The organism is Mesorhizobium delmotii (assembly GCF_900149755.1).
Classification (GTDB): domain Bacteria; phylum Pseudomonadota; class Alphaproteobacteria; order Rhizobiales; family Rhizobiaceae; genus Mesorhizobium; species Mesorhizobium delmotii.
Map to the genome: position 1 here is coordinate 115343 of NZ_FUIG01000019.1, position 55932 is coordinate 171274.

The 55932-nt window shown below is 61.6% G+C and carries 52 protein-coding genes, 1 tRNA gene and 4 pseudogenes (2 of these 57 only partly in view); 37 read left to right on the forward strand and 20 right to left on the reverse strand.

What is annotated here, in order from left to right; translation table 11 throughout:
- On the reverse strand, positions 1-901 hold the 5' portion of the coding sequence (locus BQ8482_RS11410) for an ABC transporter ATP-binding protein (RefSeq protein WP_123147714.1). 272 nt of this gene lie to the left of the window's left edge; only the first 901 of its 1173 coding nucleotides appear in the window; its start codon is at positions 899-901; its stop codon lies beyond the left edge, outside the window.
- Complete coding sequence (locus BQ8482_RS11415) at positions 898-2400, reverse strand: alkaline phosphatase family protein (RefSeq protein WP_123147715.1); 1503 nt, start codon at positions 2398-2400, stop codon at positions 898-900. The genes BQ8482_RS11410 and BQ8482_RS11415 overlap by 4 nt, the downstream gene beginning before the upstream one ends.
- A gap of 149 nt (positions 2401-2549) precedes the next feature.
- Between BQ8482_RS11415 and BQ8482_RS11420 the strand changes: the two genes are divergently transcribed.
- The 7 genes from BQ8482_RS11420 (at position 2550) to BQ8482_RS38640 (ending at position 8671) form a co-directional block, all read left to right on the forward strand.
- Positions 2550-3470 (forward strand): LysR family transcriptional regulator, encoded by a 921-nt coding sequence (locus tag BQ8482_RS11420; RefSeq protein WP_123147716.1) that lies wholly within the window; start codon positions 2550-2552, stop codon positions 3468-3470.
- 153 nt (positions 3471-3623) lie between these two features.
- Positions 3624-4841: a pyridoxal phosphate-dependent aminotransferase gene (locus tag BQ8482_RS11425; RefSeq protein WP_165848517.1), complete on the forward strand. Its 1218-nt coding sequence runs from the start codon at positions 3624-3626 to the stop codon at positions 4839-4841.
- Positions 4838-5710 carry a phosphonopyruvate hydrolase gene (locus tag BQ8482_RS11430; protein WP_123147717.1) on the forward strand — a complete coding sequence of 291 codons (873 nt, stop codon included), beginning with the start codon at positions 4838-4840 and terminating at the stop codon, positions 5708-5710. Before BQ8482_RS11425 ends, BQ8482_RS11430 begins: the two co-directional genes overlap by 4 nt.
- 103 nt (positions 5711-5813) lie before the next feature.
- Positions 5814-6644: a DUF1045 domain-containing protein gene (locus BQ8482_RS11435; protein ID WP_123147718.1), complete on the forward strand. Its 831-nt coding sequence runs from the start codon at positions 5814-5816 to the stop codon at positions 6642-6644.
- Between the two features lie 32 nt (positions 6645-6676).
- Positions 6677-7027: a DUF6791 domain-containing protein gene (locus tag BQ8482_RS11440; RefSeq protein ID WP_123147719.1), complete on the forward strand. Its 351-nt coding sequence runs from the start codon at positions 6677-6679 to the stop codon at positions 7025-7027.
- Positions 7028-7194: 167 nt separating this feature from the next.
- Entirely contained in the window at positions 7195-7446 is a 252-nt protein-coding gene (locus tag BQ8482_RS11445; protein WP_133254746.1) for a hypothetical protein, read from the forward strand.
- Positions 7447-7573: 127 nt separating this feature from the next.
- Positions 7574-8671, forward strand: coding sequence for a ubiquitination-like system serine protease family protein (locus BQ8482_RS38640; RefSeq protein WP_208867636.1), 1098 nt, complete (start codon positions 7574-7576; stop codon positions 8669-8671).
- A 36-nt stretch (positions 8672-8707) separates the two neighbouring features.
- On the opposite strand, the gene BQ8482_RS40055 is transcribed toward BQ8482_RS38640, so the two are convergent.
- The gene (locus tag BQ8482_RS40055) at positions 8708-9016 is read right to left on the reverse strand and encodes a poly-gamma-glutamate hydrolase family protein (protein ID WP_280178816.1); all 309 of its coding nucleotides are present in this window, start codon (positions 9014-9016) and stop codon (positions 8708-8710) included.
- Between the two features lie 112 nt (positions 9017-9128).
- A pseudogene (locus tag BQ8482_RS40550) lies at positions 9129-9311 on the reverse strand (poly-gamma-glutamate hydrolase family protein); the annotation flags it as partial.
- A gap of 66 nt (positions 9312-9377) precedes the next feature.
- On the opposite strand from BQ8482_RS40550, the gene BQ8482_RS11465 reads away from it, so the two are divergent.
- The 9 genes and pseudogenes from BQ8482_RS11465 to BQ8482_RS11510 form a co-directional block, all read left to right on the forward strand.
- On the forward strand, positions 9378-10256 hold the full coding sequence (locus tag BQ8482_RS11465) for a DUF3800 domain-containing protein (RefSeq protein ID WP_123147816.1): 879 nt from the start codon (positions 9378-9380) through the stop codon (positions 10254-10256).
- Positions 10257-10606: 350 nt separating this feature from the next.
- A complete protein-coding gene (locus tag BQ8482_RS11470) occupies positions 10607-11089 on the forward strand; it encodes a helix-turn-helix domain-containing protein (RefSeq protein WP_123147722.1) in 483 nt (160 codons plus the stop codon).
- A gap of 6 nt (positions 11090-11095) precedes the next feature.
- Positions 11096-11203 (forward strand) — tRNA-OTHER (locus BQ8482_RS11475).
- 138 nt (positions 11204-11341) lie between these two features.
- Positions 11342-12538 (forward strand): toll/interleukin-1 receptor domain-containing protein, encoded by a 1197-nt coding sequence (locus BQ8482_RS11480; RefSeq protein ID WP_244602747.1) that lies wholly within the window; start codon positions 11342-11344, stop codon positions 12536-12538.
- A 64-nt stretch (positions 12539-12602) separates the two neighbouring features.
- Entirely contained in the window at positions 12603-13733 is a 1131-nt protein-coding gene (locus tag BQ8482_RS11485; protein ID WP_123147817.1) for a DUF4238 domain-containing protein, read from the forward strand.
- A gap of 187 nt (positions 13734-13920) precedes the next feature.
- Positions 13921-14430 carry an SLATT domain-containing protein gene (locus BQ8482_RS11490; protein WP_123147724.1) on the forward strand — a complete coding sequence of 170 codons (510 nt, stop codon included), beginning with the start codon at positions 13921-13923 and terminating at the stop codon, positions 14428-14430.
- Positions 14427-15206 (forward strand): SMODS domain-containing nucleotidyltransferase, encoded by a 780-nt coding sequence (locus BQ8482_RS11495; RefSeq protein ID WP_123147725.1) that lies wholly within the window; start codon positions 14427-14429, stop codon positions 15204-15206. Before BQ8482_RS11490 ends, BQ8482_RS11495 begins: the two co-directional genes overlap by 4 nt.
- A gap of 495 nt (positions 15207-15701) precedes the next feature.
- Positions 15702-17214 (forward strand): annotated as a pseudogene (istA, locus tag BQ8482_RS11505) (IS21 family transposase).
- 12 nt (positions 17215-17226) lie between these two features.
- Positions 17227-17550 (forward strand): annotated as a pseudogene (locus BQ8482_RS11510) (ATP-binding protein); the annotation flags it as partial.
- Positions 17551-17581: 31 nt separating this feature from the next.
- Here the strand turns inward: BQ8482_RS11510 and BQ8482_RS11515 are convergent.
- Positions 17582-19651, reverse strand: coding sequence for a recombinase family protein (locus tag BQ8482_RS11515; protein WP_123147727.1), 2070 nt, complete (start codon positions 19649-19651; stop codon positions 17582-17584).
- A gap of 470 nt (positions 19652-20121) precedes the next feature.
- Between BQ8482_RS11515 and BQ8482_RS11520 the strand changes: the two are divergent.
- Positions 20122-20559 (forward strand): annotated as a pseudogene (locus BQ8482_RS11520) (ATP-binding protein); the annotation flags it as partial.
- Between the two features lie 274 nt (positions 20560-20833).
- Here BQ8482_RS11520 and scpB read toward each other — a convergent pair.
- Positions 20834-21556: an SMC-Scp complex subunit ScpB gene (gene scpB / locus BQ8482_RS11525; protein WP_123147818.1), complete on the reverse strand. Its 723-nt coding sequence runs from the start codon at positions 21554-21556 to the stop codon at positions 20834-20836.
- A 5-nt stretch (positions 21557-21561) separates the two neighbouring features.
- The gene (locus tag BQ8482_RS11530) at positions 21562-22581 is read right to left on the reverse strand and encodes a DUF1403 family protein (RefSeq protein WP_123147819.1); all 1020 of its coding nucleotides are present in this window, start codon (positions 22579-22581) and stop codon (positions 21562-21564) included.
- 169 nt (positions 22582-22750) lie between these two features.
- Here BQ8482_RS11530 and BQ8482_RS11535 point away from each other — a divergent pair, with 169 nt between their 5' ends.
- The 3 genes from BQ8482_RS11535 to BQ8482_RS11545 are packed head-to-tail and all read left to right on the forward strand — an operon-like array spanning position 22751 to position 24541.
- Positions 22751-23008, forward strand: a complete 258-nt coding sequence (locus BQ8482_RS11535) for a type II toxin-antitoxin system VapB family antitoxin (protein ID WP_123147728.1) — start codon at positions 22751-22753, stop codon at positions 23006-23008.
- Complete coding sequence (locus BQ8482_RS11540; RefSeq protein ID WP_123147729.1) at positions 23008-23394, forward strand: type II toxin-antitoxin system VapC family toxin; 387 nt, start codon at positions 23008-23010, stop codon at positions 23392-23394. The genes BQ8482_RS11535 and BQ8482_RS11540 overlap by 1 nt, the downstream gene beginning before the upstream one ends.
- A 1-nt stretch (position 23395) precedes the next feature.
- Positions 23396-24541: a tyrosine-type recombinase/integrase gene (locus BQ8482_RS11545; protein ID WP_244602748.1), complete on the forward strand. Its 1146-nt coding sequence runs from the start codon at positions 23396-23398 to the stop codon at positions 24539-24541.
- Positions 24542-24636: 95 nt separating this feature from the next.
- Here BQ8482_RS11545 and BQ8482_RS11550 read toward each other — a convergent pair whose 3' ends face one another.
- Positions 24637-25221, reverse strand: coding sequence for a P-loop nucleotide/nucleoside kinase family protein (locus tag BQ8482_RS11550; protein WP_208867638.1), 585 nt, complete (start codon positions 25219-25221; stop codon positions 24637-24639).
- 534 nt (positions 25222-25755) lie between these two features.
- Here BQ8482_RS11550 and BQ8482_RS11555 point away from each other — a divergent pair.
- Both BQ8482_RS11555 and BQ8482_RS11560 read left to right on the forward strand, forming a co-directional pair.
- Positions 25756-26679, forward strand: coding sequence for a recombinase family protein (locus BQ8482_RS11555; RefSeq protein WP_123147731.1), 924 nt, complete (start codon positions 25756-25758; stop codon positions 26677-26679).
- A 98-nt stretch (positions 26680-26777) separates the two neighbouring features.
- A complete protein-coding gene (locus BQ8482_RS11560; RefSeq protein ID WP_123147732.1) occupies positions 26778-26987 on the forward strand; it encodes a hypothetical protein in 210 nt (69 codons plus the stop codon).
- Between the two features lie 77 nt (positions 26988-27064).
- Here BQ8482_RS11560 and repC read toward each other — a convergent pair whose 3' ends face one another.
- The 3 genes from repC to repA all read right to left on the reverse strand — a co-directional run bounded on the left by repC (position 27065) and on the right by repA (position 30799).
- On the reverse strand, positions 27065-28381 hold the full coding sequence (gene repC, locus BQ8482_RS11565) for a plasmid replication protein RepC (RefSeq protein WP_123147733.1): 1317 nt from the start codon (positions 28379-28381) through the stop codon (positions 27065-27067).
- A gap of 162 nt (positions 28382-28543) precedes the next feature.
- Positions 28544-29539 carry a plasmid partitioning protein RepB gene (gene repB, locus BQ8482_RS11570; protein ID WP_123147734.1) on the reverse strand — a complete coding sequence of 332 codons (996 nt, stop codon included), beginning with the start codon at positions 29537-29539 and terminating at the stop codon, positions 28544-28546.
- Positions 29540-29611: 72 nt separating this feature from the next.
- A complete protein-coding gene (gene repA / locus BQ8482_RS11575) occupies positions 29612-30799 on the reverse strand; it encodes a plasmid partitioning protein RepA (RefSeq protein ID WP_123147735.1) in 1188 nt (395 codons plus the stop codon).
- 384 nt (positions 30800-31183) lie between these two features.
- Here repA and traI point away from each other — a divergent pair, with 384 nt between their 5' ends.
- From traI to trbI, 12 genes are read left to right on the forward strand one after another with little or no spacing between them, the layout of a single operon-like run.
- A complete protein-coding gene (gene traI / locus BQ8482_RS11580) occupies positions 31184-31807 on the forward strand; it encodes an acyl-homoserine-lactone synthase (protein WP_123147736.1) in 624 nt (207 codons plus the stop codon).
- Between the two features lie 12 nt (positions 31808-31819).
- Positions 31820-32788 carry a P-type conjugative transfer ATPase TrbB gene (trbB, locus tag BQ8482_RS11585; protein WP_123147821.1) on the forward strand — a complete coding sequence of 323 codons (969 nt, stop codon included), beginning with the start codon at positions 31820-31822 and terminating at the stop codon, positions 32786-32788.
- Entirely contained in the window at positions 32778-33152 is a 375-nt protein-coding gene (locus BQ8482_RS11590; protein ID WP_123147737.1) for a TrbC/VirB2 family protein, read from the forward strand. The genes trbB and BQ8482_RS11590 overlap by 11 nt, the downstream gene beginning before the upstream one ends.
- Positions 33145-33444, forward strand: coding sequence for a conjugal transfer protein TrbD (locus BQ8482_RS11595; protein ID WP_123147738.1), 300 nt, complete (start codon positions 33145-33147; stop codon positions 33442-33444). The genes BQ8482_RS11590 and BQ8482_RS11595 overlap by 8 nt, the downstream gene beginning before the upstream one ends.
- A 9-nt stretch (positions 33445-33453) precedes the next feature.
- On the forward strand, positions 33454-35910 hold the full coding sequence (locus tag BQ8482_RS11600) for a conjugal transfer protein TrbE (protein ID WP_123147739.1): 2457 nt from the start codon (positions 33454-33456) through the stop codon (positions 35908-35910).
- Positions 35882-36682, forward strand: a complete 801-nt coding sequence (gene trbJ / locus BQ8482_RS11605; RefSeq protein WP_123147740.1) for a P-type conjugative transfer protein TrbJ — start codon at positions 35882-35884, stop codon at positions 36680-36682. The genes BQ8482_RS11600 and trbJ overlap by 29 nt, the downstream gene beginning before the upstream one ends.
- On the forward strand, positions 36679-36861 hold the full coding sequence (locus BQ8482_RS11610) for a DUF2749 domain-containing protein (RefSeq protein ID WP_123147741.1): 183 nt from the start codon (positions 36679-36681) through the stop codon (positions 36859-36861). Before trbJ ends, BQ8482_RS11610 begins: the two co-directional genes overlap by 4 nt.
- Before the next feature lie 14 nt (positions 36862-36875).
- Positions 36876-38057: a P-type conjugative transfer protein TrbL gene (gene trbL, locus BQ8482_RS11615; RefSeq protein ID WP_123147742.1), complete on the forward strand. Its 1182-nt coding sequence runs from the start codon at positions 36876-36878 to the stop codon at positions 38055-38057.
- Between the two features lie 18 nt (positions 38058-38075).
- Entirely contained in the window at positions 38076-38738 is a 663-nt protein-coding gene (locus tag BQ8482_RS11620) for a conjugal transfer protein TrbF (protein ID WP_123147743.1), read from the forward strand.
- Positions 38739-38755: 17 nt separating this feature from the next.
- Positions 38756-39595 carry a P-type conjugative transfer protein TrbG gene (gene trbG / locus BQ8482_RS11625; RefSeq protein WP_123147822.1) on the forward strand — a complete coding sequence of 280 codons (840 nt, stop codon included), beginning with the start codon at positions 38756-38758 and terminating at the stop codon, positions 39593-39595.
- A 3-nt stretch (positions 39596-39598) separates the two neighbouring features.
- Positions 39599-40051 (forward strand): conjugal transfer protein TrbH, encoded by a 453-nt coding sequence (gene trbH, locus BQ8482_RS11630; protein WP_123147744.1) that lies wholly within the window; start codon positions 39599-39601, stop codon positions 40049-40051.
- Positions 40052-40058: 7 nt separating this feature from the next.
- Complete coding sequence (gene trbI, locus BQ8482_RS11635; protein WP_123147745.1) at positions 40059-41357, forward strand: IncP-type conjugal transfer protein TrbI; 1299 nt, start codon at positions 40059-40061, stop codon at positions 41355-41357.
- A 48-nt stretch (positions 41358-41405) separates the two neighbouring features.
- Here trbI and BQ8482_RS11640 read toward each other — a convergent pair whose 3' ends face one another.
- Complete coding sequence (locus tag BQ8482_RS11640; RefSeq protein ID WP_123147746.1) at positions 41406-41726, reverse strand: transcriptional repressor TraM; 321 nt, start codon at positions 41724-41726, stop codon at positions 41406-41408.
- A 225-nt stretch (positions 41727-41951) separates the two neighbouring features.
- Between BQ8482_RS11640 and BQ8482_RS11645 the strand changes: the two genes are divergently transcribed.
- The gene (locus BQ8482_RS11645) at positions 41952-42209 is read left to right on the forward strand and encodes a helix-turn-helix domain-containing protein (protein WP_123147747.1); all 258 of its coding nucleotides are present in this window, start codon (positions 41952-41954) and stop codon (positions 42207-42209) included.
- A 353-nt stretch (positions 42210-42562) separates the two neighbouring features.
- Here BQ8482_RS11645 and BQ8482_RS11650 read toward each other — a convergent pair whose 3' ends face one another.
- The 5 genes from BQ8482_RS11650 to BQ8482_RS11670 all read right to left on the reverse strand — a co-directional run bounded on the left by BQ8482_RS11650 (position 42563) and on the right by BQ8482_RS11670 (position 51205).
- Positions 42563-43264: an autoinducer binding domain-containing protein gene (locus tag BQ8482_RS11650; protein ID WP_425294095.1), complete on the reverse strand. Its 702-nt coding sequence runs from the start codon at positions 43262-43264 to the stop codon at positions 42563-42565.
- Between the two features lie 331 nt (positions 43265-43595).
- Positions 43596-45152, reverse strand: a complete 1557-nt coding sequence (gene amaB, locus BQ8482_RS11655) for an L-piperidine-6-carboxylate dehydrogenase (RefSeq protein WP_123147748.1) — start codon at positions 45150-45152, stop codon at positions 43596-43598.
- A gap of 37 nt (positions 45153-45189) precedes the next feature.
- Positions 45190-48234, reverse strand: coding sequence for an FAD-binding and (Fe-S)-binding domain-containing protein (locus tag BQ8482_RS11660; RefSeq protein ID WP_244602756.1), 3045 nt, complete (start codon positions 48232-48234; stop codon positions 45190-45192).
- Positions 48234-49667, reverse strand: a complete 1434-nt coding sequence (gene hglS, locus BQ8482_RS11665; RefSeq protein ID WP_280178819.1) for a 2-oxoadipate dioxygenase/decarboxylase HglS — start codon at positions 49665-49667, stop codon at positions 48234-48236. The genes BQ8482_RS11660 and hglS overlap by 1 nt, the downstream gene beginning before the upstream one ends.
- A 422-nt stretch (positions 49668-50089) precedes the next feature.
- On the reverse strand, positions 50090-51205 hold the full coding sequence (locus BQ8482_RS11670; protein ID WP_123147750.1) for a saccharopine dehydrogenase family protein: 1116 nt from the start codon (positions 51203-51205) through the stop codon (positions 50090-50092).
- 127 nt (positions 51206-51332) lie between these two features.
- Between BQ8482_RS11670 and BQ8482_RS11675 the strand changes: the two genes are divergently transcribed.
- Together BQ8482_RS11675 and BQ8482_RS11685 are read left to right on the forward strand one after the other, a co-directional pair.
- The gene (locus BQ8482_RS11675; protein ID WP_123147825.1) at positions 51333-51764 is read left to right on the forward strand and encodes an Lrp/AsnC family transcriptional regulator; all 432 of its coding nucleotides are present in this window, start codon (positions 51333-51335) and stop codon (positions 51762-51764) included.
- A 482-nt stretch (positions 51765-52246) separates the two neighbouring features.
- Entirely contained in the window at positions 52247-53167 is a 921-nt protein-coding gene (locus BQ8482_RS11685; RefSeq protein ID WP_123147752.1) for a LysR substrate-binding domain-containing protein, read from the forward strand.
- 85 nt (positions 53168-53252) lie between these two features.
- Here BQ8482_RS11685 and pcaF read toward each other — a convergent pair whose 3' ends face one another.
- The 3 genes in view from pcaF to BQ8482_RS11700 are tightly spaced (at most 2 nt apart) and all read right to left on the reverse strand, a layout consistent with a single transcriptional unit that may run on beyond the window.
- Entirely contained in the window at positions 53253-54458 is a 1206-nt protein-coding gene (gene pcaF, locus BQ8482_RS11690; protein ID WP_123147826.1) for a 3-oxoadipyl-CoA thiolase, read from the reverse strand.
- A 2-nt stretch (positions 54459-54460) separates the two neighbouring features.
- Positions 54461-55264, reverse strand: coding sequence for a CoA-transferase subunit beta (locus BQ8482_RS11695; RefSeq protein WP_123147753.1), 804 nt, complete (start codon positions 55262-55264; stop codon positions 54461-54463).
- Positions 55261-55932, reverse strand: the 3' portion of a protein-coding gene (locus BQ8482_RS11700) for a CoA transferase subunit A (RefSeq protein ID WP_123147754.1). It continues 186 nt past the right edge of the window; only the last 672 of its 858 coding nucleotides appear in the window; the start codon falls outside the window, past its right edge; it ends in the stop codon at positions 55261-55263. Before BQ8482_RS11700 ends, BQ8482_RS11695 begins: the two co-directional genes overlap by 4 nt.

Below are 55932 nucleotides of genomic sequence, written 5' to 3' on the forward strand. Positions count from 1 at the left end.
CGAGGTGGAAGGCTTCGGGCCGGATCCCGAGAGCAAGGCTGGTCCCGGGCGTGATATCTCCAGGAACGGAGAAGCTCGTACCCGCCGTCTCGGCCAACCTGCCGTCGCGCACGCGCGCTTCGAGCATGTTGATCTTCGGCGAACCGATGAATTCTGCCACGCGCCGGTCGTCGGGATCGGCATAGATCTCCTGCGGCGGGGCGACCTGCAACAGCTCGCCATCGAGCATCACCGCGACACGGTCCGACATGGTCATGGCCTCAGATTGGTCGTGGGTGACATAGACGAAGGTGACGCCGAGCCGTTGATGCAATTCCTTGATCTCGGCGCGCATCTGCACGCGGAGCTTGGCGTCGAGATTGGACAGCGGCTCATCCATCAGGAAGACCGCGGGCTGACGCACCATGGCGCGGCCGACGGCCACGCGCTGGCGCTGGCCGCCCGAAAGCTGCCCGGGCTTTCTCGCCAGCAAGTGGCCGATGCCGAGCGCCTTGGCGGTACGGGTGACGTCCCGCTCGATCTCGGCAAGTGTCGCAGTCATTCCCGGCATGAACCGGCCGATCACAGGCAGCCGCTGAAAAGACGACAGCCGGCGCATACGCAAGGGCAAGGCCATGTTCTGCGCCACCGTCATATGCGGATAGAGCGCATAGGACTGGAACACCATCGCAACGTCGCGCTGCTTCGGCCGCACGCCGTCCACCACGCGCTCGCCGATCGCCACGGAACCGCCACTCTGCACCTCGAGGCCAGCCAATATCCGCAGCAGTGTCGACTTCCCGCAGCCGGATGGTCCGAGAAGCGTTAGAAACTCCCCGTCAGCGATCTCGAGCGAAATATCGCTGAGGACCGATGTCGTTCCGAAAGACTTCTTCAAATTATTGATGACGATCCCGCTCATACCTCAGCAGCCTCCGCAATATCATTGGAGGCAACCAAGCCGCCTTCCAGGTAAGTTGTTTGATCCACGCGAACGCGCCGCAGAACCTGCCGGTAGGCATTGAGACCGGTTTCGAAGACCTCAGGCTCCAAACTTACCGCATGCGGGTCCGAGGCGCCGTCCAGCACCTCCGTCAGCACCCGTCCCGTCATAGACGCAGGGATTGGCACTTCCAGGAGATGAAGAATCGTGGGCGCGAAGTCGCATATGCCGGATGGAACATCCGAATTCTGACCGGTGTTCTGAAACGCCGTACCCGCAACGATGCCGACTGCGGCAAGCTCTTTCGGATGCAGCCCGCCATGCACGCCAAGGCCGGGGCGCCGCGCATTGTCGTACCAGGTACTGCCCACCAGACCGAACTCATCGACTTTGTCGTCAGCCCGGAACGAGAAGTAGACGTCGGGCGCGCGTTCGTGGTCGGCAAAGACCAGACTATTGGCAAAACTGCCCGGGGCTACGCCCTCGACGGCGTTTCGCGGGGCGGTGAAGATCGGCCCGCACCAGGGCCGTTCGGTGAGGGCTTCGACGAGGCAGCCCAGATTGCTTTCAGAGCGATCGGCCAGATAGAGCGCGCCGACCTGCCCGGGAACGACGACCAGGTCCACACCGGCATCTGGCGCCGGGCCTGGATTGAAACCCGCATCCTTAAGCTCTTCGATGACCGAGACACGGTTCTGTGCAGTGATATGACCATGATCGGAAGCGATGATGATCTGAACGCCGGCCGCCTTCCCTCCCGCTTCCCACCAGTCGAGCACACGGCCGAATTGTGCATCGCAAAATGAGATGATCTCGCGGGTGGCGGCTGCCCCGGTTCCATGGAAATGCGAGGTCGTGTCCGGCTCACCGTAGGAGAGTATCGTCACGTCCGGCTCCAGCTTCGGCCAGACGAAGTCGAGAAACGCCGACGTGATCCATACTTGCCCATCGGTATCCGGCTCGCCTTGTGCTGGTGCGGGCGGCAACGGACCGAGTTGGGCCTCTGCCTGGGCAAGCAGGTCATTCGGTGAACAGGCCTCACGGAAATGTCCGGAAAAGCGGAGATGACCGAACGTTTCGGCCTGATGGTTGAATAGCCTTGTCGTCCCAGGGGTGTTGGTCGCAAGGACCGCGAGGCTCTTTCCTGCATTGTGAAGGATTTCGCCCAGCGTCGGCACAGTCATCAGGCCGCCATTGCTTTCGCGGTTCAATCGGTCGATGAGACGCGCATCGGCAGTGTCGACGTAGAGCTGCGGCACCGCTTTTCGATCGACATACTCGTTGCCCACCATTCCGTGCTTGTTGGATGTCGCCCCTGTAACCAGGCTCGGAAACGCAACCCGTGTTTCGCTCGGATAGACCGTGCGGTGGCGAGACAACGTCGTGCCGATCCTTTGCACCCGCTCAATGTTGGGGGTGAGTTCGGGACTGATCAGATCGGGGCGAAGCCCATCAAAGCTTACAATGAGAACTTTCATAGGGCCGATCCTGCAAATCGAACTTCATCTTTCGTTGCGGTGCGGCATATCGGTCCCATGTAACAAATCTGTGACATATATCGAATAATGCGATTACATGGCGCCATTATTCGATGGACGACCGACTTACAGCATGGAGCGACCGAAAGATGGGATCAGAAGTTGGGGACGTCCCCCTGAACGCAATCAGGGCGTTCGCGATGATTGCGCGGGAGCGGAGCGTGACCAAGGCGGCTGAGGCGCTTGGCACCACGCAGAGTTCGGTCAGCCGGTATCTTGCCGTTCTGGAAGACTACCTCGGCGCCGAGCTTGTCAAACGACAGGGCAGATATACCGAGCTGACCGATTTTGGACGGCTTTTCGCCAATTCCGTGGCCGAACCGCTCGATCATATCTCATTCACGGCACGGAGAATGCGCCGACGGGAACGGCGCGAGATCAATCGGATTGTCGTCAATTCGTCCCTGCCGACCTTTGCCTATACGCTCCTGATCCCCAATCTCCAGGAATTCTCCACCGAGATGGGCGGCGCTGTCGTCGACGTGATGAGTTCCCTCTCGCTGCCATCCTCGACAGATGGCTTTGACGTGCTGGTTACGCGTGACCTCGCCCTCGTCGAGCCGTCGGATCACTGGGAAATCTATCATGAGCATCTTGTCTGCGTCGGTGCTCCCGGTCACGTCGCCGGAAAAGGCATGGCAATCACCAGATCCTTGCCGATCCTCACGATTACATCCCGCCCCGACATCCTGCCAACCTGGTTGAAAGCACATGATTTGACCTCTGACGACATCAAGCCCGGGGCTCGATACGATCACCACTATATGGCGCTCCCCGCGGTCACCACTGGGCAGTGCCTGCTTGTCGCGCCTGAGATCGTTGTCGGCAACCTGGTTCGTAGCGGTTTGCTCCAGGTCGTCCCAAACTCGCGCACGCCAAGTGGAATGCAGTACCGGGCCTATGCCGTCGACCGCAGCGATAATCCGGAACTCGCGCGGGCCTTCTGTCGCTGGCTGGTGCGCCTTTGCCGCAAGGAGGCTCTGATCGCGGAATCCAGCAAGATCGAATAATGCGATCTAAGAACCTCTAAATTCGATAAATGAATTTGCTCAGTCCGCAGTCTGCAGGTTTCATGGACCTATTGCCCATGTGTCGTGCCATGGTCCTGTGGCGCCGGTCAGGATCGCATCCGCCATGTACGACCCTTACCCCCGGAGTTGTCCATGTCGCTTGTTTCAAGCCGTCTCAAATCCATTCGCCCATCCGAAACCAAGGCGATGACGGCCCGCGCGGCCGCGCTCAAAGCGCAAGGCCTCAAGGTCATTACCCTCAGTCAGGGCGAACCCGATTTCGACACCCCCTTGAACGTGGCTGAAGCCGGTATCCGGGCGATCCGGGACGGCCGGACCCGGTATACGGCGGTGGCTGGGGTCGTTCCGCTAAGAGAAGCAATTCGAGACAAACTCGCGCGGGAAAATGGTCTCACCTATTCGATCGACCAGATCACGGTCGGGTGCGGGGCCAAGCAGGTCGTCTTCAACGCCCTTTTTGCCAGCCTTGAGCCCGGTGAAGAGGTCATCATCCCTGCGCCCTGCTGGGTCTCTTACCCCGATATGGTGCGCCTCGCCGGCGGCGAACCTGTGATCGTCAACTGCCCGGAAGCCGACGGCTTCAAGCTGTCGCCGGAGGGGCTTGAGAAGGCGATCACTTCCCGCACCAAATGGCTGATGCTGAATTCGCCCAGCAATCCCACCGGCGCGGTCTACAGCAAAGCCGAGCTTGTCGCGCTGGCTGACGTTCTGCGGCGCCATCCGCACGTCTACATCCTGTCAGACGATATCTACGAGAAGCTCGTCTACGGTGCGGCGCGGTTCGCGACGATGGCGCGGGCTGCCCCTGACCTTTTCGACCGCACCATCACGATCAATGGTGTCTCGAAAACCAATGCGATGACAGGTTGGCGCGTCGGCTATGGCGCCGGGCCCCTTGAGCTCATCAAAGCCATCAATGTCATCCAGGGCCAGACAACGTCGCATACCAGCTCGATCTCCCAATATGCAGCGATCGAAGCGATTGCCGGAGACCAAGGCTATGTTCCTGAATTCAGGGCCGAGTTCGAGAAGCGACGCAACCTGGTCGTCGAAAGACTAAATGCCGCGTCGGGATTGAGTTGCACTGTCCCTGATGGGGCCTTTTACGTCTTTGCCAACTGCGCCGGCGTCCTCGGCCAGAAGACGGAAGCCGGGAGAGTAATCGCGACCGATACGGACTTCGCCATGTATCTGCTCGAAGAAGCCGGCGTCGCGATCGTTCCAGGCTCGGGCTTTCTGGCCTCTCCATACATCCGCATTTCCTATGCCTCCTCGGTCGAGGACCTCACAACAGCCTGCGACCGCATCACCGCGGCTTGCACAAAACTTTCGAAGGACAAAGCAGCATGAGTCAGGGCACGATTCTCAAGGACACTATTTTGAAGAACGGCCTCGCCCATGTGATGGCGGCCCATAGTCCATTGTCGGCCCGTCTTGTCGAGGAAGCCGGGTTCGACGGCATCTGGGCCTCCGGCTTTGAGCTGTCCGCTTTGTACGGCCTCCCCGATGTCAGCCTCGTCTCGATGACCCAGCATCTCGAGATGGTGCGCGCAATGGCCGAGCAGTCGTCGCTGCCGATCATCGCCGACATCGATACAGGGTTCGGAAATGCCGTCAACGTGATCCACGCGGTAAAACAGTACGAACGTGCAGGCGCAGCGGCTGTTGTCATCGAGGACAAGACCTTTCCCAAAGTGACGAGCCTGTTGGCTGATGGCCGGCAGGAACTGCTTCGGGTCGAGGAATTCCAGGGCAAGATCCGCGCGGCGATCGCGACGCGTTCCAATCCGAACTTCCTCGTCATTGCGCGAACAGAGGCCTTGATCGCCGGTCTCGGCGAGAAAGAGGCCCTCGATCGAGGTGCCGCATACGAAGCTGCTGGCGCCGACCTCATCGTCGTCCACTCCAAGCAGAAGACACCGGACGAGGTGGAGAGTTTTGTCCGGGCCTGGAATGGCAAAGCCGGCATCGTGATCATCCCGACCGCCTATCCGGAGATGAACGAAGCCCGGATCAAGGATTTGGGGAAAATCTCCGTCGTCATCTATGGCAACCATGCGGTCCGAGCTTCGGTGACGGCCATGAAGGATGTGTTCGCGCGGATACTCAAAGACCGGGGCATTCACAACGTCGACAAGGACATCGTCTCGGTCGTGGAAATTTTCCGTCTCCAGAAGATGGATGAGGTGAAGGCCAATGAAAAGGAGTTCCTTGCATAAAGGAATCTTGCTGGCCCGATTATCACGTGATTCCATGGTCCGTTCGTCGTGAACGGACCATCCCCACTCATTTACATGGAACTGACTGGACAGACCCAACCCGATGACAGGGCTGCCGAACTTTGAACCGAGATATGCGCTCTATTTCACGCCGCCGCCTGGGAATCCGCTGACCCTTGCAGGTGATCGTTGGTTGAGGCGAGGCGTTTCTGATCTGTGCTTGCCCTTGGGCATGAGGGACGCGAAATCCCATCAGTTGCTGATTGAGGAACCGCGGCGCTACGGGTTCCACGCAACCCTGAAGGCGCCGTTCCGGCTGAAACCCGGAACGAGCCGGCCAGAACTCATCTCAGCGATCGAAAAGTTTGCGCGCTCACAACGTCCCTGTCCGGTGGGTCCACTGCGAATCGCCAGATCTGGCAATACATTCGCTCTGAAGCCGCGCTGCCCAACCCCTTTTGCCAGAAGCTTCGCGTCCCGGGTGGTGTCCGCGTTCGATCGTATTCGGGCACCGCTGGATAGCTGGGAGTTGACCCGCCGTATGCAGGCTCCACTCGATGACGTCGAGACTACGCATTTGGTGACGTGGGGATATCCGTACGTCTTCGAACGCTACGATTTCCACATGACGTTGACCGGTGCGGTGGATGTGAGGGAAAGCGACGAGGTTCAAAGATGTCTGGAGGCCGCATTCGGGTCCGCGCTCGATGACGATTTCGCAATCGACTCGATCACGTTGTGCGAGCAGGAAAACCCCGACAGCGACTTCGTTGCTGTAAAGCGATTTCCCTTCAACGCCCCACCGATCGAAGTCTCTAACAACAGTACTGAAGCGGACAATGCCCTTCCGTCAATGCGGTTACCTGTCGAGGAAATATTCAGGTTGCAGGAGATGGAGAAAACCGAGAACAATGAAAAGCGGTTTTTGCGGTAACTCGAAAGACGGCGCCGTCAGCGAGCCGCGCAATGGTGCAGCCCTCTGCCGCAAGCCACGTACGGGCTCCATCCAACAAGCCTCAGAACGGGTTTGCGAATTTCTTCGACAAGATCGAGCACTATGTTGCTCTGATCTCCGGGCCGGCGATAGAGCGGTTTCCGCAGGCCACCCCCATCACCTTTCGCGTCAATCCCGACATCGTGCCGGACTCTGTGTTCAAGGTGCATGACTCCCTGACCAGCCGCGCCGAGATCGCCGATCTTGCCAGCGTCTTCAAGGACGAGGTCATCGCCATCATCGGGCTTGGTGGCACCGGCTCCTACGTTTTGGATTTCATGGTCAAGACCAGGGTCAAGGAGGTCCGCAGCTTTCGACGGTGACCTGTTTTATCCGCACAACGCGTTCCGGGCGCCTGGCGCCCTGGATCTCACAGATTGGGGCAAGTCCAAAGCCTCGGTCGCCGAGCAGCGCTACACGAATTTCCGGCACGGACTGTCTATGCGGCAGGTCTATGTCGATGCCTCCTCCACGGCCGAGCTCGAAGGGGGTGACCTTCGCGTTCGTTTGCGTGGACAAAGGCCCTGCCCGCGCCGCCATCTTCGACCTTTTGACAGGGATGGGGATACCCTTCGTCGACGTCGGAATGGGCTTGAATCGCAAACAGGGTCCGTTGGCGGGCACCCTGCGCGCGACCTATTTCAGCGTCGAAAATGCCGGGGAGGTTCGGGCCATGAACCTGGCCGAAACGGTGGATGATCCGACAACGCCCACCGGCAGAACGTCCAGATCGCAGAACTGAACGCCCTCAATGCCGCCCTTGCCGTGATGATGTACAAGCAGCGGCGCGGCTTTTACGTCGACGACAGTTCAGCGTACCATTTGCTCATGGACACGACCACTCTCAGGATCATGTCGGAGCGCGACAGATGACGGGTCTGGCGCTCCGGCATGTCCAGTACGTGCCAAAGCAGCTCGAGCCGGGCATTCTCTACGTGTCGAAAGAGTTTGCAGTAGCCGCCCATCTCTGTGCATGCGGCTGCGGCAACAAAGTCTCGGTCCAGCTTGGTCCCGCCGAGTGGACGTTGTCCGAGCGCGTCGGTCGCGCGACACTGCGCCCCTCGATCGGCAACTGGCAGCTGCCTTGCCAGTCCCACTACCTGATCACCGACGGTCGGATCGACTGGGCGCCGCGCTGGAGCGAGGAGCAGATCGCTGCCGGCCGCCGGTCGGAAGAGAGGCGACGGGAAGCTTACTTCAAGACACGTGAGCCGAAGCGCGGCCTTGTCGGGCGCCTGTGGGACGCGTTGCTCAAACTGCTCGGATGGGCGAGGATGACGACGACATCGCCCGAAGTTGTGTTGTCGCCCTGGAAAGACGGGCTGGTCCCGATGGTTCATTGTCCTGGATGTCACGGCCTCTACAGGGACGTGCATCGCCCGTGTCCTGTTTGCCAACGTCAGATGGAGCCGGACGCATTTCCCGAATTGAACGGCCGCGTCGGCGTCCCACAGTATACTTTGCCGGGGGCGGCTCCCTATACAATCTTCGTGCTGCTCGACTTAATGCGGAACGAATGGGAGCGGCCACTAACCGCCACAGACGGGATGTCTGGGCGTGTTTCCCAGCGCTTGGTCATCGTAATCCTGTTCTGGACGGCCTTTGAAGTGTTGATGGAGCGGTTTTTCGAGGCCGCCTTCGCTGACGATCCCGAGAACAAGGAACTTCGCCGGACGCCCAACATCGGGCAAAGGCTGGACCGGGTCTATCGCGACCGCTGGGGTAAGACCTTCTGGGACGATCTGGCCGACATCGGCTACCCCGAAGTGGCCCGGCACCTCCAGACCGTTCAGCATCGGCGCAACGCGTTCATCCACGGCGACGCCGAAGCGATCGACGAGGCGTTGGTCACCGCGACGGTCGCAAACTTGCTGGATGTCCAACTGGCCTGGATCGCGCTGTTCAACAAGCGCTGTACCGGCAAGCAGAACAAGATTCCGGTGTGGGCTTTCAAACCGAAGCCGTGATCCGGTGGCTGAAGGCTGGTCGCCACCGTCAAATTTTCAAGCCGCCCCCTGTTTGCCGATGTGATCCGAAATTGCCTTGCGGACCGCGTCGGCAAACAGCGCGCGGCGTGCGGCATTTGCGACGAGCAAACCCCGCAGCGTCTTTGGCAGCTCGAGCTGCGCGCCTGCCCGGCCTATTCCGCGGTTGCAGATGTTGTTCTTGTGCTCGCCAGGCAAACGATGGCCGGACGTGATCGCCTTGAAGCCCGCTGCCTCTAGAGCCAGCGCAATGGCGTCGCGCAACTCCTTGCCCAGGCCACCGAGCCAGATCGTCTCTGGGTCGTCGCCGTCCGCGCGACCGTGCATGCCGATCGCGATCTGGGCCTTGGTGACCAGCTGGACGCAGCTCGCGATGCGGTCGTTTCGGCTTAAGCCCTTCAAACAAGTAGAGCGAGAAGTCATCTGCCGCCACGGCAGTGGCCATTTGAGACGTGCCATACTCAATCAAGCCGCCATGTGGCGCGACAATTGCCACGGCCGAAGCTCGATCCAGAACCACAAAATCGTAGTCGACGCCCTGCGTCTTCTCGGCTGCCAGGTCAGCAAAAGCCATGTATTCGCCGTCCTTGGTCTTCTGCACGATGCCTGGAGATCGATTCATCGCTGCCTCCGTGTCTATCTGTTAGGACGCGCCGAATCGCCCCGCCCAGCGGGCAATCAGATAGCTATGCAGATTCCGGTTTTTGAGCCAAGCTGTGCGGACAATGAAAGCTTGGCCGTGACAGACCGCGAAATCCACCTCTACCTCGATGACAGCGGCAGCCGAGAGCCAGACCGAGAGCCAAAAGAGAAGCGCAGGGACGAGATGGATTATTTCGCCCTTGGCGGGATCCTCATCAATGAGGAAGACGTCGATGAACTCTACAGTCGCCACAAGACCTTTTGCCAGCAGCACGGCATAAGCTACCCCCTGCACTCCTGGGCAATCAGGGGCGGGCGTGGCGACTTCGGCTGGCTGAAGAAGCCGGAGGCTGCCTACGAGTTTCTGGGTGACCTGCAACGGATGTTGCTCGCCCTGCCGGTCATTGGGATTGCCGCGGTCATCGACCGTCCCGGCTACGTCGCTCGCTATCGTGACCGGTATCAGGATCAGCTCTGGTTCATGTGCAAGACCGCGTATTGCATCCTGATCGAGCGCGCCGCCAAATACGCCCGCAGCCAGGACCGCAAGCTGCGCGTCTTCTTCGAGCGAGCCGGCAAAGCCGAGGACCGCGATCTGGTGGCCTATACGCGGATCCTGAAAACGCAGGGCATGCCGTTCGACGGCGCCAATTCGGCCAACTACGGGTCTTTGACCGCTCAGGAGTTCAAGGACATCGTGCGCGGTGAGCCCCGCGGCAAAACCAAAGCCACACCGATGCTGCAGATCGCCGATCTCTACCTCTATCCAATGGCCAAGGGCGGATATGACCCGTCCTACCGGCCCTACAAGGCCCTGATGGAGCATAAGCGGCTGATCGATGCGCACCTGCCGCCCGAGGAACTGGCGTCCCGTGGCATCAAATACAGCTGTTTTGACAGGGTAAAAAACAAAGACCCGGACTAGCCGGGCCTTCGTTTTGAAAAAGTTCGGCTGGCGCCTGGCGCCAACCCCGGAGCGATGCTCACCCCCAAACTATGGGTATCGACCACCGGTTTGTCAATATCCCCGGGTGAATCTCTGGCCGGGGGGACCTGTCTTATCGCTTGCATATAGCACGCTTCGTCTAATCGACGCTTCGTATTATCAAGTCCTCTACTTTGGGTGCAGCGCGGTTCCCCGGCCCCTGAATCAGCGGACATGGGCCGGGCGAACTTCACGACACCCTCCCCCTGAATGCAGAATCGTCCCCGATGCCCTTGCGTCATCGCGGGAAACCACCATATCTAGGCGCAATTCACCACAGGGAGCCCCAGATGGCCCAGCCAGAAACCGCTAAGGCAGACGCCGACAAGCTTCGCACCAACGAAAAGAAATGGACGAAGGCGCTCATGGCCACCGGCTGGAGTGCTTTCCCCAACATCATCATCGAGAAGCAGCAGGCGCTCGGCCTGGATGCCCTCGATATGAACATCATCATCCACTTGGTTCAATACTGGTGGCTGCCTGACAATCTTCCCCACCCCTCGGTCGAGACGATCGCCAAGGCGATCGGAGTGACCCCGCGCACCATTCAGAAACGTATTGCCGCTCTCGAGGCCCTTAAGCTTCTTGGCAGGGAAGAACGGCGCAATACGCCGAATGGCAGCATGACGAACCGCTATCATTTCGACGGCTTGATCGAGGCCGCCAGGCCATTTGCGTTGGAGAAAGCCGCCGAGATCAAGAAGGCAGCTGAGGACAGGTCAAACCGGTTGAAGCGCAAGAAGCCGCAACTGGTCGTGGACAACGGTGCGTAAGCAGATCGTGACGTAGCTCAGAGGACAGAGCGCCTCGCTTTCGACCTGGGTGGTGCGTGACACCGCTATCTAGGGGCCAGGAGGTCGCAGGTTCAAGTCCTGCCGTCACGCCCATTGCCGTTGATGCGGAGCCTGGAGATTTCCCGGTGGCGGACCCCACAATCTATGGCAGGGGTCACAATGAACGCCCTTTGAATTTTGTTCGTCGTATGTTCATATCAAGGATTGCCAGCATGAGGAACGACTATGGGGATGCGATACAAGGGGCGGCCGTTTGACTCTGAGGATTTTGCGAAAGATTTCGAGGCGGCGGCCCTCGACAGCATCAAGGAACAGCTGAGGGAGCGCTTCAGTGCCATCCGCCATCCTGATACAGGCGAATTTCCCACCGTCCTGGTCCTCGGACAGGCCCTCGACGATCTACGGCTGAGTATCGAGGGCTCCCCGCAGCTTCTAGCGCTGGTGAAGGACAAGATGAGTGAGAATGAGCAGGAGTCCACCACGTTCCTGCCCCTGCAAAGGGGCTCTCCTAAAGCCTTTCTCAGCTATTCATTCGACGATCGCGACCTGGCCGAGAAGGTCGCGCGCGCGCTGATGGCAGATGCCATCGATACCTGGTGGGCAGAATGGGAGATCCGTTCCGGGGATTCCTTGCGCCGCAAGATCGACGAGGGACTGGGCAACTGCACGCATTTCATCGTGCTGCTGACGCCAAGCGCCATGCAGAAGCCGTGGGTCCAGCAGGAGATGGATGCCGGCCTCGTCCGCCGCATCTCGGGGCAGGCGCGCTTCATAGCCCTTCGTTATGGTGTCGCGGCACGGGAGCTGCCGCCGCTCCTGTCGGGCATGCTATCGCCAGAACTCGATGAGGCGCGCCTTGATGAAGGCGTGCGCGATCTGGTGAACGATATCCATGGTGTGACGCGCAAGCCGCAGCTCGGCCCAGCACCCAGCGTAGCTGCACTGCCGGCGACGGGTTACTCCAAGATCGCAACGGCAATCGCCAAGATCTTCGTCGAGGAAACGTCGGATGCAATGTTCTCGCATCCCCAGAAAGGGGTGGATGAGCTCGCGGCGGCCGTCGAAGCGTCCGAGGAGGACATCGAGGACGCTCTGCACGAACTGCGCGATCTCGTTTCCGTCAGCTTTGGGCGGGTCTTGCCCAAGGAGGACCTGTTCGCCACATTCGACAAACATTTCATGGATTGGTCGCCCGAAGATGATGCCCTGCGTATCGCGGCCGACCTGATCAACGACCCATCGATGCCCCACGATACAGCCCAGGTCGCCCAGCGGTATGGCTGGGAGCCGAGGCGCATAAACCCCGCTCTGGCGTATCTGATGGCTCGCAAGCTGATCGTCGACTACCAGGTGCTCGCCAGCCAGTACAATTCGATCCGGGTGGTGAAAACGGACGCCACGCGCCGCTTCGTCAAGAGCCGAAGCTGATGATGCAAATCCGCAGGGTCATGCCCGACAAAGTGCAGTGGCCGACGCGCGCGACCCGAGGATCATGACGCAGCCACCCTCCTATTTCGGCAAATGGGGAAACGTCCCCATCGATGGTGATGTGAGGCCATTTAGCATCTTCAATCCGGTTCGCGGAGGGGCCGGACGAACGAACCGCAAACACCATTTCATCTCGGTGACCTATATGGAGGGCTTCACCGACGAGTGTGGCCGCGTCCAAGTCTACCGGGCCGAGGCGCCAGAGGCACCGCTGCCGATGCAGCCAACGGCGATCGGCTACGAGAACCACTATTACTCTCAGAAATTGCCGGAGGGTGGTCAGGAAAACCACAGGTTCGAAGACCTCTGGAATCCGATCGAGACAGTCTGGCCGGAGACGGTCCGCGCGCTTCAAGCGCGTCGTCTTTCACCGGCTTTGTCGTTCAATGTCCAAGGCATGCTAACGATCATGCGCACGCGCGTTCCCGCGACCCGTGATCGCATCGCGCTGATCCTAGAGGCTAAACTTCGAAGCCAGTGCCAGGTGCTCGAGGAGATCGGCAAGCTGCCGCCGGGATTGGAACGCTATGCCGGCCAGCTCGACACGGTGCCGGTCGGCATCAACCCGCATGAAACGCTGCTCGCGATGGAGGACGAATTCAAGACGTTCGGCGATCTCTGCTTTCGGCTTGGTTTCGAGGTTCTCCACAACAGGACCGATATCCCGTTCCTGACATCCGACAATCCGGTGTGCACCTATGAGTCACGTGAGTCGCTGCTCGCACGCACCCCCTATGATCACTCCGGTGACATCGAGCTGATCTTTCCCCTGACCGCCCGCATGCTGGTGCGCGGTTCAAGCAAGCGTCAGCCGTTTAACGTCATCTCGCGCCACCGCGACGTCACCGACCCGCGCAAGGTTCGTCGGTTCAATCGAACGATCGCGCAATTCGCGTATAGGATGACTCTGGGCCAGGACCGGTCGAGCGATGCGGTGGTTTGCGCTCATGCCTCTCTCGTGCCCACGATCAACACGGAGGTCCGCCGACATGGCAAGGAAATCCAGATCGTCTGGCGGCATATCTTCGGGCCGAAACCGAACCTCTCTCAATACATTGACACCCCGGAAAAGGCCGCTCGCCTCGAAGCGAAAATGGCCTCGGCCGCATCGAGCCTCGTGTCCGACGGCTGCTAGCAGCGCAGGAAAGAGACGTCGGCACTGCGGCGCGCCAAGCACCTCCGGCAGCAGCATTTCCCCAACTAAGCCGCAGCTGTTGCTTCTACGGGCCGTCCCAGACTAACCCGCTGAAAGAAGGGGATAATCTGAAATTCCGCAGCTTGGCCAGGTGAGGCGTGCTAGTTGTCTCTGCAAAGGAGACATCATGTCCGACGTGACGCGGGAACGCGTGAGAGATGAACTTCTCCGCATGGAAGAAGATTGTATCCATTCCGGCAAGGCGCACTTCAACGCTTCCGCGCGCTGGGCGGTGTGGAACTATGTCTTCGGCATTCCCTCGGTGATCCTCAGCACCGCCGCGGGCGCTGCTTTTTTCAAGGACTATCCTGTCGTCGCGGGTTCCATGGCGCTTTGCGTTGCCGTCCTCACGTCGCTGATGACGTTCCTGAAACCCGGTGAGAAGTCGGCAGACCACAAGAGTTCGGGGGACCAGTACCTGGCGCTGCGCAACAATTCCCGCGTCTTCCGCGAGGTCGAACTCGACAACACGCCCGATGCCGAGACCGTGCTAACCGCCCTAAAAGGCTTCACCACGCGGCGCGATGAACTGAACCAGGCAAGCCCTGCTTTTTCAGACCGCGATTTCAAGAAAGCCCGCGACGGCATCGACGCCGGCGAAGCCAAGCACGCGGTCGACAAGGGGTCCCGCCAATGACAGTCAACAGCTATCTCGTATCCCGTGCAAGCGACGCGGTGCTCTCGGCCGACGAGAAGGCCTCGATCGCGACCTCGGTCACGACCTTGAGCTCCCGGCTGACCAGCTATTTCACGGTCGCCGGTGATGGCCTGACGTCACATTTCCGGTTCGGTTCGCATACCCGTGGCACGATCCTTCCTCGCAAGATGGATGCGCACTCGGATGTCGATTACATGATCGTTTTTGAAAAGGGCGGACTGAACCCACAGACCTACCTCACCCGACTGCGTAAGTTTGCCGAGCAGAAATACGCCAGCTCCGAACTCTACCAATCGAGCCCCACGGTGGTGCTGGAGCTCAACCATATCAAGTTCGACCTGGTGCCCGCCTTGTCCTCGTGGGGCACGACGTATCAGATCCCCAAGGGTCCCGATGAGTGGCAGAGCACTAACCCGAACGATTTCAACAGCACGCTCGAGACCGCAAACGGCAACAATTCCTATTTGATCAAGCCAACCGTCCGCCTCGTCAAATTCTGGAACGCAGAAGCCGGCTATGTCTACGACTCGTACGGCCTCGAAAAATGGATTGTCGGCCTGAGCTTCTATGGCTGCTACACCCAGAAGGACTACTTCTTCAAAGTGTTCGACAACCTGTCGGCGAACGAAGTGGCCCAATGGCGCAACGACAAGATCACGCGCGCCAAGGACATCATCGCCAGGGTCCGCAAGTACGAAGCCGATGACATGCCGAATTCGGCTGAGATCGAGGTCAAGAAGCTTATCCCGGCGTAGCGAGCAACTCTTGTGATAGCTCTTCCGCCCCGGCCAACACGGCTGAGCCTGCGGTCCCTGTAAACGCGATCATGCGCATCAGTGATCGCAGGTCAAATGCCGTGTCCCCTCCCCTCCCCGTCGTTGGAATGGGCAGCTCGAGCGCAGCCAGGTCAGCCTGTCCAGCGTGCCCAACGCCTTTGTGATTGGGACAGGCGCCGACGCTCCAAACCTCCTATCAGTCGCCTCGACCTAACCTAGGACAACCTGTTGAGGCTCCGCGACTAGCTCGGCGCTTCGGGCGGCAACCGCAGCGATTGGTGCGGATTCCGACGTGAAGCCGGCCGCCATTCCGATCAAACACCGGCCACCATTCCGGTATGAAGCCGGCCACCATTCCAACCAAAGACCGGCCGGTTTTCGGCACTGAAGATTACCTCCTGGGTCAGCAACTTTGGCATCAATTACCTCGCGATGAACGAGGACATTTTGATGCCGGCAAAGAGAAGGCTGACCATGAGACAGTTAAGACAAATGCTTCGGCTTGCCGGAAGCGGGACCAGCTCCCGCGAGATTGCGGTCGTATTGGGGATAGCGCGCAGTACGGTGCAGGATAATCTGCGGCGTGCCGCGGCAATCGGGTTGAGTTGGCCCCTGCCAGGCGAGCTGACCGATGACGCGCTTGAGAACAAACTCTTCGCTCGCAATGGCGTCAAACAGGGCACGCGGCGACGCACGGAACCGAACTGGGCCGATCTTGCGGTCGAGCTCAAGAAGCCCGGCGTCACCTTGCTCATCCTGTGGGAGGAGTATCGAGGGTCGCATCCCGACGGATATGGCTACAGTCGCTTTTGTGAACTTCTACGGGGATTTAAGCAGCGACTGTCACCGACGATGCGCCAGGAGCATGCGGCCGGCGACAAGGTCTTCGTGGATTATTCCGGCAAGAAGATCCCGATTGTCGATCGCAAGACCGGTGAGATCCGCGAGGCGGAGATCTTCGTGGCGGTGCTGGGTGCGTCCAGCTACACCTTTGCCGAGGCCACCTGGACGCAAACGCTCCCCGACTGGATTGGCTCCCATGTCCGGATGTTTCGTTTTTTTCACGGCGTTCCCAGACTCGTCATTCCCGACAATCTGAAGTCGGGCGTCAGTCGTGCCAGCTTCTACGATCCCGAGATCAACCGCAGCTACGGCATGATGGCATCTCACTATAGCGTCGGCGTTCTTCCGGCACGGCCGCGACGGCCGAAGGACAAATCGAAAGTGGAGAATGGAGTGCGTTTCGCCCAGTCCTGCATTCTGGGGCGCCTGCGCAACCAGACTTTCTTCTCGCTGGCTGAGGCCAATGCCGCCATTGCCCAGGGCGCTCGATCGCATCAACGACCACGTCATGCGCCGGCTGGGCGTCAGTCGCCGGCAGCTCTTCGAGACAGTCGAGCGCCCGGCTTTGGCCAGTCTTCCACTGGAGGATTACGAGTTTGCCGAATGGCGTTTGGCCCGCGTCTCGACGGATTACCACGTCGAGTTCAAGACCTTCTTTTATTCCGTGCCCCACAGCCTCATTCGCCAGCAAGTCGATCTGAGAGCAACGGCACGCATCATCGAGATCTTCCACCGCGGCAAGCGCATTGCCGTCCATCAGCGCCGCTATGGCGGCCCTCGTCATGGAACTGATCCGGATCATATGCCCAGCTCCCACCGGCGATATGCCGAATGGACGCCGGATCGTTTCCGTCGATGGGCCGCATCCGTCGGGCCCGAGACGGAAGGCTTGATTGTCGCAATCCTCGCCAGCCGCCCACATCCTGAACAAGGCTTTCGAACATGCCTGGGTGTCCTGCGCCTGTTTCGCGATGTCACACGCGATCGCGCCGAAGCCGTGTCAGCCCGCGCCGTCAAGATCGGTGGGCTGAACTGCAAGAGCATCGCCTCGCTCATCGCCAATCACAAGGCCGCAAGGCATTCCACCGAACCGACCGCCATCGTCGATCACGCCAATCTGCGTGGCCCTGATTACTTTCATTGAGGAGACACACCAATGCTTATCCATCCCACCATCGACATGCTACGCGAACTCGGCCTTCATGGCATGGCCACCGCCTTCCAGGAGCTCGACGCACAATCCGAAGCACGCGGCCTCGAGCATGGCGAATGGCTTGCCATGCTGCTCGAGCGCGAGGCTACCATGCGCCGCCAGAAGCGTTTCGAAGCCCGCGCCAGGGCCGCAAAGCTTCGCCATGACGCACAGATCGAGAATGCCGACTTTCGTGCCGCACGCGGTCTTGACCGCAATTTGTTCATGGCGCTCGCCGGCTGCGACTGGGTTCGCAAGCATCACAATCTTCTCATCACCGGGCCGGCCGATCCCACGACATAATGCACACCTCGCTATGTTATTGAAAAAGCTGGATCTGCTGATCCTGTGATTGTGATAATGGACTGTGTCCGCTCCGGACGGAATGGTGCTGGATATCGAGTTGCTCGATATCTTCATGACGGATGATCCAGGGCGTACCCTTGCAATACTGCTCGGCCTTCAGATCGCCGGCGCGGATCATGCGCAGCACGGTCATTGGTCGCAGCCCGAGCTTCGCAGCCGTTTCCTGCAATGTATATTCGCCGCGCTCCGACCGTTCGTCCTTTTTGTAGACGGCGATGTCGTGCTGGTTGCGGAAAGTGCAGACACGGGACTGCGTCCATCCGTTCTGACGACCCGTGGTTTTGCCGAGCCGGTTGAGAAGCGATGCGATCGCTCTATCCGGCAATTGGCGTGCCAGGGCACGGATCAGTTCCTCGATGTCCGGCGGGGCGCCCCAACGGTGATGGCCTGCCTTGTTTTTCCTGACCGAAAGCGCGGTATGGTCGCCGCCCTGCCAATGCACCAGCATTTTGATGTGGTCGTCTTCGATGGCGACGACAATCTCGCGGATCACGGCACGGATGATCCGCTTGCGCGTGGTGGCGGTGGCGTTGGCATGATGCCATGCCAGTTCGAGATCGGCGCCCATGCGCAGCAGGCTCCGCCGTTCCTCGTCTCCCAGAGCCTCAGGCTTGTGGCGGTCGAGCGCGTCAAGCTCGTCCTGACGCTCGCGGACGGCTACGAGCGCGGCATTCCAGCGTCGCTCCAGTTCGCCTGCTACAAGCCGGTTGTCCGGGTCGACGGCGTCATACTGGCGGCGTGCATGGGCGGCTTCATAACGTGCTTGCTCGAGTGCGAGCTCCACATGGCGCCGCTTCTCTCCAGCCTGCACGGTGGAGGTCTCGATGGCCTTGATCGCCGCTTCGATGCCGAGCGGTTGAAGGCGTTGAAGAACCTCCGCGCTGACCGCCTGATCGACCCGCAACGATCCGAAGCCAATGCACGGGTCGGTTCCGTGGTTGACCTGCGCTCCGCGGCAATGATAGCGCCCCGTGTTGCCGTTGCTGCCGGAATAGGAGACATGCAGCTTGCGGCCGCAATGGCCGCAGCGCAAGAGACCGCCGAGCAGCAACTCGCCCCGGCGAAGAGCTCCGCGCGGCACCAGGCCTTTGCTTGTGGCATTGTCCGTGATCAGGCGCTGATTCCTCTCAAAATCGTGCCAGCTCAGGTAACCTTCGTGATGGTCGATGAGCAAGACCTCCCAGTCGGCGCGATCGCGCCTGATCCCACGCAAAATCCGTTTGCGTCCGGCCTCTATGGTGACTTTGCTGCAGGTTCGCCCGAACGCATAGGCGCCGGCGTAGATCGGGTTGGTGAGAATGTGGTGCACCGTATTGTAGACGGGCAGCTTCCAGACGATCGCCCTGTCCGCCGCGCGCGTGTAATTTACGGCAGGGAGCATAATGCCCTCGCTGCGCAGCCACAGATGCACCTGCCGGATGCTCTGCAGTTCGTCGAAACGCCGGAATACAAGATCGATCGCCTCGCGGATCCGCAGGTCCGGGTCTTTCTCGATCCGGTTCCGGCCCGACTTGACGTAACCGATCGCCACCGTCAGGAAAAGTTCGCCCCGTCGTGCCTTCTGCTTCAGGGCTTCGATCGAGCGGGCCCGCAGGATCGAAAGCTCCAGTTCGCTCATCGTGCCCTTCATGCCGAGCAGCAACCTGTCGTTGGGATGACGCGGTTCGTAGATGCCGTCCTCATCTATGATGAGCGTTCCGACAAGGCCGCAAAACTCGATGAGCGTATGCCAGTCCCGGCCATTGCGGGCCAGCCGGGAGGCTTCAATGGCGAGGACCGCACCAACCCGACCGTCGCAGATCGCCGCCAGAAGCTTCTCAAAGCCCGGACGGCTGATGCCAGATCCTGAACGACCGAGATCTTCATCGATGACGATGGCGTCTTTCCAGCCAAGGGACCGCGCTCGCTCGGCAAGGCCATATTGGCGTCGCCGGCTCTCGGGATTGTTGACGAGTTGATCGGCCGTCGACTGCCGGACATAGACATAGGCGCCGCGCGCGAGATGTTCAGCGGTGATCTTCATGATCTGCCTCCCCGTCCCGTCTGGCTCACCACCGCTTCCCTCAGCAAGGTCTCGATCAGCGGGAGGGTGCGTTCCCGGACTTCGCCTGGAAGACTCGATGGCGGAGCCTTCGTGGAAAACAGGTCTGGCTGGTCGGTTCGGCATTGCCTGCGCTGCATGGTCGTCTCCTGGCTGGCGTGAGTCGCTCTGCAGAAAACGTAGACATGCATCGACCTCGCGGCGCAGGTCGCGCAGGCATGAAAGGGGAAAACGGGGCGCCTCGCGAACCGCCATCGTCAGGGCGATCTCTTCCGTCATCCAGATCGGAATCAGCGCCAGGCTGCCATCCGGTTGTCGCCCGACATAGGCCGGCTCACCGCAATAACGCTGACGGCCTGCGACGAAAATCTCCCCGCCCGAACGCGGATGAAAGGCATAACGGACAATCTTCTTTGCCTCGCCATCCTGATAACGGGCATTATGAGCCCAGTCCGACAGGCGTCGGCAAGAGCTGGCTGGCCTGTGCGCTAGGCCACAAAGCTTGCCGAGAGGATTTCTCCGTCGCCTATCACCGCGTTCCACGGCTGTTTGCAACACTTGCCCTCGCGAGAGGCGACGGACGTTATGGCCGGATCCTCAAGCAACTCGCCAAAACCGACCTTCTCATTCTCGATGACTGGGGACCGGAAAAACTCAATGATGACCAGCGGCGTGATGTGCTTGAGATCATTGAAGACCGCCACGAACGCCGATCGACAATCGTCACCAGTCAGCTGCCCCTGGATCACTGGTATGAGATCATTGCAAACCCAACTCTGGCCGATGCCATCCTGGACCGCCTCGTTCACAACGCCTATCGCATCGATCTCACCGGTGAAAGCATGCGAAAACAGCGCTCGCCAAGAGCGTCTGAAACAGCGCAAGCTTGACCGGAAACGAAACCCAATCCAAACATCAACGAGACCCAGGATCAGTCCGAAAAATGGCCGGCTTCAAATCGGAACACCGGCCGGAATGAAATCGGAATGACTGGCCGGCTTCAAATCGGAATCGATGGCCGGCTTCGTCGGAATCCGCAGCGATTGGCGAGTTAATGCCGGGGACTTTGTCCGAAACATGTAGTCCTATTTCGAAGAGAGCACGGTTGAGATGTCAGAAATATGCTACGAATTTCGGACAAAACTCACACGCAAAGCGGCACGGCTATTTGTCGAGCTCGACTCCGACGTAATCTTGGTCGACAACAAAGTCAGGCATGACGTCACCAGCCAGCAGCTTTTCCTTCGATAGCAACCCGGCGTCCTCGAGCGCCTCGAAATCCGGCAGGTCGCGCAGCGTGTCGAGGCCGAACTCCAGCAGGAATTCTTTCGTCGTGACATAGGTGTAGGGCGCGCCGGGCGTCGGGTTGCGCGGACCGGAAGCGATCAGGTCGGCACCGCGCAGATGACCAACAAAATCGCGACTGATCTCCTTGCCGAAGAAAGACGACAACTCGGCCCGGGTGATCGGCTGGAAGTAGGCGATGCACATCAGCACCAGTACTTCGGACTGCGTCAGGTCTTTGGCACGCCCGCTCCCGCTGGCGGCTGTGCCAAATGCACTGCGGATGGCTTCGGCATAGGCCGGCCGGGTCAGATGCTTCCAGCCGCCGGCGACAGCCACCAGATCATAGGGTCGGCCGCGTAGCTCCTCTCGAATGTCGTCGATCAGAAGATCAATGCTGCAGCTTTTTCCCACGATCCGGGCAAGGACCTCGCGCCCCACCGGCTCGCTGGCGGCAAAGATGGTCGCTTCGACACGGTTCATCCATTCGCGCCACCGCGCTTCCGGCGGCAGATGATCCAGCTCCCGATCAAACAAATGGTCATTTGGCCGGCCGTCGCCTCCTTGAGCTCCTCCCCTTCTCCTACGTGCACTCTCCGCCATCGTCTTCATAGCCCGTAGATGCGAAAGGTGAGGCGGCCGGACAATTCGCGCACGGCACCGAGCTCGACCAGCCGGTCGAACAGGCGGCGCAGGCCGCGGTCGCTCATGCCGGCGATATTTTCCGAAGCGACGATCGCGTCGTCGGACAGAAGCCTTTCGACAACAAGATCCGATGCCCGGGCGCGCAACTTCGGCGCAACGGCAAGCAGCCGGTCCGCGCGGCGCCCGAGTTCGGCTGAAAGATCAATCGCGCGCAGCGCGGCGCGCGCCTGCGCGGCAAGCAGCATTTTCGCCCGCTCGAATCCGTCCTCGATACCAGTTGCCGCAAGGACGGTCGCGCCGCGCCGCGGGCGACTCAAACCCATGCCCAAGGCCGCCTCGGCGCCCAGCAACGGCACCGCATGGCCCCAGTCCAGGCGCTGCGCCAGCAGGGCGTCGGCGAGCCAGGCTCCGAGGGCGCGCCCCAGGCCATGGCGCTCGGCGCTCGCGATGACTCCGGTCATCATTCCCACCGTCCCCTCACTGGAGGCTAGCTCGCCAAGATCGTCCGTCAGGTCGCGCACACTCCCCTCGTCACGCGCGAAACCGAGGTCATCCAGCACCGCGCCGATGTTTTTTCCAGTCAGCAGATCCTCAGTGGGCCGAATGGCCAGCCTGCGCCAGCCCAAAAACATCCGGCCGGCCGGACCAACGTCGTCGCCGGGCCGCGTAAGCAGCACCGCGTCGCGCAGCGCGCTTTCATCCTCGACGCGCCCTGCCTGCCGTGCCGTGACCGCGGCCGCCGAAAGCGCCAGGCGCTGCCGCCAGGCGCCGGCCCACCGCTCCTGCCGGCGGACCACCGCGTCGAGCGCGCCAATGGCGGCGCCGGCAGCGACTGCAATGTCCTCAACCTCTTTCCCCGCAAAGCTTTGCGCATCGGGAACGGCGCGGCGCAGCCAGGCCGGCACCGTTGCCATCGGCGGGGTCGAAGCGGCGCCGGCAAGCGTGGCGTAGTGGCGCGGAGAGGGTTTGGGGCGGAGAATCATCGCAACCACGATCACTCATCGCGGCGCTTTTGGCAACGGAAATGGATAAAAAGCGCTGCACCTGTCGGCAATACAAAACGAATGATAATGTTGCCTTATCGCTCGTCATTGACAGAAACTCATTTTCGATGGTAGAAAGCGCGCGAAAGGTAGAAATTAGGAGCCTGTCGTGTCCCTGAACATCAAGAATCCGGCCACCGTCGCGCTCGCCGACGAACTCGCGCGCCGCCAGGGCATCAGCAAGACCGCCGCCATTCACCAGGCGCTCAGCGAGCGTCTGCATCGCATGGGCTTCGGCGACACCGCGCAAGGGCGCCTGCTCGCGGAATTGCAGGCGATCCGGGAAAGAGTGGCGCGATTGCCAGAACTGGACAGTCGCTCCGACGAAGAGATCATCGGCTACGACGAACACGGCATTCCGAACTGATGGTGGTCGACACGTCGGCCATTGTGGTGATCCTGCGCAATGAACCCGAGGCCGCAAGGCTCGAAGCAGCGCTTGTCGCCGATCCAGTCCGCCTGGTCCCCGCGACCTGCGTGCTCGAGGCGCGCATGGTGCTGGTCAGCCGGCGTGGCGAGCACGCGCTGGCCGAGATCGATCTGTGGCTCCGCAAGATCGCGGCTGACATCATTCCCGTCGACGCCGAATTGGTGGATCTGGCCACGCAGGCCTGGCTCGCCTACGGCAAGGGCCGTCATCCGGCAGCTTTGAACTTTGCCGATTGCTTCTCCTACGCTTTGGCAAAACGGGCGGATGAACCGCTGCTGTTCATCGGCAAGGATTTTGCCCAGACGGATATCGAGGCGGCATAGCATGGCTGGCGGCGTTCAGAAATCATCGGCAGCTTCCGGAGGCGACGATCTTCCCGACATCATCGACATGGTGATGGAAATGGGGCGGCACGCAGAGGAGGTACAAGAGGCCCCCTCCCCTCCCCTGCCGACACCGCGACGCGAGAAAGATCGGCTTCCAGGCCATCTCGAGGGCTTGGCCGATCGCGCGCGCGATTATGTGGACGCCGCCAGTTCGGCCAACACCCGCCGCGCCTATGCCTCCGACTGGAAACATTTTGCCAGCTGGTGCCGGCGTCAGGGCGTCGAGGTGCTTCCGCCCGACCCGCAGGTTGTCGGCCTCTACATCACCGCCTGCGCCTCAGGCGCGGTCACCGGGGACAAGAAGCCGAATTCGGTTTCAACGATCGAGCGCCGGCTTTCCTCCCTCTCCTGGAATTATGCGCAGCGCGGCCAGCCGCTGGACCGAAAAGACCGCCATGTCGCCACCGTCATGGCCGGCATCCGCAACAAGCACGCCGCCCCGCCCCGTCAGAAGGAGGCGGTGCTGCCCGAAGACCTGATCGCCATGCTGGAAACGCTCAAGCGCGGATCCTTACGCGGCTTGCGCGACCGCGCCATGCTGCTTTTGGGGTTTGGCGGCGGCCTGCGCCGCTCGGAAATCGTCGGCCTCGATGTTTCGCGCGACCAGACCGAGGATTCTTCGGGCTGGATCGAATTTTTCCCGGACAAGGGCGTGCTGGTGACGCTGCGGGGCAAAACCGGCTGGCGCGAGGTCGAGGTCGGCCGCGGCTCCTCCGACGCCACCTGCCCGGTCGTGGCGCTGCAGACCTGGCTGAAATTGGCCCGTATCGGCCACGGGCCACTGTTCCGCAGGGTGACCGGGCAAGGCAAAAAAGTCGGCGCCGAGCGGCTCCATGACCAGGAGGTGGCCCGCCTGGTCAAGCGCGCCGCTCTGGCGGCCGGCGTGCGCGGCGATCTTTCGGAAGGCGAACGGCAAAACCTGTTTGCCGGCCATTCGCTGCGCGCCGGCCTCGCCTCCTCGGCCGAGGTCGACGAGCGCTATGTGCAAAAACAGCTCGGTCATGCCTCGGCCGAAATGACGCGAAAGTATCAGCGCCGGCGCGATCGTTTTCGCGTCAATCTCACCAAAGCGTCGGGGCTCTGAGAACGCCCCCCTCCCCTCCCCCGGTTGCGGCCGTCACATGGCGGTCCGGGAGGGCAGGATTTTCACCTTAGCGTTTCAATTTTGGCGTCAAAGCCTCACCGGCCAAGTTCATCGTCGGTGGGCGGATCAAACATGGCAGCCCATTCATCCAAGCTGGAAGGGTTGATCATAGGGGTATCGGCACCGCGCGTCTGGTTGCGCTTGGCGATCCTGGATTTCAGCTCAGCTATGGGAATGTCGAGAAAGTGGAGTGTGGTCGTCGCGCCGATCGCGCCGGCCACTGTGCGATAGCGGTCCCGTTCCTCCCGAGCCCAGAATCCGTTTTCAAGAATGACATTGTTGCCGTGTCGGAGCAATTGCTGGGCAAGCTCCCACTGCAACTGCTCGACTTTGGCCCGCCCAGCTTCGTCATAGAAGTCGATACCAAGACGATACAACCATTCATCCGGAGAGAAGCGGACGGCGTCCCGATCCTGCTCTAGCTGTTTCGCGAGCGTTGTCTTGCCCGATCCTGGCAGACCACAAATGAGGTGCAGCTGGCCCTTGTTTTGAGAAACGCTCATTTTGGCCCCTACTACTGCGCCGGCGCTGAACATTGACCGTGCAACGCTGCACTTTCTTCGCCTTGGCGACGCGGCAAGCGCCTCCTGATTGGCGCGCACAAGATCATTGTCTGCCATCAGACTGCGCCAACCTCCGGGGCTTCCCTACTGCATCAGTGCGATTCCTGCGTTCCAGCGGTCGGCGTTCATGGCGGTTAAGGCAACGGCCATATCGACCTATCCCGGCAGCACGCGCGGAAGGAACAACGTCAACACCGCGCCGGCCCTCCCGGCTTCTTGATTGAAATCGGGAAGTAAAAGCGACAGTCGCCTTCGCGACAGGTGCAATGAGGGTGTCGAGGGACAGTTTGCCAAAGTCGTAAGCCATTGTTTTTGAGGCTAGATGATTCGCGTCCGTCAAGCTATCCGGTCCTTCGCTGGACTTGCCGGGGATTTCTTCCGGGGCAGATAACACTAATGATAACGACCTGATATCCGGACTATACAGGACCACGCCCTGTGGCGCTCAGGAGGCTGAGAAACGCCGATTTTCAGCCTCATCGAAGCCATAGGAACGATGGAAAGGGCGACTAGAGACGTTTACAACCGATCAGTTATCCTTATCCTCTGGATTTGGAAATCCTCCCCGCAACGAGCTCTCAGGCGCTGCAAATGGCCGCTGACACGCAAAACCATGCTTCCCGTCGATCACAGGGACGACTCATCGGCTATGCGCGCGTCTCTACGGACGAGCAGGCGACCGAAGCCCAGCAGATCGAACTGCGCGCCTCCGGATGCGACCAGATCGTCGATGAGCACGGCTCGGGCGCCTCCCGCGCCCGCCCTGCCCTTGCGAAGCTCGTGCGCGAGATCGCTGCCGGCGACACGCTTGTCGTCGTCCGGCTCGACCGCTTGGCCCGCTCAGTCAGCCATCTGCTCGAGGTGATCGAGGATCTGACCGCCAAAGGCGCGCATTTCCGCTCACTGAGAGATCCAATCGATACAACGACGCCGCAAGGCATGTTCTCCCTGCAGGTCCTCGGCGCCGTCGCGCAGCTCGAGCGTGCGTTGATTTCCGAGTGCACGAAAGCCGGTATCAAGGCCGCCAAGGCAAAAGGGCGCATGCCGGGCAATCCGGGAATCCGCGATCGCCTGCCGGAGGCGCTGGCCAAGATGAAGACAGCACAGAAAGCGTCCTATGGTGCGCGCGTTCAGGCCACCGCCCAGCAATGGCTGCCGACAGTCAGGCGCATGCGTCCGGACCACACCTGGGACGACATCGCGCGGTTTCTGAAGCAACGCGGCCTCGCCTGGTCACCGGAGCGATTGCGCCGGGCTGTCAAATGGTTGGTCACCGAGGGCATGGCAGATGCGGCGCTTCTGAGGAAATCTCCACCTCGGCTTCCCGAGGATCGTCTGATGACGCTGGTCGCCGGCATCCAGTCGTCCAATCCGCAGCTTACGCTGCGCGAAATCTCCAGCCAGCTGGAAAGATTACACGAGCGCACGCCCCGCGGCGGGACGAAATGGGCGCCCTCATCGGTCAAGAACCTTCTCGACCGTGCGAAGCGGAACGGCTTGCTCAGCGAGGCCTGAGAGGCAAGGATTGGAGTGGCGCGAACGCAATACCTATCGCGCGCCCTGACCATAGCCGGGATCGCCCAAAGAAATCGTAAACGCCGGAGCGCCCTTTCGTGGAACCCAGGATCATCGACGGCCGAGACGATTTTGCGCAGTGGGCGATCGACCGGGCCAATGCGATCCTGACCGATCAGGGTTCGGACCTCGCCACCGCCGCCCGCAACGGGAACGAAGTCCAAATCGGCGAGACCGCAAAGGCGCTGGGCCAGGCGATCGTCGATGCCTTGCTCGAGGCATTCGACGGTCTCGCGGGCGACGAATGAGCGACCGTCTCGATCCCGCGAAATGGCCGCGCCAACGAGCACGATAACCGGACCCGGGCGTACAGATCCGACCGGCGTCATGATTTCGGCCTGCGCAGGCTCCTGAGAAGCGCTTCTGAGACCTCAAGCCGCCCTTTCCGCTTGTCGGCATCGTCCGGCGGCCCGCCACGGGCCTGGGCGGCCGTCTTTTCGGCGTCCAGTTTGGCGCGCAACAGCGCCATGACCATCGGCCAGGCCGAGAATTTTCCTTCGCGCGCCCGATCCGTCAGGCTGCGCAGATAGCCGCCGGCGTTGTTGATCTCGTCGGCGCGCTGATGGATCGCCGCCAGCGTGATCGCCGCCTGCCGCTCGCCCAGAACTTCGCAGGCCTCACGCCAGGCGCTCGGGCTGACCCCCAGCATCAGCCGGGCGACCTCCGCCGCCGCCAGAAAATCACGCCAATTGTGGATTTCGGCGTCCTTCGCCAGCTCGCGCCAGCTTGCGCAGGCGTCCAGCACGATCCCCAGGGGCAACTCCCGTTTTGGCAAGCTGTGCAGGTTGTCGATTTGCGCGGCGCTGCCGCCCGCTTCTTTCTCATTTCCTAAGCTGTTTTCAGATTCAGATATGGAGTTTGGGTTTGAATTCTGTATGTGGCGACCGGAATGGGACTCATTGGCGTCCGGATTCTGTGTTTTCGTGAAAGATTCCAGTGCGTCACGGATTTCAATCCAGAGCAGCTCAAGATCCTCGCAGATATCGTCGAGAAGCTGCCGTGGCGCGGTCCTGGGAAGCCGGCCGATTATCCCTTGATAGGTCCAGGTCATTTTGCCCCAATTGCCTGGAACGCCCTCCTCGATGCCGGCGTCGATCATCTTCACGATATCCCGGCGCAACAGCGTCAGGCGCTCCCTGGCAGCCTTGTAGGCGCGTTTTTCGACCTGAACCGTCTCAGCCAGTTCGGCAAACTCCTCGGCGCGCGCGACGATCGGCGACAGATCGAAGCCATAGGCCTGTTCGATCTGCCCGCCCCTGCCCTTGCGCGCGAAGCGCTTGCCGTTCGGGCTGTCCCGGCGGATGATCAGCCCGCAATCGACCAGGATGGTCAGATGACGCCTCAGCGTCGTCGGCGGCATGCCGTTGGCTCGGGCCATGAGCTGCTCGTTTGACGGCCAAACGACGAGCTCGCCTTCGGCCGAAAGCTCCATGTCCCGATGGAAGGACAAAAGCGCGTTGAGGATCGCCAGCGATCGATCCGTGGCGCCGATCAGATCCTTGGCTTCACGGATCGATTTGAAGACATGCCATTTCTGAACGCGTGCGCCTTCCGGCATGGCGTTCGCCACGGCCTGGCTTGCCATCATGGCGAGCGTCATCGGCCGCCGCCCAAAAGGCGTCGTTGTAATATGCGTCTGCATTTTTCTTCACCTATCGCTAGGCAAAAGAAGCCAGCGCGCCGAAAACGACGTCTTGACCCGTGCGGGACTCTTGACTGTGATTCGCGGAAGTGCGATTCTCTAGGTGCTCAATCTAGGAGAAGGGCTTCCGGAACTCGTTTCGGGGGCCTTTTTCTTTTGCGGTTACGGTTCCTCTCTCTGTTGCGTGGAATCCTGCCGAAAGGCCTCGTATAGGCGGTCGAGGTTCTCCGACAAATAGTCACCGAACGCACGCGCTTCGGAGCTCTTGGCCTTGATTTCCAAAGTGAAGCGCTTTGCGTCCGAGGTTATGTCAGCCGAAAGGGAGCCACCCGTCGGCGTCCAACTGCGTTTTTGCGGGGCGGACTGTATACGTTTCCTGGAGGCGGACAACTTGAGCCGCCGCACCAGAAGATCAAAGCGGCCATCGCTGGGAAGGGCGGCAAAGCCATCCTCCTTGATCACCTCGAAGGCGATGTCGTGGTTTGATGGCTTGTCCATGAGCAGCTTAAGTTCATACCAGCGGTCGCGGCCGATGCCCTTTGCTTCGCCGATGGCATCAAGAACCTGTGCGGGCAGGCTTGCCACCGACAGCATCTTCGACAGCGTTGTACGGTCGATCGAAAGCGCCTTGAGAATGGTCGCGTTGTCCTCGTCGTAACGGAGACGTGCGAGGTCGGCGGCAAAGAGCGCTCTTTCGATGAATGGCACGTTGGCCCGAGCCGAGTTCTCCTGACCGAGCGTGAGGACGTGTTCGCGGTCCTCCATCTCCTTGACGACAGCGCGGACTTTGCGCCCAAGGGCCTTGGCGGCCTCGAGACGCCGATGCCCAAACACCACCATGTAGCGGCCCACGGTATTTGGGTGCGGCCGAACCAGAATAGGGGAGTTTTGGCCGTTCTCGCGGACTGCCTCCACCAGCTCGTTGAACTCCCGTTCGTCGTTCGCCCGTCTGTCTCGCACGAACGAGACGTCGATCGTGTCAGGCTCCAACTCGACGATGGTCTCGCCGGCAGCGAGCTTGTCGGCGCGCGCCGCCATGTCGTCCAACGTACTAAGGATCGACCGAGACGCGCCCTTCGCAGCGTATTCGACTACGGAGCGCTCGGCAGGCCTGTCGTTGTCGTCCAGTATGTTGGCGAAGGGGTTCTTACGAGCCATCGCTCAGCCTCATGATCTCTGCTATGCGCTTGAAAACACCGCGCTTTTGGCCCGTATTGACGGCAGTCAACATCACAGACGCCCCCAAGCTCGATGGAGCAGGCCCTGTATCTCGAAATTCGCCGCGTCCAAGGCTTCGATAGCCCGGTCGTAGGTGTCGCGATTGAAGTTGGCGCGCTCGACCTCGTACAGAGTCTGCTTGGTTAGTCCGGCATCGGAAATCGCCGTCGACTTCACCATCGGGTTCTTCAGAATCTCCTCGGCCAGGATAGACTGCATGAATCCCAGCATCTGAGTCTGGGGCACATCAGACGGCTCGTATCGGGTGATCAGGTAGCGGAGCCAGTCGATCTTTACCGGCGCTCCCTTCTCCCGGATGGATCTGACGAAGTTGCCCAACATGAGGAGGAACTGACTCATCGACATCAGATCGAGCATCTGGGGGTGAACCGTGACGAGGACCGAGGTGGAGGCGGTCAACGCGGTCAATGTAAGGAATCCGAGCTGCGGCGGGCAGTCGACGATTACGACGTCGAAGCGATCATCCACCTCCTCCAGCGATCGACCGAGTCGGCTGTAGAACCTCTTGCCCTCATTCGAGGTCTGCATCGAAAGGGGAGTGTCGAACTCGTATTCCTGCAATTCGAGGTTGGCTGGAATGATCTCGAGTAGAGGGAAGTTCGTGGGCAGTATCACGTCCGCGATCGGCTGTCGCTTCTCGTCATATCGGATTGCGTCGTATAGCGATGGATTCCCGTCTAGTTCCGGCTGGAAGCCATGTAATGCCGAAAGGGACGCTTGCGGGTCGAGGTCGATCGCCAAGACCCTGTGCCCGGTCAACGCAAGATGCTGCGCCAGGTGCGCGGCGGTCGTGGTCTTTCCAGAGCCACCTTTGAAATTGACTACGGCAATGACTTGGAGCTTCTCGCCCGGCTTGCGGAAGGGGACATATTTTTTGGCGTCGGATCGGCCGTACTTATCGAGGTAGTGCCGCAGTTCGATCATCTGCTCGGCAGTGTAAAAGCGCCGCCCACCAGCAGCGATGAGTGGCTCCGGCCCCTTTCCCTCCAGGTGGAGCCGCTTCAGGTTGTTCGGGCTGATGCCGAGGTAGTGCGCGACCTCAGCCATCGGAAATCGCCGAAGCGTCTTCTTTGCATTGGGCGGAAACTTCTCGAGCCGCAGCTGGTCAAGCTTGCGGGAGATCTCGGCGCCTTGCGTCAGGATCTTCTCATCAAATTCGAAAGGTGGAAGCGCACTCATTCTGACCGGCCCCGCGAGAAAATAGCGCCAGACTGCGGTTATCTGGCCAATTTGGCGCCAGTATGTCCGATTCTCCCCTCGTGGCAAGGATAATAGAGTTAACGAGTAGTTAACGCGAGCTCGCCGGATTGCATTTGTCGAAACCACTTTATCGCATGTTATCAGATGGTTAGACGACCCGATCGCGCCGCGTTCGGCCAGCTACCGCTAATAAATCTATTAGGGGCTGAACCCCCATTTTTGTGCCGGCAGAGGGCTCTATCCCCGTCATGGGGGCCGACTCACCCCTGATCGCATCGAATGGCACTCATAATTTCACTAGTCGCTGGTTGCCGCGCAATCGTGCCCTCTGTCTCCGAACCCACTCGAATCGGAGCGACACTGATGCGGGCACTGGCCATTCCTCCTGACGCATATGATGACTTCGCTGGTTTTCTCGATGCGATGCACCGGCTGCGGGCTCGCATCTTCAAGGGACGGCTGGGATGGAGCGTGGTCACACGGGACGGACGAGAAACCGATGAATTCGATGCTCTGAAGCCAACATACATCCTCGCTATATCGTCGGCCTCCACCGTTGTTGGCTGCGCAAGGCTCCTGCCTGCGAACGGACCGAACATGATCGAGGCTTTGTTTCCCGACCTCGTGCAGTCCGGTGCGTTGAAGCCGCATCCTGCGATGATCGAGAGCTCGCGCTTCTGCGTCGACACCTCGCTCGATGAGGGGAGGGCAGGGGGCTCGCTCCACGACGCGACGCTCACCATGTTCGCCGCCATCATCGAATGGTCGATGGCCAACGGATATCGCGAGATCGCCACCGGGACGGACCTTCGCATCGAGCGCATCCTCAATAGAGCCGGTTGGCCGATGAGGCGGATAGGGGAGCCGCGGAGGATCGGCGAGACAACCGCCATTGTGGGGATGCTGCCGGCAGATCGCGCGAGCTTGGAGCGGGTGCGCCCGCGGTCATATCGCTCCGTCCTCTGCCCGAAGCTGCGGGCCGCCTGAGCGAGGATGGCCATGCCCCAGCTTCGCTCTCATCCACGCCTGATCCGCAAGCTGCAGGAAGCGCTCGGTGATCAGCTCTGCGTCGCCCTCGATGATGCGACCGTCGTCGAGATCATGCTCAATCCCGATGGCCGGCTTTTCATCGAACGGCTGGGCCATGGTGTTGCACCGGCCGGAGAGATGAGCGCCGCAACCGCCGAGGTCGTCATCGGCAGCGTGGCCCATGCGCTCCATTCTGAGGCAGACGATGATCGGCCGATCGTCTCGGGCGAGCTGCCGATCGGCGGGCACAGATTCGAGGGACTTCTGCCTCCCGTCGTCGCGGCGCCGACCTTCACCATTCGCCGGCGGGCCTCGAGGCTCATTCCACTCGACGATTATGTCGCGGCGAAGATCATGACCGAGCACCAGGCCTCCCTGATCCGCAACGCGATCGCTGCGCGGATGAACATCGTCATCTCCGGCGGCACGGGCTCGGGCAAGACAACGCTTGCCAATGCGGTCATCGCCGAGATCGTCGAGACGGCTCCGGAGGATCGCATGGTGATCCTCGAGGACACTGCCGAGATCCAGTGCACGGCAGAAAATGCTGTCGCGTTGCACACGAGCGACGCCATCGACATGGGCCGCCTTCTAAAAACCACGATGCGGCTGCGTCCGGATCGGATCATCGTCGGCGAGGTCCGCGACGGCGCCGCCCTGACATTGCTCAAGGCCTGGAACACGGGGCACCCGGGCGGCGTGACGACAATCCATTCCAATACGGCGGAATCTGCGCTCAGGCGGCTCGAGCAACTGACGGCCGAGGCAAGCCAGCAGCCGATGCGCGAGGTGATCGGCGAGGCGGTCGACCTGATCGTCTCGATCGAGCGAACGCCCAGGGGCCGCGTGGTTCGCGATGTTCTGCATGTCGAGAGCTTTGTGAATGGTCATTACCGCACTGAATCCTATTCGCCGAAGGAGGAACGCCATGTCGCATGAACGGATGTGGAGGTTGGCGCTCGCGACATTCGCGCTGGCGCTTGTCCATGCCGAGCCCACCCTGGCATCGAGTGGCGGCGGCGGCTTGCCGTGGGAAGGCCCCTTGCAGCAGATCCAGCAATCGATCACCGGTCCGGTCGCCGGCTTCATCGCGCTCGCCGCGGTCGCAATCGCCGGCGGCATGCTGATCTTCGGCGGCGAGCTGAACGATTTCGCGCGGCGGCTGATGTATGTCGTGCTCGTCGCCGGCATCCTGCTCGGCGCGACCCAGATCGTTGCGCTGTTCGGTGCGAGCGGCGCCTCGATCGGCGACGTCGCGTCCTCTCGGGGGCTCGAACCGGCAGGGGAGGGCGGCCATGCCTGAACCGGGCTCCGCTCTCGATCGTTCGCGCATCCACCGGGCGCTATCGCGGCCGAACCTGCTGCTTGGAGCCGACCGCGAGCTCGTGCTCGTGACCGGCCTTGCGGCCGTCATCCTGATCTTCGTCGTTCTGACACCCTATTCGGCGCTGTTCGGGATTGCGGTCTGGATCGTCGTCGTGGCGGCGCTGCGGATGATGGCCAAGGCCGACCCGATGATGCGCCGCGTCTATGCGCGGCATGTCGGCTACCGGCCGCATTATCGGCCGACCTCGACGCCCTGGCGCCACTTCTGAGGACCGTCCATGGTCGCGCTACGCTCCTTCCGTCATTCCGGCCCGTCCTTCTCGGATCTGGTGCCCTATGCCGCGCTCGTCGCAAATGGCGTGATCCTGCTCAAGGACGGCTCGTTGATGGCGGGTTGGTACTTCGCGGGGCCGGATTCGGAGAGCTCGACCGATGCCGAGCGCAACGAGGTCTCCCGCCAGATAAACGCGATCCTGTCGCGTCTCGGCTCAGGCTGGATGATCCAGGTCGAGGCGGTGCGGGTCGCGACCTCGGACTATCCAGCGCGCGAGGAATGCCATTTTCCCGATCCGGTGACGCGCGCCATCGACGACGAGCGTCGTGCGCATTTTGAGGAGGGGAGAGGACATTTCGAGAGCCGCCATGCGCTGATCCTGACCTGGCGGCCGCCGGAAAGACGGCGCTCTGGCCTTGCCCGGTATGTCTATTCCGACAGCGAAAGCCGCACGGCGCGCTATGCCGACACGGTGCTGGAAAACTTCCAGACCTCGATCCGCGAGGTCGAGCAGTATCTCGGAAACGTGCTTTCGATCCGCCGCATGGTGACGCGCTCGGTTGAGGAGCGGGGCGGCTTCCAGACCGCCCGCTATGACGAACTCTTCCAGTTCATCCGCTTCTCAATCACCGGCGAGAACCATCCGGTGCGCCTGCCCGAAATCCCGATGTATCTCGACTGGCTGGCGACCGCCGAGTTCAACCATGGCCTCACGCCCATGGTTGATAGCCGCTACCTCGCCGTAATCGGCATCGACGGCTTTCCGGCCGAGAGCTGGCCGGGCATCCTCAATTCCCTCGACCTGATGCCGCTCACCTATCGGTGGTCATCGCGCTTCATCTTTCTCGACGATCAGGAGGCGCGGGCCCGGCTCGAGCGCACGCGCAAGAAATGGCAGCAGAAGGTCAGGCCCTTCTTCGACCAGCTGTTCCAGACGCAGTCGCGCTCGGTCGACCAGGACGCGATGGCGATGGTCGCCGAGACCGAGGATGCGATTGCCCAGGCTTCCTCGCAGCTCGTCGCCTATGGCTACTACACGCCGGTCATCGTGCTGTTGGAGGACAACGAGACCAGATTGCGGGAGAAGGCCGAGGCGGTCCGCCGCCTCGTCCAGGCCGAAGGCTTCGGCGCCCGGATCGAGACCATCAACGCGACAGAGGCCTTTCTCGGCAGCCTGCCGGGGAACTGGTACGCGAACATTCGCGAGCCGCTGATCAACACGCGCAACCTCGCCGACCTGATCCCACTCAATTCCGTGTGGTCGGGCGCGCCGACTGCGCCATGCCCGTTCTACCCGCCTGCCTCGCCACCGCTCATGCTGGTCGCCAGCGGCTCGACGCCGTTTCGCCTTAACCTGCATGTCGACGATGTCGGCCACACGCTGATCTTCGGGCCGACGGGTTCGGGCAAGTCGACGCTGCTGGCGCTGATCGCCGCGCAGTTCCGGCGCTATGCCCGGGCGCAGATCTTCGCCTTCGACAAGGGCCGCTCCATCCTGCCGGTCACGTTGGCGGCCGGCGGCGATCACTACGAGATCGGAGAGAGTGACGGCGAAGGCACCCCGGCACTCGCCTTTTGCCCGCTCGCCAAGCTCGGCTCTGATGGCGACCGGGCGTGGGCTTCGGAATGGATCGAGACGCTGGTGGCGCTGCAGGGCGTGACGATTACGCCCGATCACCGCAATGCGATCTCGCGGCAAGTCGCACTGCTCGCCGCATCGAACGGTCGCTCGCTTTCGGATTTCGTGTCCGGCGTGCAGATGCGCGAGATCAAGGAGGCGCTGCATCACTACACGGTCGATGGTCCGATGGGGCAGCTGCTCGATGCGGAAAGCGACGGGCTTTCGTTGCGCTCCTTCCAGACCTTCGAAATCGAGCAGCTGATGAATCTGGGCGAGCGCAGCCTTGTCCCGGTGCTCACCTATCTCTTCCGTCGGATCGAGAAGCGACTGACCGGGGCGCCCAGTCTGATCATCCTCGATGAGGCGTGGCTGATGCTCGGCCACCCGACCTTCCGAGACAAGATCCGCGAGTGGCTGAAGGTGCTGCGCAAGGCCAATTGCGCGGTGATCCTCGCGACGCAGTCTATCTCCGATGCCGAGCGCTCCGGCATCATCGACGTGCTCAAGGAATCCTGCCCGACCAAGATCTGCCTGCCGAACGGGGCGGCGCGGGAGCCGGGCACGCGCGAGTTCTACGAGCGGATCGGCTTCAACGAGCGCCAGATCGAGATCGTCGCAACCGCACTGCCCAAGCGCGAATATTACGTCGCTTCGCCGGAAGGACGGCGGCTCTTCGACATGGCGCTCGGACCCGTCGCGCTCTCCTTCGCCGGCGCCTCAGGCAAGGAGGACCTGAAGCAAATTCAGGCGCTGAAGGCCGAGCATGGCGACGCCTGGCCCGTGCACTGGCTTCAACAGAGAGGAATAGGCGATGCCGAAACACTCCTTCACAACGGCTAGGCTTACCGCTGCCGTGGCGGCACTAGCGATTATGACGCACGTCTCACCGGCCCTCTCAGGGGCGGCCACCGGCGCCGCGACCGAATGGACCCAGCTCCTCAACAACAGCGAGTTGGTCAGCCTAGTCGGCCAATCGACCGAGCAGATCAACAACCAGGTCACGCAGATCACGCAGCTGTCCGAGCAGATCCAGAACCAGCTGAGGATCTACGAGAACATGCTGCAGAACACCGCGCAGCTGCCGAGCCACATCTGGGGTCAGGTCGAAAACGATCTCAATCGGCTGCGCAGCCTGGCCGCGCAGGGGCAGGGGATCGCCTTTTCCATGAGCAATGCCGACGAGGTGCTGAAGCAGCGTTTCCAGAGCTATGCCGACTTCAAGACCAGCCTTCCCGACGGAGCGAGCTTCTCGTCGACGTACCAGAACTGGTCGACGACAAACCGCGACACGATCGCCGGCACGCTGAAAGCCGCCGGCCTCACTGCCGAGCAGTTCTCGTCGGAAGAATCGACCATGGACTCGCTTCGCTTGATGTCGGAATCGGCCGATGGGCAGATGAAGGCGCTGCAGGTCGGCCACGAGATTGCCGCGCAGCAGGTGGCGCAGATGCAGAAGTTGCGCGGCCTGGTTTCGCAGCAGACCACTATGATGGGCACCTGGCTCCAGTCCGAACAGGCGGACAAGGATCTTGCCCAGGCGCGGCGCGAGCAGTTCTTCGGAACTGGCCGCTACTCGACCAGCGGTGGCGCAGTGATGGAGCCGATCCGGTGACGCGGGTGGTGATCATCGGCGCGGTGTGCATCCTTGCCACCACAGTCATCGTCGTCGCCGTGGTGATGTCGCGCGAGAACCAGGATTCTGCCCAACAGGGCCGCACGCGGGAGTTCTTCGACACCCGCACATACGACACCAGCGGTGGCGAAACGATGCGGCCAGAGTGGAAGAAGTAGGGCAGGGCGGGTCAATGCAGAATTGTACGATCAGAATCACACTTCTGGCTGCCCTTGGGATCTCGGCCTTCGCGATGCCCGCGATCGCCCAGACCGCCGACGGCCAGTTGCTGACCACGCTACAGAGCCAGGTGGCGACGGCAGCGCAAGGCTGGGAAGCCACCGTAATGCAGGCGGCGCGCTCGCTGTTCTGGATCCTTGCAGGTATCGAGATCGGCATCGCTGCCGTCTGGCTGGCGATCCAGGCCGCGTCGCTCGATACATGGTTTGCCGAGCTCGTCCGCAGGATCATGTTCGTCGGCTTTTTCGTCTTCGTGCTCGAGCAGGGACCGGACTTCGCCAAGGCGGTCGTCAACAGCCTGTTCGAGATCGGCGCCGGTGGCGGCACCGCCTCGCCGGCCAATATCTTCAATGCCGGCCTGCAGGTCGCCTCACTTATGTCCGAGAAGGTGCAGTTCGGACTGTTCGAGGACAATGCTTTGGCGATCGCCGCCGTCTTCGCCATGGTGATCGTGGTGATCTCGTTTAGCCTGGTGGCGGCGATTTTCGTCGCGGTGATGGTCGAGATGTATGTCGGCCTGCTCGCCGGCATGATCATGCTCGGCCTCGGCGGGTCGTCCTTCACCAAGGATTTCGCGGTCCGCTATCTCGTCTACGCCTTCTCGGTCGGCATGAAACTCATGGCGCTGGTCATGATCGCAAGGATCGGCTCCGAAGTCCTGCTCGGTCTCGTGAATATGCCCGCTGGATCGGACCAGTTCGTGTCGACCTTGGCGATCGGCGGCATCTCGGTCGTGGTGTTTATCATCGCGATGTACGTACCCCCGATCGTCCAGGGCGTGGTGCAGGGCGCCTCGATATCCGGCGGCATGGAGGCGATCCGGCATGGCGGCCAGGCAGCGAGTTTTGCCGCCGGCGGCGCTTTCCTCGGCGCCAGCGCGGCAGTGTCCGGCGCATCGGCCGCGCGAAACGCCAGGGCCGGTGGTTCCTCGATGGCCGGAGCGGCGTTGCGCGGCATGGCGTCCGGCATCGGCAATGCCGGCTGGGCCGCCGGCTCGGCGGCGAAGGAGAAGGCAATCGCCGCACCCGGCGCCTATGCCGGATCGTTGCTCGGGCTGGCCAATGCCAAGCTCGACCAGACGCGGCAGAAGACGCGGGCGCCGGTTCCATCTAGACCTCCGATCCAGGACCAGTAAGCGAAGACGCGTTTCAGCATGGCCGCCAGCACCCCGCCCGAAAACCCCTACATTGCCGCACGCCAGGAATGGAACGAGCGCTACGGCTCCTATGTGAAGGCCGCGGCCGCGTGGCGTCTCGTCGGCATCACCGGGATGCTGATGGCGGTGATCGGCTTCAGCTACGCGCTCTACCAGAGCACCGAGGTCAAGCTCGTTCCCTATATCGTCGAGGTCGATCGTCTCGGCACGGCGGTAACGACCGGCTTTCCGCAGCAGATCGAATATGCCGATCCGCGGGTGGTGCGGGCGACGCTCGGAAGCTTCGTATCGACCTTTCGCAGCGTGACGCCGGACGCCGTGGTGCAAAAACAATATATCGACCGCACCTACGCGCTGCTGCGCACCTCCGACCCCGCGACCGAGAAGGTCAACGCCTGGTTCCGTGGCAACTCGCCCTTCGAGAAGGCGAAGACGGCGACCGTCGCCGTCGAGGTCAACAATGTCGTCCCGCTCTCCAACCAGAGCTACCAGCTCGACTGGACCGAATACGAGCGCGACCGGAAGGGCAAGGAAACCGCGGTGCGGCGCTTCCGCGGCATCGCCACCGTGACACTGACCCCGCCGCAGGACGAGGGCGTCATCCGCCTCAATCCGATCGGACTCTATCTGCGGGATTTTGAATGGACCGCCCAGCTTTGAAAGGCCCGCTGAACGCAATGACAAGAGAAGGAACGATCATAACCGCGACGGCGCTCATGCTCTTGGCGCTCGTGACGGCGGGCCTCATCGCGTCACCCGGCGCGCAGGCGCAAACGACCAGCGCCAATGAGGCCAAGGGGATGGATATTTCCGGCCAGTGGCGCGGGTCGCGGGGACTGGTGACGAAAGGACCGGACGGAAAGGTGATTTTTCTTTATGGCGAGATCCAACCCTCCGTCGTGTGCTCGCCCTTGCAGGTCTGCGATATCGAGTTGCAGGCGGGTGAGGTCGTGCGCGATGTGCTCGTTGGCGACACCGTACGCTGGAAGGTAGAGCCGGCAACCTCAGGCGCCGTCGGCGGCCAGGCGATCCACCTGATCGTCAAGCCGGCGGAACCAGGGCTGGTCACCTCGATGGTGGTGACGACGTCGCGGCGCACCTACCACATGCAGCTCAAGTCGCATGACAGCCACTACATGGCCCGGGTCGGTTTCGAATATCCGGAGGACGTGTCGGCGCGGCTTGCCGATATCAATGCCAGGCTGGAAGTGAGCACGATTCCTGGCGCCGGCGTGCCGGCGGAGCAGCTGAATTTCCAGTACAGCGTCAGCGGCAATGCGCGCTGGCGGCCGACGCGGGTCTATTCGGACGGTGAGAAGACCTACATCCAGTTTCCGCGTTCGATGTCTGGCCAGGACGCACCGGTCCTCTTCGTCGTGTCGGGCGGCGAGAACCGCATCGTCAACTACCGGATGAAGGCCAACATGATGGTGGTCGACTATCACGTCGATCGCGCCGTTCTCGTCTCCGGCGTCGGCTGGCACAAGGAGAAGATCAGCATCAGGCGGGGAGGATAGGCGATGGGTGCTGGCCTCCTCGTCCCGCGATTGCTCGCAATGACCTTCCTCGCCGAGCTGCTGGCCGGCTGCCAGACCACCGGAACGGACGGGCTCGTTGCCAGTTCCGCGCCGCCGGAGATCTCCGGCCCGGCCGCCAGCGCCATTGCCGGCGACATGGTAAGCCGGCTTGCCGAACATGTCGGACCGGGCACCGGAACCATCCTGCTCAAGCCTGACGGCTCGCCCTTCGGCGGCGCGCTCGAGGCATCGCTCAAGGCCTGGGGCTATGCCGTCGTCAGCGACCAGAAGACCGATGGCGACAAGCCGATCCCGCTCGCCTATGTCATCGACAGTCATGACGGGCAGGTGCTGGCCCGCCTGTCGACCGGTTCGCTTGATCTCGGCCGCGCCTACACCGCGACCTCGACCGACGCGACGCCGGCGAGCCCGCTGTCGGTCATGCAACGCGGGTGAGGGAGGTATGGTCCAATCCCTCAAACTTGGCGGTGCGGGCGAGGCGGCCGAGCCGAAAATCCGGCGGCTCAACCGCCTGCCGGTGGTGATCGCGATCAGCCTCGTCATCGCCTTTCTCGCCGTAATCATCTATGGACTGACATCGCGCGGTCTCTATTTCTCGGGCGAGCCGGAGATCGACCGCGCGGGCGGCGCCCCGGCTTCGCCCTATGCCGACCAGCTCAAGCGCGGCGTCTCCGACGGCATCATCGGCGAACCCGCGGCAGCGCCCGTGTTCCAGCCGGTGCCACCTGAGCGCACGCAACCTCCGGTTCAGGTCGCTCCAGGACCCCCGGACGCTGCCTGGTCGGAACGTCCCGCAACCGAGCTGGAGCCGGAGGCCGTGTGGCGCGCGCGCCTCGAGCGCGAAGCCGAGGAGCAGTATCTGCGCGAGCGCTATCGCCAGCGCATGGCGCGCCTGCAGGCCCACGACGCCGCCTATGACTCGCCGATCGCCGTCGACGTGGACAAGTTGCGGACCGCCACGGACTCGGCGCCCGGGGCAACGCCGGCCGGCGCAACAACCGCGCGCAGCGGCTCGGCGGCCGATCTCTATGGCGCGGCACTGCAGGCCGGGCTGAATGGCGAAAATCTCGATCCGAACAGGCAGCGCACCAAGGAGGACTTCTTCAATGCCGACCTCAAGGAACTCGGCTATCTCCCCAACCAGGTCGTGCCGCAGCAATCCCTATACGAGCTGAAGCGTGGCTCAGTGATCCCGGCCACACTCATCACCGGCATCAACTCCGATCTTCCGGGACGCATCACAGCGCAGGTAAGCCAGAACGTCTACGACAGCGCGACCGGTCACCGCCTGCTGATCCCGCAAGGCGCCAAGCTGTTCGGGCGTTACGACAGCAAGGTTTCGTTCGGCCAGTCGCGCGTGCTCGTCGTCTGGACGGACATCATCTTCCCGAACGGATCGACCTTGCAGGTCGGCGGTATGGCGGGAACGGACGCCGAGGGCTATGGCGGCTTCAACGACAAGGTCAACAACCATTACCTGAAAACGTTCGGCTCGGCGGTGCTGCTCGCCATCATCGGCACGGGGATGGACATGGCGCTTCCGGAAAGCTCGACGCTTGCCACGCAGGACACGGCGTCCGATGCGGCGCGGCGGAATTTTGCCGAGACGTTCGGCCGGGTTGCCGAGCGCACCATTAACAAAAATCTCGACGTCCAGCCGACGCTGGAAATCCGTCCCGGCTACAAGTTCAACGTCCTCGTCGACCAGGACATCGTCTTTCCGGGCACCTATCGAGACTGAGGCTCGGATTAAAGTGCTGAGGGCGCTCACCTGAGCGGCGCCTTGGCGTCAGTCGGCAGGCACCAACGGGATGTGACCGAGTACATCGAGCAAGGTCGAAACGACCATCTGCTGCGCGTGCATGTCGATCATAGCAGCGACGTAGGCGATGCGCGCGGGTCCCGCCGTCCCGCCGACGGAAACGGGAGGCGCCTTGCGCGATTCCTCGTACCTGGCTTCGGCAGTGTCGCGAAGGCGCCGGTGTGTCCTGATTGCCTCAACTGTGATCTGTTCAAGATCCCGCTTCGGGAGGCTTTCGGTTAGACCGACAATCGGCCTAAGCGTAACTTTATGCTTTAGCTGCACGGTCGAATTTGAATCCGCAACCATCCCAAACTCTTCGAAAGCGGTTCAAAAATGTCGAGCCCCTGCCCTGAGCGCCCATTACCCATCGACGAGCAGGTTCCTCCACGTTTACACCCATTGCTCATTTACGTACTATCCTGCTCCCATTGGCCAACCTGGTGCATGCATGATGACGCCGATTTCTCAAACGAGTCTCCTGTAGAGAATACTCCGTGGTGAAATACTCGACAAGAGGCTGCTCTCTCGTGCATGGAAATACGAGAGGTGTTTGCGCTCAACCTGAAGGCTCTTCGGCAGGCCAAAGGCATGTCGCAGGAGGAGTTGGCGCACCTTGCGGATATCGATCGCACCTATATCAGCTCGCTGGAGCGGAGCATCTACAACGCAAGCATTGACGTTGTAGACCGCCTGGCGAACGCGCTCGAGGTGGAAGCCGCCGATCTGCTCAAAAAGCCCGCCGCAGGTCGCAAGGCACGATTGGCGAAAAAGATGGCGCTTGGCCAATAGAGAGAGTGATAAACTCAAAGTATGTAAATCACGATCATTCTGCCCACGGATGTGCTGATCGGCCGAGCTTCGCCCGCCTGCGTTGGGAGAAGGGCTGACCCAGGAAGAGGTCGAAGCGCGTTCCGGTTCAGTCAACGGGCACCTCAGTAGCCCAGCAACCAAGAGCGAGGTCGGAGGAACAATCCAACGGTGATGTCCATGAGCTGGCCCAGGCGCTCGGCGTCAGTCTGGTCATGCGCACTGATCAAGCGCCCCGCTAATCGACCATGTCAGTTGTCAGAAATCGTTAAGGCTCTGATCGCGTGGAAACGCGCTGTTTCACTGTGGTCGAACATCAGAACTTCAGCGAGTGCTTAGATGAGCTTGAGCTTCGTTGCGAGGTGCGTTGCCTGCGCGAGGCTTCCAGCGTCGAGGGTCTTGCGCGCATTGTTCAGGTGGAAGTTCACCGTGGCGAAGGACATGCCCTCGATCGCCGCGATTGCTCTCATCGATTTGCCTTCAGCCGACCATTTCAGGCAAAGAGCCTGCCTGGCGGTGAGCTCGACCTGAGCGTTCGCCGTCGGCTCGGCTTCCTGTTGTTCGAGCTTCGCGTGGAGGAGTGCAACTGCTGTCACAGCCGCAAGCTGGTCGATGTCTCGCTCCAGTGACAGCGACGGCTTGTGCGATGCGACGGTCAGCATGGACATGTGACCAAATGCTGTCCGGATTGGGATCGTGATGCCCGACCGAATGCCGAAGTCGCCCGCCTCAGCGTAGAAGGCGCGAACTCGGGACGATAGCTTTCTCGGGCTTTCGGGCGCCCAGGTGAATGCCTCCATTCTAGTCCGCGCGGTCTTGACGACTGTATCAATATCCTTGTAGTCGCGATCAAAATAACGCTGTTGCCACTCGTTCGCGTAGTTCGATACCGCGTAGCTCCGCACTGGCTGGATGTTCAGGTAGGCGTAGCAATCGAAGCCGAGCTCATGGACCGCATCGGTTAGCGCCTCCTTCAACATCGCCTCTGTTCTCGCCAGTGACGAGATGTCGGACAACTTCTGGAACCAGGTTCTCAACATTCGAACCTCCCTATTCGGCCTCCTCCGCTTTCTACTGCTGTTGTTTTCCGCCGGACCGCTGAAACCCGGGATGTGCCAAGCAGATTTGCGGATCACCTCCTCTGAAAGATCACCCACGCGACTGCCTCGCCATCAAGCCCTCGGAAATTCCGCCCTGCCGGTGGGGAGGACACCGGCAGGGCGCACCGCTCGAAAGTCGCGGCCGTGTTGCGACCGGACAGCGGCGGCAGCTTGTGATCTTGCGTAGCAAACCCATTCCATTGAGTTCCGATCAGAACCCATCACGAAGAATTGCGGCGGAACCGCCACCTCTACCGACCCCTCGCATTCACGCGATGTCGAACTTGACGCCCTGGGCGAGTGGCAGGCTTCGGCCGTAATTGATGGTGTTGGTGGCACGTCGCATATAGGCCTTCCAGGCATCCGAGCCAGATTCGCGCCCGCCGCCGGTTTCCTTTTCGCCGCCAAAGGCCCCGCCGATCTCGGCGCCGGAGGGCCCGATGTTCACATTGGCGATGCCGCAATCAGAGCCGCGGGCAGATAGGAACGTCTCTGCCTCGCGCAGATCGTTGGTGAAGATGGACGACGACAGACCTTGCGGCACGGCGTTGTGCAGCCGCAGCGCCTCATCGAAATTGCTGTAGCGGATGACATAGAGGATCGGGGCGAAGGTCTCCTTTTCGACCGTACCGGTCTGCTCGGCGACCTCGACCAGCGCAGGGCTGACATAATAGGCGTCCTTGCCGAAGCCGGCATCGATCCGCTCGCCGCCGAAGATCTTGCCGCCAGCCGCCTTAGCGTCGGAAAGCGCCGCCTGCTGCGCGTCGAAGGCTGCCTTGTCTATCAACGGGCCAATGAGGTTGCCGGGCTCGAGCGGATTGCCGACCGATACGGAGTCATAGGCCTTTTTCAGCCGCGCAATGAAGCTCTCATAAACGCTGTCGTGCACGAACAGGCGTCGCAGCGACGTGCAACGCTGCCCTGCGGTGCCCATCGCGGCGAAGGCGACACCTCGCAGGGTCAGGTCGAGATCCGCCGTCGCGGTAACGATTGCCGCGTTGTTTCCGCCAAGCTCCAGGATCGCCCGCCCGAACCGTGCCGCAACTCTGGGGCCGACCGCGCGGCCCATTGCCGTCGATCCGGTGGCAGAAATCAGAGGCACTTTCGGATGGTCAACGAGCACCTCGCCAATGTCACGGGCGCCGATGAGAACGCTCGACAGTCCCTCCGGGATGCTCCCGCCTTTCTGCCGGAAGCGCTTGACCGCACGGTTGAACAGGGCCTGAGCCGCCAGCGCGGTTAGCGATGTCTTCTCCGAGGGCTTCCAGACGATGGAATTGCCGCAGACCAGCGCGAGCGCTGCGTTCCACGACCAGACGGCGACAGGGAAGTTGAAAGCAGAGATGATGCCGGTAACACCAAGCGGATGCCAGGTCTCCATCATGCGGTGCTCATTGCGCTCGGTCGCGATTGTCAGGCCATAAAGCTGACGCGACAGGCCGACGGCAAAGTCGCAGATGTCGATCATCTCCTGCACCTCGCCCAACCCCTCGGATGGGATCTTGCCCACTTCGATCGAGACAAGACGTCCTAGGTCGTCCTTGGCCGACCTAAGCTCCTCGCCGAGCAGGCGGATCAGTTCTCCCCGCTTCGGTGCCGGCACCAGTCGCCACTCGAGAAAGGCCGAATGTGCGTTTTCAATGGCTGCTTCGGCGGCTGCGGCATCGACGGTCTTCAGTCGGGCGAGCGTCTCACCCGAGATTGGAGATTTCACAACAAGCTCGCCCCCCTTGAGGGCGGTGCCATCGACGCCGCAGCGTCCGAGGATCGCGGCGACCTCGTCGGCGAGCGACGGATGGCTGATCTTGGTGGCGTGGGAAGTCATGGTTTTTCCTCCGTGTGTTAGGGATCTGGCGTCGCCATCACTGCGGCGACAGGTGGACGATCTGCGATCCGATCTCGTAAAAGCGTAGCGGATCGAGCAAAGCGCGGCGGGTAGCTCTGCTCCGGGCCAAGTGCTCGACGAGGGCTTCGGCCGGGTGGCGCGGTCTGAATCCGGCAAAACGCTTCGTTTGGCACCGGCAGGAGAAGCCCGTGGCAAGAACGTGACTCTTGTCCCTGCACGCAATTCGCGCTGCCCAACTCATTGTAAAGAGTTGTTTCGACAGCGCAGCGTGCTCCCGTTCATGGCCGAACAGGCCCGCCATTCCGCAACAGCCTGCAGAGGGCGTTTCGATGCGAAGGCCGAAGGTCGCGAAGATCCGCTTCCACTGCTCCGCGGCGCGTGGATTGGCCGTCTTTTCCGTGCAGTGTAGAAAAAGCGCGTGGGATGGGCGGTCGGATCGCAGCTCCCAGGCGCCGATCTTGCCGGCCTCGATTTCTGTCGAGAGGAACGATTCGAGAGAGCGTACAAGTGTACGGCGATCGCCTCCGTCGGACGCGGCCGTTCGGTACTCGACCTCGTGCATCAGCACGGTGACAGGTTCAATGCCGATGACGTGCAGGCCCGTGGCGAGCAGGCGGTCGTGGTAGGCTTTCGCCGAACTCGCGACCTGGGAGAAACGGTCGAGCATTCCGAGAACGTGCAGAGGTTTGCCGTTCGGCAGCGCCGCGATTAGATGAACGTCGTAGCCCAGCGCCGTCAGGAGATCGCGCGCGGCATGGACGGCATCGCCATCGAAAGCCCCCGTAAACGTGTCCTCGACGACAAGCACGGTCCGTCGCTTCACGTTGGCAGGAAGACGCGACCACGCGCGGAGGTAGGCATCGGAAGGGCTTATCGCGCCGCGCGATGGCCGCAGCGCCGGCAGGTCAACGAGGCCGACCACATGCTCTGTGAGCCGAAGGAAGGAGGAGGCGCGAAGCACGGGGTTGGCGAGCCATGAAACGCGGCGCGCGGTTGGAAGGGCCGCTTCCATGCGCGCGACAAGATGGTCGCGCAGGCGGCGGCGGTGACGACGGTGATACGTATCGAGGAACTGCGCCTTCATTGCCGGAATGTCGACTTTGATCGGGCACTGGCTCGAACAGGCCTTGCATGACAGGCAGGTCATAAGAGAGGCGTGGAGTTCGTCCTCGATGGCGGGCAAGGCGGCTGGCACCTCACCTTCTTCCGCTTCGCTGCGCAACCTGGCCCACTCGCGCAGCAGCGCCGCCCGCCCCTTCGGCGATTGCTTGCGATCACGCGTCGCCTTGTAGGAGGGACACATCGGATCGTCCGCATCCCAGTTGAAGCAGGCGCCGTTGCCGTTGCAGGCAAGCGCCCGCTCGAAGCGGCGGGCATGCCCGGGCGCGATCGCCCGGTCGAATGCGCCGCGCAGGGGCACTTCATCGATGCGATCGACGTGACCGTGCCCGTTCGGCGCTGCAAGTTTGCCCGGATTGAGAATGTTCTGCGGATCGAACACTGCCTTGATTCGGCAGAGCTCCTCATAAAGCTCCGGGCCAAAAAAGAAGGGCGAGTATTCGCCACGAAACCCGCGGCCATGCTCGCCCCACAGCAAGCCGCCATATTTCTTCGTCAGTGCGGCAACCGCATCAGAAACAGGGCGAATGAGAGCAGCGTCGGCCGGGTCCTTCATGTCGAGCGCCGGTCGCACATGCAAACATCCGACGTCTGCATGTCCGAACATGCCGTAGATGAGGCCATGGCCGTCGAGGATCGCGCGAAACTCGGCGACGAAGTCAGCGAGCTTCTCCGGCGGCACGGCCGTATCCTCAATGAACGCGGTTCCCTGCCGATTGCCGCCCAACCGTCCGAGCAGGCCGACGCATTTTTCGCGCAACGACCACAGTTGGGCAATGAGCGTGGGATCGCGGACCACGGTCCAATCGAGGCCGATTTCCGGATGGTCCGCGAGAAGGATCAAAATACGGTCAAGGCTCGCCTGCAGTTCGTCCGCGCTGCCGGCGACGAATTCGACGACGTTGAGGCCGCACACAGGCGCAGCGCTTGCGCCCCCCAGAACACCCTCGATTTCGTTCCAGATGATATCTTCCCTGGCGAGAGAGAGTACTTTGTCGTCGAGGATTTCGATCGCTGCCGGATCGGCGGCGAGTAGCCGCCGGACGTCGACCAGCGCGGTCTGGAAGGAGGCATAGCGAATGGCGACCATCGCACGGCATGCTGGAAGCCGGCACACGCGCAGGGTCAGCCGCTTGGTGATGGCAAGCGTGCCTTCGGACCCGGCGAGAAGATACTGAAGCCGAAACCTGCCATTCTCGTCCAGCACGTTCTTCAGGTTGTAGCCGGTGAGGCCGCGGTTCATTGTGGGAAAGGTTTCGCGAATTTCGTCGCGCCGCGCGGTTACAACGCGATGCACTTCCCGGTGTATGCGTCCCACAAGTGAATCCTGCCCGGCCACGGCGGCAAAGGCGGCCGGCTCCAGCGTCTCGACCGAGAGCGTCTCGCCATTGGCGAGGACGACATCCATCGCTTCTATGTAATCGGAGGTCTTGCCGTAGATCCGCGATCCTTTCCCAGAGGCGTCGGTTGCGGCCATGCCGCCGAGAGTGGCGCGCGAAGCGGTCGAAACGGTTGGCGGGAAGAACAGGCCGTGCGGCTTGAGGAAGGCGTTGAGCTGGTCGAGAACGACGCCCGGTTCGACCGTGACGGTGCCGGCATCGACGTCAAGAGCGCCGATCCGGTTCATGTACCGCGAGGCATCGATGACCACGCCGGAGGTCAGCGATTGCCCGTTGGTGCCGGTTCCTCCTCCGCGCGCGCAGAGCGGTATTCGCCCGTAGGCGCCCGAAGCGGCAAGTGCGACGATCCGATCGAGGTCGTTCTCCTTACGCGGATAAAGGACTGCGAGGGGGATGACCTGATAGATACTGTTGTCGGTTGCGAAGACGGTTCGGGTGGCGAGATCGCGCGCAATGTCGCCTCGGTAGCCGGAGCGCTCCAATGCCTCCAGGAACCGCGAGACATCGGCTGTTTCGGCCGGTCTGATCCGCCACGCTTCCATCACGGCCTTTTGCCTGCCGCCTTGCTCAGCTGCGCCAATGCACCATCGATCGAGTCCTGTTGCGCCTTCGCGTAGAGGTCGAACTCGTTGGCGACCTTCGCCCCCAACGCATCCTCGAAGGCTTGGCGGTTGGAGCATTCGGCATAGTTCTGCTGCTCGTCCGTGCCGAGATTTGACTGGAAGATGCCCGCGGCGCTGACTGGCAGGAAATCCTCATAGATGATGGGATCGAAGCGCAGGTGACCGTGGGCGGCAAGCTGATCGAGTGAAGGCACGACCTTCTCCCGCGCCATGGCAGCTAGACCTTCCGGCGTCGGTGAATAGCGGAAATAGGCAAGTCCCTGGTCGCGCAGTTCGCTCCAGCTGTCGGGGAAGTCCATGAAACGTTCCGCGAGTTCTCGTTGGTAATCTTCGGCATAAGCGCCAGCCACGCCGATCTGAACGTCGCGGCGGACCGAGGACAGCAGCTCGTCGTAGAGAGTGCGGCCCTTGGGGGTAAGCGCCACGCCGCGCTGCTCGATCTCGCCGAAGCGGGCGGTGTGGGTGCCTTCAACGGAGCCGCCGTTTTCGGCCATGAACACGATCCGCTCCTCGAGTGCCTTGAAGCTGGTCTGGCGAAGCAGGACCGGGCAGCTGCGACGCGGCGGGCCTTCGATGACGGCTTTGGGGGTAATGCCACGTTTTGGCATGCCGACTTGCACGGCGTCGATGTCCAGCGTGCGCGGCGTCAGATGATTGATGTGGGGCCCGCGGAAGCTCACCACGTCGGCGACCAACCGGTGTGAATCGTGCAACTTATTGTAGGTCGCAACCGGAACGGTTGCGTCGCTATGCCAGCGGAAGGTCTCCAGAACCTCGCGCACGAATTCCTCGGCTTCGGCTTGGTCAAGGCCCCCTTCGGCCTCGAAGACGTCCACAAGCTCATGCACTCGGGGCGTGAATATCTCCCGTTCCGATAGGATACGGGTTGCTTCCGCGCGGAGCGCTTCGTCCTCGATCAGCTCGAGGCGAAGAAGCGATGTGAAGACGCGGAACGGATTGCGACGCAGCGCCTCGTCTTTGACGGGGCGGAAAGCTGTGGAATGCACCGGCACACCCGCGACCGATAGGTCGTAATAGCCAACCGGATGCATGCCGAGCACTGCGAAGACGCGGCGGATGTTAAATAGCTCGTCCGGGGTGCCGAGACGAATGGCGCCGTGACGTTCGACCCCGAGCCGGTCCAGCTCGCCGTTGCGGCGCAGTGTCTGCTCCAGTACCGGATCGTTTGCCAGCGTCCCTGCGTTAACCTCGGCTACGAGATCGAGGAGAGTGCCGTACTGCGGCACCTCTGCGCGATACATATTCGACATGGCGGTCGAGAAGAGCGACCTGGTCTCGTCGGGATGAACCTTCGGCGAACGGACGTCGCGGGGATTTACTTGAACATTCACGTCAATCGAATCCTTCGTTTGGGGATGGAAGCACGCGCCTACCCCGTTTCGGCTTCTTCGACGATTTGCGCGCGATCAAAGCATCATCCGGCCGGCCGTGATATCGACATCTATTCAGAAGTTAGTTCCAAATCGGAATGAGGAGCAGAACCGGCGCGCGCCCCGACGGCAATATGGAAGAGAGCCAATGTGCGGTCATGATCCGTAGCCGTCGCTATCCGGCACGCTGTTCGACCGGTTCGCGCCGCGTGAGTGGCGACGCGAACATGGGAGTGCTGCCATCGATCGGCCGATGAAAGCCGCCGGGCGTCATGGCCGCACGAGCGGGAGTACCATCCCCGCTCCGTGCACTCCGAAGCCGATTGCTGGCGGAAATCGCTATTGTTCGACGAGGACCGCGGCATGCGACGAAAACCCTTCGATCAGGCCGCAAGTCGGGCGGGGTGCCCGTTCTTCCTCTCGCTCTGACGGTAATAGACCCCGAAGCGGTTCTCCAGGAACATATCAAGGCCAATGTCTTCCTGCCGGATAAAGCCATGGGTCGGGATCTTGCCGCCGGCGAGCAGGTCAAGAACCGCGCAGGCACTTGATGCGGTGGTGACTTGGATCGCACTCGTGGTGCGTCCGCCGATCTCTGTGCTGTATATCTTGTTTGCGTAGCTCTCCTGGATGAACAGCCCGTTCCTGTGTCCCGAAACGGTGACGAAGATAACCACCACGTCCTGCATGGTGGTCGGCAAGGCATGTTCGAGAACGTCCTTCAGCACATCGCGGCGGTGCCGCAGTCCAAGGTCCTGCAAAAGCGTCTTCATAATCGACACATGACCGGGATAGCGAATGCTCCGATAGTTGAGCGTTCTGACCTTGCCCTTCAGCGTTTCGCAGAGCGTGCCGAGGCCGCCGGAGGTGTTAAAGGCTTCGTAGGTGACGCCGTCGAGCGAGAATTCCTCGCGCTCCTCCAGGGCAGGAACTTCGACGAGTTCGCCGTTGACGATGGCTTCGCAGGGCTGGATGTATTCGTTGATGACCCCGTCGGTGCTCCAGGTGAGGTTGTAGTTTAGGGCGTTGCTCGGAAACTGCGGAAGTGCGCCGACACGCATACGCACACTGTCGAGGCTGTCGAACTTGCGCGCGAGGTCGCTTGCAACGATTGAGATGAAGCCAGGCGCCAAGCCGCTTTGCGGAATGAAAGCGGTTTTCGCCGTCTTCGCGATCTGTTTCACCTGTCGTGTGGATTCGACGTCTTCCGTGAGGTCAATGTAGTGCACGCCGGCTTTGGCGGCTGCGGTGGCGATCGCGACGGTCAGCTGAAAGGGTGCCGCACTCACGACAGCGAACTTGCCGGACAACAGAGCGGTTAGGGCCGCCTCGTCGGCAATGTCCAGCCGTGCCGTCGCTATCGCGGGGCCGGTTTCGACAGCAGCAAGCTGTTCGTCACTGCGGTCAACGACGGTGACACGATAATCTCCCGCATCGGCGAGCAAGCGCGCGATCGTGGTGCCGATTTTGCCGGATCCGATGACGACGACATCCTTCATGAGGTTCTCCTGAGACGATTAAATGAACTCGTGAGGTGAGGTTCTCAGATTGTGCAGTTGATGTGCAGCGATGAATTTCATAGAAACCCTATGTGAATTGGGCAAATCGCAGGGATCTGTCGGCACAATGAAGATATCCGACAAAGATCGCCAGCTTCTGATGGTGCTTTCTGAGAATGCCCGCATGCCGACTGCCGTTCTCGCTCGCCGGTTGGGCCTGTCACGCACGACGGTGCAAACGCGGCTCGACCGCCTCGAACAGGAGGGAGTGATTACAGGCTACGGGGTCCGGCTGTCGGACAGTTATGAACAAGGCCTGGTTCGAGCTCATGTGATGATTGTTCTCAAGGAGAAGGCCTTGGGAAGGGTCGTTCAGGCTCTTCGTGCCCTTCCGGAGATCATGTCCGTTCATTCGGTAAGCGGGGGCTTTGATCTGATTGCTGAGGTGGCCGCACCGTCGATTAGCGAGCTCGACAGGACGATCGATGTGATCGGCGACGTAGATGGTGTTGAGAAAACCCAGTCATCAATCATCCTGTCTACCCGATTCCAACGGTAGGCGGGCACGCCTGCCGGTTGAGCTTAACTTCTCAGGGAGCCGGCCGCGGGAATGCTGAGCGCGTGAGACAAATTGGCCAAAGCGAAGACCAGCGTCAGCAAACTCCGAGACCGGGGTTGGAAAAGCTTGCAGTGACCTCCACGAAGCTGCGAGTTTGCCGGCGACTTCGCGCTCTTGATGCCGATGAGCTTGTGATGCAACCTTTGGCTCCTTTTTGCGCCATGCCTTCGGGCGATCCTCGGGGACGGCGTCTGTTGAATCTGCTGGCGCTGTTGTCGAGCGTTCAATGATCCGCTTAGCCCATTTTCTTGCTGGTGCTGCGCGACGCTTCTCGGCAATTTTGCTCGGGCATGAGAAATTCGGCTGGCAGTGCGCACAATGCTCGGCTTCAGGATCCTGGACTCTGGGGCTACGTGTTGAATGAGGTTGATGAATGTAATAGATGTGAACTGTGAGTTTCGTTCATAGAACGTGTTGAGCCCGTGCACTCAATAGGCTACCGCAATCTGCCGTCCTATGCCTTGTTGCGCAGCTTTGAGTGCGCTGCCCGGCATGACAGCTTTACCCAGGCAGCGGAGGAACTTCGTCTCACGCAGAGCGCCATCAGCCGCCAGGTCAAGGAGCTTGAGGAGATGATCGGAGTGACACTGTTCCGGCGCGTGGGGCGACGCGTCACGTTAACCGAAGCTGGCAAACGGTTTGCGGCCGATCTGGCGGTCGATCTTGAGAACGTCAAGCAATCGGTTGTGCGGGCGATTGCCGCCGGCGAGCGAAATTCGACGTTGCGCATCGGCATTCTGCCAACATTTGCCAGTCGTTGGCTGATCCCGAGATTGGCTACCTTTCTGAACGATCATCCCAACATCGACATTAGGCTGGAGACCCGCACCCTACCGTTCGATCTAACGCGAGAGCGCTTTGATGTCGCGATCCATTTCGGAAAGGCCAACTGGCCAGACGCCCGTATGAACAAGTTGTTCGATGAGGAAATGCTGCCGGTTGCATCCCCGAAATTTCGCGACACGTACATGGTAACCGAGCCCGCTCGTCTCGCGGCGGCCCCACTTCTGCATCTCATTACTCGTGAAAGCGCGTGGATCGACTGGTTCGCGATGAACGGGATCAGCGACAAGCGACTGCTGAGCGGCCAACATTTCGATCAGTTTTCCATGATCATCTCGGCCGCCGCATCCTCGCTCGGGGCTGCCCTTCTACCCAGATACCTGATCGAAAGGGAGCTTGAGCAGGGTATTTTGATCCCGCTAAGCGACACGCCGCTGAAGACGCAAAACAGCTATTTTGTAGTCAGCCCTGCAGGCGACGTTAACCCACAACTCAACACTTTTTCACGCTGGCTGATATCGACCGCACGGCGCACCAGCATGACAATCGCTCACGAGTAGACTCGCTTTGTCATTTTTGACCTGATGCTTCCTAACTGTGTCGCACTGCGGCCTCCGGTCAACGTTAGTGGCGCAAGCGGCATCTTCACGCCCGCTCGAGCGCGAGGGCACTGCCTTGGCCGACTCCGATGCACATGGTGGCGAGCGCCAGCCTGCCGCCGCGCTGGAAAAGCTCCAGCGCCGCCGTCCCGGTGATCCGAGCGCCCGACATGCCGAGCGGATGGCCGAGGGCGATCGCGCCGCCGTTGGGGTTGACCTGCTCGGCGTCGTCCGGGATGCCGAGGTCGCGCAATGTGGCGAGACCCTGGCTCGCGAACGCCTCGTTGAGCTCGACGATATCGAAGTCGGACGGCTTGAGATCGAGCCGCGCGCAAAGCTTCTTCGTCGCCGGGGCCGGGCCGAAGCCCATGATGCGCGGCGGTACGCCCGCGATCGCGCCGCCGAGGAAGCGCGCGATGGGCGTGAGCCCGTAGTGCTCGACCGCCTCTCCGGAGGCGATGATCAGTGCTGCCGCCCCGTCATTGACGCCCGAGGCGTTGCCCGCTGTCACCGTGCCGCTCTCGCGGAACGGCGTTGGCAGCTTGGCCAGCGCTTCCATCGTCGTTTCGGGACGGGGATGCTCGTCCTTCTCCACGACGATCGGCTCCTTCTTGCCCTGCGAGATCAAGACCGGCGTGATCTCCTTGGCAAGCCGGCCGTCCTCGATCGCGCGGGCGGCTTTCTGCTGCGAGCGCAGCGCGAAAGCGTCCTGGTCGACGCGCGAAACCTTGAAAGCCTCGGCCACGTTCTCGCCGGTCTCCGGCATCGAATCGACGCCGTACTGCTTCTCCATCAGTGGATTGACGAAGCGCCAGCCGATTGTGGTGTCGTAGATGACGGCGGCGCGCGCGAAGGCCGTCTCGGCCTTGGGCATGACAAAGGGCGCGCGGCTCATGCTTTCGACGCCGCCGGCGATCGCCAGCGAGATCTCGCCTGCCTTGATGGCGCGCGCCGCCGTCATCACTGCGTCCATGCCCGAGCCGCAGAGCCGGTTGATGGTGGCGCCGGGCACGCTTACCGGAAAGCCCGCCAGAAGCAGCGCCATGCGCGCCACGTTGCGGTTATCCTCGCCCGCCTGGTTGGCGCACCCGAAGAAGACGTCGTCGACAGCTTCGAGATCGAGCTGCGGGTTGCGGGCCGCGAGCGCCTTCAGCGGCACGGCCGCCAGATCGTCGGCCCGGACGGCGGCGAGCGCGCCGGCGAAGCGGCCGATCGGCGTGCGGATATAGTCGCAGATGAAGGCCTCGGGCATCGTCATGCTCCTCCCGCCCCTGCCTCCGCCTTCTCACCCCTGTGGGCAGCCTCGGTGCGCGCCTTGAGGTCGCGCAGCGTGGTCAGCTCGCGTTCCGTCGGCGGCGGCGTCTCCTCAAGAGTCTCAGCGAAAGCGACCTGCCAGCCGCACGTCGCCTGCACCTGATCGCGTGTGACACCGGGATGGAGCGAAACCACGGTGAACTTCTTAGTCCGCGGATCGGGCTTCCACACCGCGAGATCCGTAACGAGCAACGTCGGGCCCTTGGTGGTGATGCCGAGCTTTTCCCGTGCGTCGCCGCCAACACCGTGGCCAAAGGAGGTGAAGAAATCAATCTTCTCGACCATCGCCCTCAGCGACTGCTTCATGGTGATGAACACCTCGCCGCAGGAGGATGCGATCTCCGGCGCGCCACCGCCGCCCGGAAGCCGCGTCTTTGGACTGTCGTAATCGCCGATCACCGTCGTGTTGATGTTGCCGAAACGGTCGAGCTGCGCGGCGCCCAGGAAACCCACCGTGATGCGTCCGCCCTGCAGCCAGTAGCGGAACATCTCCGGCACCGAGACCGTGGTCACCGCGGTCTCGCACAGTTCGCCGTCTCCGATCGAGAGCGGCAGCACGTCTGGCGCTGTGCCGATCGTGCCGCTCTCGTAGATGAGCGTGATGTCGGGTGCGTGGGTGAGCCGCGCGACGTTGCAGGCCGCCGACGGCGCGCCGATGCCGACGAAGCACACATCGTCATTCCTAAGAGCCCGCGCCGCGGCAATCGTCATCATCTCGTCGGGGGTGAATCCGGGATCGCTCAATCCGCCCTCCTCAGATGGCTGACGCGCCCCGCAAAATCCTCGGGGGCCGCCTTCAGAACATATTGCTTCATCCAGGCCTGGAAAGCCTCGCGGTCGGCCGCGATCTTGTCCCATTCGAGATAGGCGGCGTTGTCGCGCGCATAATAGCCATGGGCATAGGAGGGATGTGCACCGCCGGGCACCATTGCGATCGCCGCGACCGTCCAGTTCGGCAGTACGCAGCAATTGGGGTGGACGTCGGCGAAGTTCTCCACCACTTCCTCGACGGTGACCACGGCGCGCTTCGCCGCCAGCACTGCCTCCTTCTGGATGCCGATTACGCCCTCGACGAGCACGTCGCCCTTTCGGTTTGCCTTTTGCGCGTGGATGAAGGCAACGTTGGGCTTTAGCGCCGGGATCGCGGCGAGCTGTTCTCCGGTGAACGGGCAAGCAACCGACTTGATGTTCGGGTTGACCGCGGCAAGCCCCGCCCCGCGATAGCCGCGAAAGACTGCGAAGGGCAGCCCCGCTGCGCCCGCCTCGTAGGCGTTGGCCATGCCGGCATGGCTGTGCTCCTCGACTTCGACGGTGCGCGGATGACCGTTTTCGATTGCGTCGCGGCAGCGCCGCAAAAGACCTACACCCGGATTGCCGAGATAGGAGAAAACAAGTTTCTTCGCCATCCCCAT

Excerpts from the sequence above, each read along its gene's own strand:
- trbI (WP_123147745.1), top strand. The coding sequence starts at position 40,059 with ATGGTCCAATCCCTCAAACTTGGCGGTGCGGGCGAGGCGGCCGAGCCG.
- BQ8482_RS11470 (WP_123147722.1), top strand. The coding sequence starts at position 10,607 with ATGGCCCAGCCAGAAACCGCTAAGGCAGACGCCGACAAGCTTCGCACC.
- BQ8482_RS11515 (WP_123147727.1), bottom strand. The coding sequence starts at position 19,651 with ATGAAGATCACCGCTGAACATCTCGCGCGCGGCGCCTATGTCTATGTC.
- BQ8482_RS11465 (WP_123147816.1), top strand. The coding sequence starts at position 9,378 with ATGCAGATTCCGGTTTTTGAGCCAAGCTGTGCGGACAATGAAAGCTTG.
- trbB (WP_123147821.1), top strand. The coding sequence starts at position 31,820 with ATGCCCCAGCTTCGCTCTCATCCACGCCTGATCCGCAAGCTGCAGGAA.
- BQ8482_RS11600 (WP_123147739.1), top strand. The coding sequence starts at position 33,454 with ATGGTCGCGCTACGCTCCTTCCGTCATTCCGGCCCGTCCTTCTCGGAT.
- BQ8482_RS11425 (WP_165848517.1), top strand. The coding sequence starts at position 3,624 with ATGTCGCTTGTTTCAAGCCGTCTCAAATCCATTCGCCCATCCGAAACC.
- trbH (WP_123147744.1), top strand. The coding sequence starts at position 39,599 with ATGGGTGCTGGCCTCCTCGTCCCGCGATTGCTCGCAATGACCTTCCTC.
- amaB (WP_123147748.1), bottom strand. The coding sequence starts at position 45,152 with ATGACTTCCCACGCCACCAAGATCAGCCATCCGTCGCTCGCCGACGAG.
- scpB (WP_123147818.1), bottom strand. The coding sequence starts at position 21,556 with ATGGCGGAGAGTGCACGTAGGAGAAGGGGAGGAGCTCAAGGAGGCGAC.
- BQ8482_RS11675 (WP_123147825.1), top strand. The coding sequence starts at position 51,333 with ATGAAGATATCCGACAAAGATCGCCAGCTTCTGATGGTGCTTTCTGAG.
- BQ8482_RS11545 (WP_244602748.1), top strand. The coding sequence starts at position 23,396 with ATGGCTGGCGGCGTTCAGAAATCATCGGCAGCTTCCGGAGGCGACGAT.
- BQ8482_RS11415 (WP_123147715.1), bottom strand. The coding sequence starts at position 2,400 with ATGAAAGTTCTCATTGTAAGCTTTGATGGGCTTCGCCCCGATCTGATC.
- trbJ (WP_123147740.1), top strand. The coding sequence starts at position 35,882 with ATGCCGAAACACTCCTTCACAACGGCTAGGCTTACCGCTGCCGTGGCG.
- traI (WP_123147736.1), top strand. The coding sequence starts at position 31,184 with ATGCGGGCACTGGCCATTCCTCCTGACGCATATGATGACTTCGCTGGT.
- repA (WP_123147735.1), bottom strand. The coding sequence starts at position 30,799 with ATGAGTGCGCTTCCACCTTTCGAATTTGATGAGAAGATCCTGACGCAA.
- BQ8482_RS38640 (WP_208867636.1), top strand. The coding sequence starts at position 7,574 with ATGACGGGTCTGGCGCTCCGGCATGTCCAGTACGTGCCAAAGCAGCTC.
- BQ8482_RS40055 (WP_280178816.1), bottom strand. The coding sequence starts at position 9,016 with ATGCACGGTCGCGCGGACGGCGACGACCCAGAGACGATCTGGCTCGGT.
- repC (WP_123147733.1), bottom strand. The coding sequence starts at position 28,381 with ATGCAGACGCATATTACAACGACGCCTTTTGGGCGGCGGCCGATGACG.
- BQ8482_RS11645 (WP_123147747.1), top strand. The coding sequence starts at position 41,952 with ATGGAAATACGAGAGGTGTTTGCGCTCAACCTGAAGGCTCTTCGGCAG.
- BQ8482_RS11595 (WP_123147738.1), top strand. The coding sequence starts at position 33,145 with ATGCCTGAACCGGGCTCCGCTCTCGATCGTTCGCGCATCCACCGGGCG.
- BQ8482_RS11530 (WP_123147819.1), bottom strand. The coding sequence starts at position 22,581 with ATGATTCTCCGCCCCAAACCCTCTCCGCGCCACTACGCCACGCTTGCC.
- trbL (WP_123147742.1), top strand. The coding sequence starts at position 36,876 with ATGCAGAATTGTACGATCAGAATCACACTTCTGGCTGCCCTTGGGATC.
- trbG (WP_123147822.1), top strand. The coding sequence starts at position 38,756 with ATGACAAGAGAAGGAACGATCATAACCGCGACGGCGCTCATGCTCTTG.
- BQ8482_RS11490 (WP_123147724.1), top strand. The coding sequence starts at position 13,921 with ATGTCCGACGTGACGCGGGAACGCGTGAGAGATGAACTTCTCCGCATG.
- BQ8482_RS11485 (WP_123147817.1), top strand. The coding sequence starts at position 12,603 with ATGACGCAGCCACCCTCCTATTTCGGCAAATGGGGAAACGTCCCCATC.
- BQ8482_RS11480 (WP_244602747.1), top strand. The coding sequence starts at position 11,342 with ATGCGATACAAGGGGCGGCCGTTTGACTCTGAGGATTTTGCGAAAGAT.
- BQ8482_RS11550 (WP_208867638.1), bottom strand. The coding sequence starts at position 25,221 with ATGGCAGACAATGATCTTGTGCGCGCCAATCAGGAGGCGCTTGCCGCG.
- BQ8482_RS11660 (WP_244602756.1), bottom strand. The coding sequence starts at position 48,234 with ATGGAAGCGTGGCGGATCAGACCGGCCGAAACAGCCGATGTCTCGCGG.
- repB (WP_123147734.1), bottom strand. The coding sequence starts at position 29,539 with ATGGCTCGTAAGAACCCCTTCGCCAACATACTGGACGACAACGACAGG.
- BQ8482_RS11640 (WP_123147746.1), bottom strand. The coding sequence starts at position 41,726 with ATGGTTGCGGATTCAAATTCGACCGTGCAGCTAAAGCATAAAGTTACG.
- BQ8482_RS11670 (WP_123147750.1), bottom strand. The coding sequence starts at position 51,205 with ATGAAGGATGTCGTCGTCATCGGATCCGGCAAAATCGGCACCACGATC.
- BQ8482_RS11590 (WP_123147737.1), top strand. The coding sequence starts at position 32,778 with ATGTCGCATGAACGGATGTGGAGGTTGGCGCTCGCGACATTCGCGCTG.
- BQ8482_RS11620 (WP_123147743.1), top strand. The coding sequence starts at position 38,076 with ATGGCCGCCAGCACCCCGCCCGAAAACCCCTACATTGCCGCACGCCAG.
- BQ8482_RS11430 (WP_123147717.1), top strand. The coding sequence starts at position 4,838 with ATGAGTCAGGGCACGATTCTCAAGGACACTATTTTGAAGAACGGCCTC.
- BQ8482_RS11540 (WP_123147729.1), top strand. The coding sequence starts at position 23,008 with ATGGTGGTCGACACGTCGGCCATTGTGGTGATCCTGCGCAATGAACCC.
- pcaF (WP_123147826.1), bottom strand. The coding sequence starts at position 54,458 with ATGCCCGAGGCCTTCATCTGCGACTATATCCGCACGCCGATCGGCCGC.
- BQ8482_RS11435 (WP_123147718.1), top strand. The coding sequence starts at position 5,814 with ATGACAGGGCTGCCGAACTTTGAACCGAGATATGCGCTCTATTTCACG.
- BQ8482_RS11555 (WP_123147731.1), top strand. The coding sequence starts at position 25,756 with ATGGCCGCTGACACGCAAAACCATGCTTCCCGTCGATCACAGGGACGA.
- BQ8482_RS11495 (WP_123147725.1), top strand. The coding sequence starts at position 14,427 with ATGACAGTCAACAGCTATCTCGTATCCCGTGCAAGCGACGCGGTGCTC.
- BQ8482_RS11420 (WP_123147716.1), top strand. The coding sequence starts at position 2,550 with ATGGGATCAGAAGTTGGGGACGTCCCCCTGAACGCAATCAGGGCGTTC.
- BQ8482_RS11440 (WP_123147719.1), top strand. The coding sequence starts at position 6,677 with ATGGTGCAGCCCTCTGCCGCAAGCCACGTACGGGCTCCATCCAACAAG.